Annotated in this window: 58 protein-coding genes and 5 tRNA genes (1 of these 63 cut by a window edge); 40 read left to right on the plus strand and 23 right to left on the minus strand. The window is 58.4% G+C overall.

Going from position 1 to position 55,284, the window contains the following annotated elements; genetic code table 11:
• Window positions 1–594, plus strand: the 3' portion of a protein-coding gene (locus ACJ8J1_RS21085; protein ID WP_047025218.1) for a phosphoadenylyl-sulfate reductase. 141 nt of this gene lie to the left of the window's left edge; 594 of the gene's 735 nt are visible here — the last part of the coding sequence; the start codon falls outside the window, past its left edge; it ends in the stop codon at window positions 592–594.
• Window positions 595–649: 55 nt separating this feature from the next.
• Here ACJ8J1_RS21085 and ACJ8J1_RS21090 read toward each other — a convergent pair whose 3' ends face one another.
• Entirely contained in the window at window positions 650–1,720 is a 1,071-nt protein-coding gene (locus tag ACJ8J1_RS21090; protein ID WP_060660852.1) for an aminopeptidase, read from the minus strand.
• Window positions 1,721–1,981: 261 nt separating this feature from the next.
• On the opposite strand from ACJ8J1_RS21090, the gene cysG reads away from it, so the two are divergent.
• The 5 genes from cysG (at window position 1,982) to ACJ8J1_RS21115 (ending at window position 6,821) form a co-directional block, all read left to right on the plus strand.
• Complete coding sequence (gene cysG / locus ACJ8J1_RS21095; RefSeq protein WP_442520423.1) at window positions 1,982–3,364, plus strand: siroheme synthase CysG; 1,383 nt, start codon at window positions 1,982–1,984, stop codon at window positions 3,362–3,364.
• Between the two features lie 70 nt (window positions 3,365–3,434).
• Complete coding sequence (gene cysD / locus ACJ8J1_RS21100; RefSeq protein ID WP_142001924.1) at window positions 3,435–4,343, plus strand: sulfate adenylyltransferase subunit CysD; 909 nt, start codon at window positions 3,435–3,437, stop codon at window positions 4,341–4,343.
• An 11-nt stretch (window positions 4,344–4,354) separates the two neighbouring features.
• On the plus strand, window positions 4,355–5,782 hold the full coding sequence (gene cysN, locus ACJ8J1_RS21105; RefSeq protein WP_033641884.1) for a sulfate adenylyltransferase subunit CysN: 1,428 nt from the start codon (window positions 4,355–4,357) through the stop codon (window positions 5,780–5,782).
• Complete coding sequence (cysC, locus tag ACJ8J1_RS21110) at window positions 5,721–6,410, plus strand: adenylyl-sulfate kinase (protein WP_079656228.1); 690 nt, start codon at window positions 5,721–5,723, stop codon at window positions 6,408–6,410. The genes cysN and cysC overlap by 62 nt, the downstream gene beginning before the upstream one ends.
• 84 nt (window positions 6,411–6,494) lie before the next feature.
• Window positions 6,495–6,821: a DUF3561 family protein gene (locus ACJ8J1_RS21115; protein WP_033641885.1), complete on the plus strand. Its 327-nt coding sequence runs from the start codon at window positions 6,495–6,497 to the stop codon at window positions 6,819–6,821.
• A 52-nt stretch (window positions 6,822–6,873) separates the two neighbouring features.
• Here the strand turns inward: ACJ8J1_RS21115 and ACJ8J1_RS21120 are convergent, their stop codons facing one another.
• The 3 genes from ACJ8J1_RS21120 to ACJ8J1_RS21130 all read right to left on the minus strand — a co-directional run bounded on the left by ACJ8J1_RS21120 (window position 6,874) and on the right by ACJ8J1_RS21130 (window position 9,184).
• Window positions 6,874–7,596, minus strand: a complete 723-nt coding sequence (locus tag ACJ8J1_RS21120) for an amino acid ABC transporter ATP-binding protein (RefSeq protein WP_033641886.1) — start codon at window positions 7,594–7,596, stop codon at window positions 6,874–6,876.
• Window positions 7,580–8,299 (minus strand): amino acid ABC transporter permease, encoded by a 720-nt coding sequence (locus ACJ8J1_RS21125; RefSeq protein ID WP_042706788.1) that lies wholly within the window; start codon window positions 8,297–8,299, stop codon window positions 7,580–7,582. Before ACJ8J1_RS21125 ends, ACJ8J1_RS21120 begins: the two co-directional genes overlap by 17 nt.
• Window positions 8,300–8,413: 114 nt before the next feature.
• Complete coding sequence (locus tag ACJ8J1_RS21130) at window positions 8,414–9,184, minus strand: basic amino acid ABC transporter substrate-binding protein (protein ID WP_033641887.1); 771 nt, start codon at window positions 9,182–9,184, stop codon at window positions 8,414–8,416.
• Between the two features lie 403 nt (window positions 9,185–9,587).
• Here ACJ8J1_RS21130 and ftsB point away from each other — a divergent pair, with 403 nt between their 5' ends.
• The 8 genes from ftsB to rpoS all read left to right on the plus strand — a co-directional run bounded on the left by ftsB (window position 9,588) and on the right by rpoS (window position 15,893).
• Complete coding sequence (gene ftsB, locus ACJ8J1_RS21135) at window positions 9,588–9,908, plus strand: cell division protein FtsB (protein ID WP_016929043.1); 321 nt, start codon at window positions 9,588–9,590, stop codon at window positions 9,906–9,908.
• Window positions 9,909–9,911: 3 nt separating this feature from the next.
• On the plus strand, window positions 9,912–10,619 hold the full coding sequence (ispD, locus tag ACJ8J1_RS21140; protein WP_004932598.1) for a 2-C-methyl-D-erythritol 4-phosphate cytidylyltransferase: 708 nt from the start codon (window positions 9,912–9,914) through the stop codon (window positions 10,617–10,619).
• A gap of 10 nt (window positions 10,620–10,629) precedes the next feature.
• Window positions 10,630–11,103 (plus strand): 2-C-methyl-D-erythritol 2,4-cyclodiphosphate synthase, encoded by a 474-nt coding sequence (gene ispF / locus ACJ8J1_RS21145; protein ID WP_004932594.1) that lies wholly within the window; start codon window positions 10,630–10,632, stop codon window positions 11,101–11,103.
• 4 nt (window positions 11,104–11,107) lie between these two features.
• Window positions 11,108–12,154, plus strand: a complete 1,047-nt coding sequence (gene truD / locus ACJ8J1_RS21150) for a tRNA pseudouridine(13) synthase TruD (RefSeq protein ID WP_033641888.1) — start codon at window positions 11,108–11,110, stop codon at window positions 12,152–12,154.
• The gene (gene surE / locus ACJ8J1_RS21155; RefSeq protein WP_033641889.1) at window positions 12,135–12,896 is read left to right on the plus strand and encodes a 5'/3'-nucleotidase SurE; all 762 of its coding nucleotides are present in this window, start codon (window positions 12,135–12,137) and stop codon (window positions 12,894–12,896) included. Before truD ends, surE begins: the two co-directional genes overlap by 20 nt.
• Window positions 12,890–13,516 carry a protein-L-isoaspartate(D-aspartate) O-methyltransferase gene (locus ACJ8J1_RS21160; RefSeq protein WP_033641890.1) on the plus strand — a complete coding sequence of 209 codons (627 nt, stop codon included), beginning with the start codon at window positions 12,890–12,892 and terminating at the stop codon, window positions 13,514–13,516. The genes surE and ACJ8J1_RS21160 overlap by 7 nt, the downstream gene beginning before the upstream one ends.
• Window positions 13,517–13,841: 325 nt before the next feature.
• Window positions 13,842–14,840 carry a murein hydrolase activator NlpD gene (gene nlpD / locus ACJ8J1_RS21165; protein WP_033641891.1) on the plus strand — a complete coding sequence of 333 codons (999 nt, stop codon included), beginning with the start codon at window positions 13,842–13,844 and terminating at the stop codon, window positions 14,838–14,840.
• A gap of 54 nt (window positions 14,841–14,894) precedes the next feature.
• Window positions 14,895–15,893, plus strand: a complete 999-nt coding sequence (gene rpoS / locus ACJ8J1_RS21170; RefSeq protein ID WP_019455119.1) for an RNA polymerase sigma factor RpoS — start codon at window positions 14,895–14,897, stop codon at window positions 15,891–15,893.
• 79 nt (window positions 15,894–15,972) lie between these two features.
• Here the strand turns inward: rpoS and mutS are convergent, their stop codons facing one another.
• Window positions 15,973–18,528: a DNA mismatch repair protein MutS gene (gene mutS, locus ACJ8J1_RS21175; RefSeq protein ID WP_033644194.1), complete on the minus strand. Its 2,556-nt coding sequence runs from the start codon at window positions 18,526–18,528 to the stop codon at window positions 15,973–15,975.
• 394 nt (window positions 18,529–18,922) lie between these two features.
• On the opposite strand from mutS, the gene ACJ8J1_RS21180 reads away from it, so the two are divergent.
• Window positions 18,923–19,090: a hypothetical protein gene (locus ACJ8J1_RS21180; RefSeq protein WP_162882342.1), complete on the plus strand. Its 168-nt coding sequence runs from the start codon at window positions 18,923–18,925 to the stop codon at window positions 19,088–19,090.
• Here the strand turns inward: ACJ8J1_RS21180 and ACJ8J1_RS21185 are convergent.
• From ACJ8J1_RS21185 to ACJ8J1_RS21200, 4 genes are all read right to left on the minus strand, one after another.
• Complete coding sequence (locus ACJ8J1_RS21185; protein ID WP_033641892.1) at window positions 19,087–19,704, minus strand: Fic/DOC family protein; 618 nt, start codon at window positions 19,702–19,704, stop codon at window positions 19,087–19,089. The two genes, ACJ8J1_RS21180 and ACJ8J1_RS21185, sit on opposite strands and share 4 nt — an antisense overlap.
• A 194-nt stretch (window positions 19,705–19,898) precedes the next feature.
• The gene (locus ACJ8J1_RS21190; protein ID WP_226886047.1) at window positions 19,899–20,891 is read right to left on the minus strand and encodes a Vgb family protein; all 993 of its coding nucleotides are present in this window, start codon (window positions 20,889–20,891) and stop codon (window positions 19,899–19,901) included.
• 29 nt (window positions 20,892–20,920) lie between these two features.
• A complete protein-coding gene (locus tag ACJ8J1_RS21195) occupies window positions 20,921–21,892 on the minus strand; it encodes an aldo/keto reductase (RefSeq protein WP_033641894.1) in 972 nt (323 codons plus the stop codon).
• A gap of 12 nt (window positions 21,893–21,904) precedes the next feature.
• Window positions 21,905–22,228, minus strand: coding sequence for an SDR family oxidoreductase (locus ACJ8J1_RS21200; protein WP_033641895.1), 324 nt, complete (start codon window positions 22,226–22,228; stop codon window positions 21,905–21,907).
• A 106-nt stretch (window positions 22,229–22,334) separates the two neighbouring features.
• Here ACJ8J1_RS21200 and ACJ8J1_RS21205 point away from each other — a divergent pair, with 106 nt between their 5' ends.
• The 6 genes from ACJ8J1_RS21205 (at window position 22,335) to chbG (ending at window position 28,540) form a co-directional block, all read left to right on the plus strand.
• Window positions 22,335–23,228, plus strand: coding sequence for a LysR family transcriptional regulator (locus tag ACJ8J1_RS21205; protein WP_033641897.1), 894 nt, complete (start codon window positions 22,335–22,337; stop codon window positions 23,226–23,228).
• A gap of 417 nt (window positions 23,229–23,645) precedes the next feature.
• Complete coding sequence (locus tag ACJ8J1_RS21210) at window positions 23,646–23,963, plus strand: PTS sugar transporter subunit IIB (protein WP_033641898.1); 318 nt, start codon at window positions 23,646–23,648, stop codon at window positions 23,961–23,963.
• Between the two features lie 12 nt (window positions 23,964–23,975).
• Window positions 23,976–25,337, plus strand: a complete 1,362-nt coding sequence (gene chbC / locus ACJ8J1_RS21215; RefSeq protein WP_033641899.1) for a PTS N,N'-diacetylchitobiose transporter subunit IIC — start codon at window positions 23,976–23,978, stop codon at window positions 25,335–25,337.
• 43 nt (window positions 25,338–25,380) lie between these two features.
• On the plus strand, window positions 25,381–26,766 hold the full coding sequence (locus ACJ8J1_RS21220; protein WP_033641901.1) for a glycoside hydrolase family 1 protein: 1,386 nt from the start codon (window positions 25,381–25,383) through the stop codon (window positions 26,764–26,766).
• Between the two features lie 15 nt (window positions 26,767–26,781).
• Window positions 26,782–27,630 carry a transcriptional regulator ChbR gene (chbR, locus tag ACJ8J1_RS21225; protein ID WP_004932550.1) on the plus strand — a complete coding sequence of 283 codons (849 nt, stop codon included), beginning with the start codon at window positions 26,782–26,784 and terminating at the stop codon, window positions 27,628–27,630.
• 148 nt (window positions 27,631–27,778) lie between these two features.
• Complete coding sequence (gene chbG, locus ACJ8J1_RS21230; RefSeq protein WP_033641902.1) at window positions 27,779–28,540, plus strand: chitin disaccharide deacetylase; 762 nt, start codon at window positions 27,779–27,781, stop codon at window positions 28,538–28,540.
• A gap of 9 nt (window positions 28,541–28,549) precedes the next feature.
• On the opposite strand, the gene ACJ8J1_RS21235 is transcribed toward chbG, so the two are convergent.
• Entirely contained in the window at window positions 28,550–29,929 is a 1,380-nt protein-coding gene (locus ACJ8J1_RS21235) for an MFS transporter (protein WP_033641904.1), read from the minus strand.
• A 243-nt stretch (window positions 29,930–30,172) separates the two neighbouring features.
• Between ACJ8J1_RS21235 and pncC the strand changes: the two genes are divergently transcribed.
• From pncC to recX, 3 genes are all read left to right on the plus strand, one after another.
• Window positions 30,173–30,661: a nicotinamide-nucleotide amidase gene (gene pncC / locus ACJ8J1_RS21240; protein WP_033641905.1), complete on the plus strand. Its 489-nt coding sequence runs from the start codon at window positions 30,173–30,175 to the stop codon at window positions 30,659–30,661.
• Window positions 30,662–30,772: 111 nt separating this feature from the next.
• Window positions 30,773–31,837 carry a recombinase RecA gene (gene recA, locus ACJ8J1_RS21245; protein WP_004932541.1) on the plus strand — a complete coding sequence of 355 codons (1,065 nt, stop codon included), beginning with the start codon at window positions 30,773–30,775 and terminating at the stop codon, window positions 31,835–31,837.
• 60 nt (window positions 31,838–31,897) lie between these two features.
• Window positions 31,898–32,413 carry a recombination regulator RecX gene (gene recX, locus ACJ8J1_RS21250; RefSeq protein WP_033641906.1) on the plus strand — a complete coding sequence of 172 codons (516 nt, stop codon included), beginning with the start codon at window positions 31,898–31,900 and terminating at the stop codon, window positions 32,411–32,413.
• Between the two features lie 40 nt (window positions 32,414–32,453).
• On the opposite strand, the gene ACJ8J1_RS21255 is transcribed toward recX, so the two are convergent.
• Entirely contained in the window at window positions 32,454–32,597 is a 144-nt protein-coding gene (locus tag ACJ8J1_RS21255) for a hypothetical protein (RefSeq protein WP_162091232.1), read from the minus strand.
• On the opposite strand from ACJ8J1_RS21255, the gene alaS reads away from it, so the two are divergent.
• The 11 genes from alaS (at window position 32,547) to luxS (ending at window position 40,286) form a co-directional block, all read left to right on the plus strand.
• A complete protein-coding gene (alaS, locus tag ACJ8J1_RS21260) occupies window positions 32,547–35,174 on the plus strand; it encodes an alanine--tRNA ligase (RefSeq protein ID WP_033641907.1) in 2,628 nt (875 codons plus the stop codon). The two genes, ACJ8J1_RS21255 and alaS, sit on opposite strands and share 51 nt — an antisense overlap.
• 252 nt (window positions 35,175–35,426) lie before the next feature.
• On the plus strand, window positions 35,427–35,612 hold the full coding sequence (gene csrA, locus ACJ8J1_RS21265; RefSeq protein WP_004091602.1) for a carbon storage regulator CsrA: 186 nt from the start codon (window positions 35,427–35,429) through the stop codon (window positions 35,610–35,612).
• A gap of 310 nt (window positions 35,613–35,922) precedes the next feature.
• A tRNA-Ser gene (locus tag ACJ8J1_RS21270) sits at window positions 35,923–36,015 on the plus strand.
• 3 nt (window positions 36,016–36,018) lie between these two features.
• Window positions 36,019–36,095 (plus strand) — tRNA-Arg (locus ACJ8J1_RS21275).
• A gap of 61 nt (window positions 36,096–36,156) precedes the next feature.
• Window positions 36,157–36,233, plus strand: a tRNA-Arg gene (locus ACJ8J1_RS21280).
• 190 nt (window positions 36,234–36,423) lie between these two features.
• Window positions 36,424–36,500: transfer RNA gene (locus ACJ8J1_RS21285), tRNA-Arg, on the plus strand.
• Between the two features lie 75 nt (window positions 36,501–36,575).
• Window positions 36,576–36,652, plus strand: a tRNA-Arg gene (locus tag ACJ8J1_RS21290).
• Window positions 36,653–36,967: 315 nt separating this feature from the next.
• Window positions 36,968–37,534 carry a fructose-1-phosphate/6-phosphogluconate phosphatase gene (gene yqaB, locus ACJ8J1_RS21295; protein WP_033641908.1) on the plus strand — a complete coding sequence of 189 codons (567 nt, stop codon included), beginning with the start codon at window positions 36,968–36,970 and terminating at the stop codon, window positions 37,532–37,534.
• Complete coding sequence (locus ACJ8J1_RS21300) at window positions 37,531–37,959, plus strand: YqaA family protein (RefSeq protein ID WP_004932520.1); 429 nt, start codon at window positions 37,531–37,533, stop codon at window positions 37,957–37,959. The genes yqaB and ACJ8J1_RS21300 overlap by 4 nt, the downstream gene beginning before the upstream one ends.
• Before the next feature lie 82 nt (window positions 37,960–38,041).
• Window positions 38,042–39,604 carry a glutamate--cysteine ligase gene (gshA, locus tag ACJ8J1_RS21305; protein ID WP_033641909.1) on the plus strand — a complete coding sequence of 521 codons (1,563 nt, stop codon included), beginning with the start codon at window positions 38,042–38,044 and terminating at the stop codon, window positions 39,602–39,604.
• Between the two features lie 166 nt (window positions 39,605–39,770).
• Entirely contained in the window at window positions 39,771–40,286 is a 516-nt protein-coding gene (gene luxS / locus ACJ8J1_RS21310) for an S-ribosylhomocysteine lyase (protein ID WP_033641910.1), read from the plus strand.
• A 65-nt stretch (window positions 40,287–40,351) separates the two neighbouring features.
• Here luxS and ACJ8J1_RS21315 read toward each other — a convergent pair whose 3' ends face one another.
• The gene (locus tag ACJ8J1_RS21315) at window positions 40,352–41,641 is read right to left on the minus strand and encodes an HlyC/CorC family transporter (RefSeq protein ID WP_016929024.1); all 1,290 of its coding nucleotides are present in this window, start codon (window positions 41,639–41,641) and stop codon (window positions 40,352–40,354) included.
• Between the two features lie 42 nt (window positions 41,642–41,683).
• Window positions 41,684–42,475 (minus strand): cytochrome C assembly family protein, encoded by a 792-nt coding sequence (locus ACJ8J1_RS21320; protein ID WP_004932506.1) that lies wholly within the window; start codon window positions 42,473–42,475, stop codon window positions 41,684–41,686.
• A gap of 169 nt (window positions 42,476–42,644) precedes the next feature.
• Here ACJ8J1_RS21320 and ffh point away from each other — a divergent pair, with 169 nt between their 5' ends.
• From ffh to rplS, 5 genes are all read left to right on the plus strand, one after another.
• Window positions 42,645–44,006, plus strand: coding sequence for a signal recognition particle protein (gene ffh, locus ACJ8J1_RS21325; protein WP_004932504.1), 1,362 nt, complete (start codon window positions 42,645–42,647; stop codon window positions 44,004–44,006).
• A gap of 214 nt (window positions 44,007–44,220) precedes the next feature.
• On the plus strand, window positions 44,221–44,469 hold the full coding sequence (gene rpsP, locus ACJ8J1_RS21330; protein ID WP_004932501.1) for a 30S ribosomal protein S16: 249 nt from the start codon (window positions 44,221–44,223) through the stop codon (window positions 44,467–44,469).
• 18 nt (window positions 44,470–44,487) lie between these two features.
• Entirely contained in the window at window positions 44,488–45,036 is a 549-nt protein-coding gene (rimM, locus tag ACJ8J1_RS21335; RefSeq protein ID WP_019455135.1) for a ribosome maturation factor RimM, read from the plus strand.
• A gap of 52 nt (window positions 45,037–45,088) precedes the next feature.
• Window positions 45,089–45,856: a tRNA (guanosine(37)-N1)-methyltransferase TrmD gene (gene trmD, locus ACJ8J1_RS21340; protein WP_033641911.1), complete on the plus strand. Its 768-nt coding sequence runs from the start codon at window positions 45,089–45,091 to the stop codon at window positions 45,854–45,856.
• Between the two features lie 48 nt (window positions 45,857–45,904).
• The gene (gene rplS, locus ACJ8J1_RS21345) at window positions 45,905–46,261 is read left to right on the plus strand and encodes a 50S ribosomal protein L19 (protein WP_015376707.1); all 357 of its coding nucleotides are present in this window, start codon (window positions 45,905–45,907) and stop codon (window positions 46,259–46,261) included.
• Window positions 46,262–46,404: 143 nt separating this feature from the next.
• On the opposite strand, the gene ACJ8J1_RS21350 is transcribed toward rplS, so the two are convergent.
• The 10 genes from ACJ8J1_RS21350 to ACJ8J1_RS21395 all read right to left on the minus strand — a co-directional run bounded on the left by ACJ8J1_RS21350 (window position 46,405) and on the right by ACJ8J1_RS21395 (window position 55,168).
• Window positions 46,405–46,632 (minus strand): ogr/Delta-like zinc finger family protein, encoded by a 228-nt coding sequence (locus ACJ8J1_RS21350; protein WP_033641912.1) that lies wholly within the window; start codon window positions 46,630–46,632, stop codon window positions 46,405–46,407.
• Between the two features lie 89 nt (window positions 46,633–46,721).
• Window positions 46,722–47,816, minus strand: coding sequence for a phage late control D family protein (locus ACJ8J1_RS21355; protein ID WP_033641913.1), 1,095 nt, complete (start codon window positions 47,814–47,816; stop codon window positions 46,722–46,724).
• Window positions 47,813–48,286 (minus strand): phage tail protein, encoded by a 474-nt coding sequence (locus ACJ8J1_RS21360; RefSeq protein WP_033641914.1) that lies wholly within the window; start codon window positions 48,284–48,286, stop codon window positions 47,813–47,815. The genes ACJ8J1_RS21355 and ACJ8J1_RS21360 overlap by 4 nt, the downstream gene beginning before the upstream one ends.
• A 22-nt stretch (window positions 48,287–48,308) precedes the next feature.
• Entirely contained in the window at window positions 48,309–50,402 is a 2,094-nt protein-coding gene (locus tag ACJ8J1_RS21365) for a phage tail tape measure protein (protein WP_033641915.1), read from the minus strand.
• On the minus strand, window positions 50,395–50,517 hold the full coding sequence (locus ACJ8J1_RS21370; RefSeq protein WP_033641916.1) for a GpE family phage tail protein: 123 nt from the start codon (window positions 50,515–50,517) through the stop codon (window positions 50,395–50,397). The genes ACJ8J1_RS21365 and ACJ8J1_RS21370 overlap by 8 nt, the downstream gene beginning before the upstream one ends.
• Window positions 50,518–50,549: 32 nt before the next feature.
• The gene (locus ACJ8J1_RS21375) at window positions 50,550–50,837 is read right to left on the minus strand and encodes a phage tail assembly protein (RefSeq protein ID WP_033641917.1); all 288 of its coding nucleotides are present in this window, start codon (window positions 50,835–50,837) and stop codon (window positions 50,550–50,552) included.
• Window positions 50,838–50,901: 64 nt separating this feature from the next.
• Window positions 50,902–51,411 carry a phage major tail tube protein gene (locus ACJ8J1_RS21380; RefSeq protein ID WP_033641919.1) on the minus strand — a complete coding sequence of 170 codons (510 nt, stop codon included), beginning with the start codon at window positions 51,409–51,411 and terminating at the stop codon, window positions 50,902–50,904.
• 12 nt (window positions 51,412–51,423) lie between these two features.
• On the minus strand, window positions 51,424–52,593 hold the full coding sequence (locus ACJ8J1_RS21385) for a phage tail sheath protein (RefSeq protein ID WP_033641920.1): 1,170 nt from the start codon (window positions 52,591–52,593) through the stop codon (window positions 51,424–51,426).
• Between the two features lie 140 nt (window positions 52,594–52,733).
• A complete protein-coding gene (locus ACJ8J1_RS21390) occupies window positions 52,734–53,291 on the minus strand; it encodes a tail fiber assembly protein (RefSeq protein WP_050594401.1) in 558 nt (185 codons plus the stop codon).
• A complete protein-coding gene (locus ACJ8J1_RS21395) occupies window positions 53,291–55,168 on the minus strand; it encodes a phage tail protein (protein ID WP_033641921.1) in 1,878 nt (625 codons plus the stop codon). The genes ACJ8J1_RS21390 and ACJ8J1_RS21395 overlap by 1 nt, the downstream gene beginning before the upstream one ends.
• Window positions 55,169–55,284 lie beyond the last annotated feature (116 nt).

Raw genomic sequence — 55,284 nt, forward strand, 5'->3', positions numbered from 1 at the left:
TTCGTACTCTCGTCCAGTTTCGGCATTCAGGCGGCGGTATGTCTGCACCTGGTGACGCGCATCCGGCCGGATATCCCGGTGATCCTGACCGACACCGGTTATCTGTTCCCGGAAACCTACCGCTTTATCGATCAACTGACCGACCAGCTGAAGCTGAATCTGCAGGTGTTCCGCGCCGAACAGTCTCCCGCCTGGCAAGAGGCGCGCTACGGCAAACTGTGGGAGCAGGGCGTGGAAGGCATTGAAAAGTATAACCAGATCAATAAGGTCGAGCCGATGAACCGCGCGCTGGAGACGCTGGGCGCGCAGAGCTGGTTCGCCGGCCTGCGGCGCGAGCAGTCCGGCAGCCGCGCCAATCTGCCGGTGCTGGCGGTGCAGCGTGGGGTGTTCAAGATCCTGCCGATCATCGACTGGGACAACCGCAAGATTTACCAGTATTTGACCGAACACGGGCTGAGCTACCACCCGTTGTGGGAGCAGGGCTACCTGTCGGTCGGCGATACCCACACCACCCAAAAGTGGGAGCCGGGCATGAGCGAGGAAGAGACGCGCTTCTTTGGCCTGAAGCGCGAGTGCGGTCTGCACGAAGGCTAAACGACGCGAATGACATCACAGGGCTCAGCAATGCTGGGCCCTGCTTTTTTACGGGCTACTTTTTCTTTTGCGCTTTCGGCGGGTGCGCCTGCGCCAGCTCTTTGATCAAGGGCAGCAGGATCTGCACGCTGTCGCGGCTGCGTTTGTCGATCCGCCCCGGCAGGTAGCGATCCAGATATTGCAGGTTGTCGTACTGCGGGCGGTGCCAGGTGATGCCCTGCGGGAAGTGCGGGCTGACGGCGCGCTGCTGGTAGCCATCTTTGTCGCCCAGCGACCAGTTGGTGGCCTCCACTGACAATACCGGGATGCCTGCGGCGTCGAACACCTCTTGATCGGAACAGCAGCCGGTGCCTTGCGGATGCTGCGCGTTGCCTGGGTTGGTGGCGGCGGCGATGCCGTAGCGGTGGGCGATATCCAGCGCGCGATCGCGGGAGCGCTTCGCCATCTGCGGCGGCGTGTTGCGCCCGGCGTTGAAGTACAGACGATCGCCGGTGATCAGGCTGTCGAGGTTGATCACCAGCACGGTGTTGCTTTTCTCTTCCGCGCTCATGCGCTGCAGGTAGTTCTGCGCGCCCAGCGAACCGATCTCTTCAGCGCTGGTGGCGACGAAGCGCAGGCCGTAGGCGGTGGGGATATCCTTCAGGCGTTCCGCCAGCTCCAACATTACGCCGATGCCGGAGGCGTTGTCGTCGACGCCCTGCAGCGTCAGGCCGCCGAGATTGTTATCCAGATCCTCGTCGCTCTGCGGCGTATAGGTGTCGAAGTGGGCGACGATCACGACCTGTTTCGGGCTGCTGCCGTTGCGGGCGGCGATCACCGAGCTGGCGGTGACGTTATTCCAGTTCTTCTTGCCGTCTTTGCTGGTGTAGAGATAGCGCGTATTGACGCTGCGAATGTCGCTTTGGTAACCCATCTTGCCGAACTGCTGCTTGAGATAGTCGGCGGTGAGCAATTCTGCCGGGCTGCCCGCCATGCGGCCGGGGAAGTAAGTGGCGATGTGGCGGGTCTGTTCGGCGGCGAAACGGCCCATTGGCGCGTCTTTTACGGGCTGTGCGGCACAAACGCTGAAGACGCCGCCGAGTGCGAGGGCCAGCAGGCTGGTCTTCAGGTAAAAACGGGAAAACATACCGAAAAATCCTTCTTTGCTATCGGCGCTGCCGATCATTTTTCTTCGGCGCCCAGTATGAGACGACGGGCGGCATTACACAATTTCCCTGTCTCTTAATTTTCGCGCGAACGCGCAAATTGCCGTCGCGATGAGCATGGTTTGCCTCCTGCGCTGCGGCCTATATTCCATAAAGGAACTAATCATTCCTTTTCGTCATTTCAGAGGCTAAATCTCAGCCCGTATAGTCACACTATCTTTCTGTTATATGAAAAGGCTGTTGTGGACTATCTACCAATATTCGCCGACCTGAAACAACGTCCGGTGCTGGTCGTTGGCGGTGGTGACGTGGCGGCGCGCAAAGTCTCCCTGCTTCAGCGCGTCGGGGCTGAAATACGGATAGTTGCGCAGTCGCTCTCACCGGAACTGGAACAACAACGTCAGCAAGGGCGGGTGCTCTGGCTGGGGAAAACCTTTGATCCGCAGCAGCTGGACGACGTGTTTCTGGCGATCGCCGCCACGGACGACAATGCGCTGAACGCCGCGGTGTTCGCCGAGGCGGATAAACGCCGGGTGCTGGCCAACGTGGTGGACGATCAGCCGCGCTGTTCGTTCATCTTCCCGTCGATCATCGATCGCTCGCCGCTGGTGGTGGCCGTATCGTCCAGCGGCCAGGCGCCGGTGCTGGCGCGGTTGCTGCGCGAAAAGCTGGAGGCGTTGCTGCCCGCCAGTTTGGGGCTGATGGCGCAGGTGGCGGGCCGCTGGCGTGGCCAGGTCAAACAGCGGTTGGCTTCGATCGGCGAACGTCGCCGTTTCTGGGAAAAAACCTTCGGTGGCCGTTTCGCCACGCTGGTGGCCAACGGCCAGACGGCGCAGGCGGAACGCCAGCTGGAGCAGGATTTACACCGCTTCGCCGCAGGCGATGAGGGCGCCCAGGGCGAGATAGCCCTGGTGGGCGCCGGGCCGGGCGACGTGGGGCTGTTGACCCTGCGCGGGCTGCAGGTGATGCAGCAGGCGGACGTGGTGCTGTATGACCATCTGGTCAGCGGCGAAATCCTCGATCTGGTGCGCCGCGACGCCGAGCGCATCTGCGTGGGCAAGCGCGCCGGCGCGCACTCGGTGATCCAGGAAGAGACCAATAGGCTGCTGGTGGAACTGGCGCAGCAGGGCAAGCGCGTGGTGCGCCTCAAGGGGGGCGATCCGTTCATCTTCGGCCGCGGCGGTGAAGAGCTGCAGGTGGCCGCCGCCGCCGGCATTCCGTTCCAGGTGGTGCCGGGCGTCACGGCCGCCGCGGGGGCGACTGCCTACGCAGGCATTCCGCTGACGCACCGCGACCACGCGCAGAGCGTGACCTTTATCACCGGCCACTGCCGCCCCGACGGCGATGGCCTGGACTGGGCCGATCTGGCCCGGGCGCGGCAGACGCTGGCTATCTACATGGGCACCATGAAGGCGGCGGACATCAGCCAGCGCCTGATCGCCCACGGTCGCGACGCCGCGACGCCGGTGGCGGTGATCAGCCGCGGCACGCGCGCCGATCAGCAGGTTCAGATCGGCACGCTGGAACAACTGGAATATCTGGCCCAACGGGCGCCGTTGCCGGCGCTGCTGGTGATCGGCGAAGTGGTGGAACTGCACCACCAAATCGCCTGGTTCGGGCATTAATCGCAGACGGAAGGGGCCGCGCGCCCGGCCGTCGTGAATTTGGCATAGGCAAGGCTTTTAAGGACCTGTTATGGACGAAAAACGACTCACTCATTTGCGGCAATTGGAGGCGGAGAGTATCCATATCATCCGTGAAGTCGCCGCTGAATTCGCCAACCCGGCGATGCTGTATTCCATCGGCAAAGACTCTTCCGTGATGCTGCATCTGGCGCGTAAGGCGTTCTTCCCCGGCACGCTGCCATTCCCGCTGCTGCACGTCGATACCGGCTGGAAATTCCGCGAAATGTACGAATTCCGCGATCGCACCGCGAAGGAGTACGGCTTCGAGCTGCTGGTGCATAAAAACCCTGAAGGGGTGGCGATGGGCATCAACCCGTTCGTGCACGGCAGCGCCAAGCATACCGACATCATGAAAACCGAGGGCCTGAAGCAGGCGTTGAACAAGTACGGTTTCGACGCCGCCTTCGGCGGTGCGCGGCGCGACGAGGAGAAATCGCGCGCCAAAGAGCGCATCTATTCGTTCCGCGATCGCTTCCACCGCTGGGATCCGAAAAACCAGCGGCCGGAGCTGTGGCACAACTACAACGGCCAGATCAACAAAGGGGAGAGCATCCGCGTCTTCCCGCTGTCGAACTGGACCGAGCTGGATATCTGGCAGTACATCTTCCTGGAAAACATCGACATCGTGCCGCTGTATCTGGCGAAACCGCGCCCGGTGGTGGAGCGCGACGGCATGCTGATGATGGTGGACGACGATCGCATCGATCTGCAGCCGGGTGAAGTGATCAGCCAGCGCATGGTGCGTTTCCGCACCCTCGGGTGCTGGCCGCTGACCGGTGCGGTGGATTCGCAGGCGCAGACCCTGCCGGAGATCATCGAAGAGATGCTGGTCTCCACCACCAGCGAACGCCAGGGGCGGATGATCGATCGCGATCAGTCCGGCTCGATGGAGCTGAAAAAGCGTCAAGGGTATTTCTAAGGAGCCGCCGGATGAACAACGCAATCGCACAACAAATCGCTGACCAGGGCGGCGTCGAGTCTTATCTGCACGCGCAGCAGCACAAGAGCCTGCTGCGCTTTCTAACCTGCGGCAGCGTCGACGACGGCAAAAGCACCCTGATCGGCCGCCTGCTGCACGATACCCGCCAGATCTACGAGGATCAGCTGTCGACGCTGCACAGCGACAGCAAACGCATCGGCACCCAGGGCGAGAAGCTCGATCTGGCGCTGTTGGTGGACGGTCTGCAGGCCGAGCGCGAGCAGGGCATCACCATCGATGTGGCCTATCGCTACTTCTCGACCGAAAAACGCAAGTTTATCATCGCCGATACCCCGGGGCATGAGCAGTACACCCGCAACATGGCCACCGGTGCCTCTACCTGCGATCTGGCGATCCTGTTGATCGACGCGCGTAAAGGGGTGCTGGATCAGACTCGCCGCCACAGCTTTATCGCGACCCTGCTGGGCATTCGCCATCTGGTGGTCGCGGTAAACAAAATGGATCTGGTGGACTATCAGGAAGCGGTGTTCGAGCAGTTCAAACAGGATTACCTGACCTTCGCCCAGCAGCTGCCAGGCGATCTGGACATCAAGTTTGTGCCGCTGTCGGCGCTGGACGGCGACAACGTGGCGAGCGAAAGCGCCCATATGCCGTGGTACAGCGGCCCGACCCTGCTGGAAGTGCTGGAGAGCGTTGACGTGGTCAGCGAGCGAGAAAACCAGCCGCTGCGCTTCCCGGTGCAGTACGTCAACCGCCCGAACCTCGATTTTCGCGGCTATGCCGGCACGCTGTCCGCCGGCGTGGTGCGGGTGGGGCAACGCATCAAAGTGCTGCCTTCCGGCGTGGAGTCCAGCGTGGCGCGCATCGTGACCTTCGACGGCGATCTGCCAGAGGCGGTGCCGGGCGAAGCGATTACGCTGGTGCTGAAGGATGAAGTGGACATCAGCCGGGGCGATCTGCTGGTCGACGCCGGCGAAAGTCTGCAGGCGGCGCAGAGCGCGCTGGTAGACGTGGTATGGATGGCCGAGCAGCCGCTGGTGCCGGGCCAGAGCTACGACATCAAGATCGCCGGTAAAAAGACCCGCGCGCGCGTGGAGAGCATCCGTCATCAGGTGGAGATCAATACGCTGGCGCAGCATCCGGCCGACACGTTGCCGCTCAACGGCATCGGATTGGTGGAGCTGACCTTCGACGAACCGCTGGTGCTGGACAGCTACCAGAGCAATCACGACACCGGCGGGCTGATCTTCATCGATCGCATGAGCAACGTCACGGTGGGCGCCGGGCTGGTGCGTGAAACGCTGCAGGCCGCATCGGCGGCGCGCGGCGAATTCAGCGCCTTCGAGCTGGAGCTGAATGCGCTGGTGCGCAAGCACTTCCCGCACTGGGGCGCGCGCGATCTGCTCGGTGGCCGATAAGGTGGCCGCTGAACTGAGGGCGACCGGGCCGGACGACGAAAATGTGGTTTGGCATCCGCACGCGGTGACGCGCGCGGATCGCGAAGCGCGCAACGGCCATCGCGGCGCGGTGCTGTGGTTTACCGGGCTGTCCGGTTCGGGCAAATCCACCGTCGCCGGCGCGCTGGAGCAGGCGCTGCATGGGCTCGGCGTCAGCACCTACCTGCTGGACGGCGATAACGTGCGCCACGGCCTGTGCCGCGATCTCGGCTTCTCCGACGAGGATCGGCGCGAGAACATTCGCCGGGTGGGGGAAGTGGCCAAGCTGATGGTGGACGCCGGGCTGGTGGTGCTGACCGCATTCATTTCGCCGCACCGCGCCGAACGGCAGATGGTGCGTGAGATGCTCGGCGACGATCGCTTTATCGAGGTGTTTGTCGATACGCCGTTGGCGATCTGCGAGGCGCGCGATCCGAAGGGATTGTATAAGAAAGCGCGCGCCGGCGAGCTGCGCAATTTCACCGGTATCGACGCGGTTTACGAGGCGCCGCAGCAGCCGGAAATCCACCTTGATGGCCAACAATTGGTAACAAATTTGATTGCGCAATTGTTAGACGTGTTGCGTGGTCAGGCTATTATCAAACCCTGAATTCAAAAAAAGCGTGTGGCGTTTTTCGCCATGCGCTTTTTACTCTAAGCCGCCGCAGAGCGAGCCGAATAACCAGGGATCACTATGCAAAATGTCACGCCTATCTTGATCGACTCCAAGCAGTCAAAACAGGAGAAAGAGGAGCCTTCTTATTCTTTCCTGGGCGGCGTCAGCGGCTTTGTTTTCTACTGGCTGGCGTTCGCGTTGCCGTTTTTGGTTTACGGTTCCAACACGCTGTTTTTCCTGCTCTATACCTGGCCGTTCTTCCTGGCGCTGATGCCGCTGTCGGTGCTGATCGGCATCACTCTCAGCATGCTGCTGCGCGGCCGTCTGATCTTGACGCTGCTGCTGACCGGTGCCGTTGTGCTGTGCCTGTTCTGGCTGGTGTTCAGCTTCCTGACCGGGTGGTGAGAGAGTGGGCGCCGAGGCCGGCGCCCGCAGGATTGCAAAGCCGTGCCGAAGGTTACAAAACTTTGCTCAAAAATGCCTGAGTGCGCGGATTGGACGGGTGACTGAAGATCTGCTGCGGCTGCCCCTCTTCCTGAATGATCCCCTGATCGATAAACAGTACCCGGTCGGCCACCTCGCGGGCAAAGCCCATCTCATGCGTGACGACCACCATGGTCATGCCCTCATGGGCCAGCGATTTCATCACCGCCAACACTTCGCCCACCAGCTCCGGATCGAGCGCGGAGGTCGGTTCGTCGAACAGCATGATTTTCGGCCCCATCGCCAGCGCGCGGGCGATCGCTACCCGCTGCTGCTGGCCGCCGGACAGGCTGTTGGGATAGGCGTCGATTTTGTCGAGCAGGCCGACCTTGCGCAGCAGCTGTTCCGCTTGCGCGATGGCTTCGGCGCGCGGCAGTTTTTTCACGCTTACCGGCGCCATGATGATGTTTTCCAACACCGTCATGTGCGGGAACAGGTTAAAGCGTTGGAACACCATGCCCACGCTTTCACGCATCTTGTTCAGGTCGGTTTTCTGATCGTGGACGGCGAAGCCATTCACCTCGATCTCGCCGCCGGAGAGCGTTTCCAGCGCGTTGATGCAGCGCAGGAAGGTGCTTTTACCGGAGCCGGAGGGGCCGATGACGCACACCACTTCGTTGGCGGCGATCCGGCAGGAAATGCCGCGCAGCACGTGGCTTTCACCGAACTGTTTTTGCAGGTTATGTACGCGAATCACTTTTACCGAACCTCTTTTCCATGTGTTGCACCAGCAGCGAAAGCAGGAAGGTGATGACCCAATAGACCAGCGAAATGGTCAGGTAGGGCTCCCAATAGGTGGCGTAGGCGCCGGAGACGGTGCGGGCGGCATAGGCCAGATCCGCCAGGCCGATGGCGGAGGCCAGCGACGAATCCTTGACGATGGCGATGGCGTTGTTGCCCAGCGGCGGCAGCATGCGCCGGAAGGCTTGCGGCAAGATAACCTGGCGCATGGTCTTGCCGTAGCTCATGCCCAACGAGCGCGATGCTTCCATCTGGCCGCGGTCGATCGATTGGATCCCGGCGCGGAAGATCTCCGACACATAGGCGCCGGCGTTGAGCGTGATCGCCACCACGCAGGAGAGAAAGGCGCCGTAGTCGGCGCGCAGCGCGCGGGCGAAGTCGACGCTCATCAGGCCGCTGGTGACCAGCAGGCCGTCGCGCGGGTTGATGAACAGCGGCACCAGCGCAAAGTGCACCACCATGATCTGCACGAACAGCGGGGTGCCGCGAAAGGCGCTGATGTAGATACGTACCGGCCACTGAACGCCGTAATGCAGGATGGGTTTCCAGATGCCGTGCGGCGCCTGCGCCAAGCGCCCCAGACCGAGGATCAATCCCCAGGTGGTGCCCAGCAGCACGCAGATAATGGTGCATTTGATGGTCATCCAGGCGCCTTCCATAAACAGCGGCGCGTATTCCTGGATGATCTCCCAGCGGAAGTTCAAAGGGTATTCCTTCTTGGTATGCTGAAACGGTGGCGCGCCGACGGCCTTGCGGGCGCCGGCGGCAGGGCATTATTCCGCCGGCAGCGTCGGTACGTTGCTGTCGAACCAGGCTTGGTAGATCTTGGCGTAGGTGCCGTCGGCGATGATTTTCTTCAGGCCGGCGTTGATTTTGTTGCGCAGTTCATCGTTGCCTTTGGCGACGGCGATGCCGAAATACTGACGTTCGAACTTGGCGTCGGGCACCAGCTTGAAGGCTTTCTCAGGGTGGGTTTTGATGTAGAACTTGGCCACGCCGACGTCGCCGACCGCCGCGCCGATGCCGTCTTCATACAGCTCTTGCAGCATCAGCGGGGTATTGTCGAAGCGTTTGATGGCGGTGCTGTTTTTGCCCAGTGCGTCGGACACCACGATGTCGCCGGTGCTGGAGTTCACCACGCCGACCTTCAGCGCTTTCAACGCGGCAATGGAGTCTACCTTCGAGTTTTGCGGCACCACGATGGCCTGCTCTGCCGGGAAGTAAGGCGCAGAAAAATCAACCATTTGTTTGCGTTTATCGGTGATGGTGATGCCGGAGATGATGATATCGCGATCGCCGGAATTCAGCGTGGCGAAGATCCCTTCCCACGGCGTATTGATCAGTTTTATCTGGAAACCTTCGGCCTTGGCTACCGCTTTGATTATGTCGATGTCGAAACCTTCCAGCTGCTTTTGGCTGTTTTCAAATTCGAACGGCCGATAGGTGCCGCCGGAGCCAACGACGTAGGTAGGTTCAGCCGCCAACGCGGCGGTGGAGAAGGTGGCGGCCAGGCAGGCGCCGATCAGAACTAAACGTTTTAACATCGCGATCCCCGATAATGAATGGTTATATATTGGAATTATTTATGCACTATGAGTGCATAAAAATAAGCTTCAATGAATGAAAGTGCAACCACTGCATGAGGATTATTCTTTCTATGGTGTTAAATATTCACTTCTTGCTTTGCCTCGGCGTAAGCGACGGGTCAGGAAGCGGTGGTGCAGTGATTCTTGCTGCATAATGGAGGAAGGGCAGTGTGTGTGTCAGCGGAAAACGCGGCGCGCGCGCCGGACTAAAGCGGCTTTTTTTGCCGCTTTCGCAGTGGAATTAGGCGATAAACACGGGAATCCTTCATCCGTATTCTGAATTTGGCGTTGAAATGCCGCTCTCAGTGTGGAGTCCAACGAGAAGTTGTGGGATGATTGGTCGGTTTTTCAGGGGGCGGAGATGGGAAAACTTACGCTGCTATTGCTGGCATTGCTCGGTTGGTTACAGTATTCACTGTGGCTGGGCAAAAATGGTATTCACGATTACGTGCGGGTCAATGAAGACGTTGCGGTCCAACAGGGCAACAACGCGAAGTTGAAAGCGCGTAACGATCAGCTGTTTGCCGAAATCGATGATTTGAACGGCGGTCAGGAAGCGATCGAAGAGCGAGCGCGTAATGAGCTGGGCATGATCAAGCCCGGTGAGACTTTCTATCGTCTGGTTCCTGACCAATCCAGACGCAACGCGGCGTCTTCCTCGCAAAATAACGCACAAAAATAACGCATGAATCACTCCGCAGGCACCTTTCCCTCGGTGATTGCCGTCCTGCCCGCTGCCGGTATCGGCAGCCGCATGCAGGCGGAATGCCCGAAGCAATATTTAACCATCGGCCGGCACAGCATTGTCGAACACGCTATCCATGCCCTGTTGCGCCACCCGCGCATTGAACGGGTGATCGTGGCTATCGGCCCGGAAGATCGTCAGTTCGAACGGCTGCCCATCGCTCAGGATCCGCGGGTGACCGTCACCGAGGGCGGCAAACAGCGCGCCGATTCGGTGATGGCCGGGCTGAAGCTCGCGGGTGATGCGGACTGGGTGCTGGTACACGACGCTGCGCGCCCCTGTCTGCACGCCGACGATCTCGAGCGCCTGTTGGCGATCACCGCACACAGCAAGGTGGGCGGCATTCTCGCTGCGCCGGTGCGCGACACCATGAAGCGCGCCGAACCCGGCCGCGACACCATCGCCCACACCGTTGAACGGCAGGATCTGTGGCATGCGCTGACGCCGCAGCTGTTTCCGCTGCCGCTGCTCAAGCAGTGCCTGCAGCGCGCGCTGGATGAAGGCGCAAACGTCACCGACGAAGCCTCGGCGCTGGAGCATTGCGGTTATCATCCGCTGCTGATCGCTGGCCGGGCGGATAACATTAAAGTAACGCGGCCGGAGGATTTGGCGCTGGCGGCGTTCTATTTGACTCAGTTGGACAATTAAGGAGCGCACCATGCGTATCGGTCACGGTTTTGACGTACATAAATTCGGCGGCGAAGGCCCGTTGGTGATCGGCGGTGTTCGCATCCCTTACGACAAAGGCTTGTTGGCCCACTCCGACGGCGACGTTGCGCTGCACGCCGCGACCGACGCCTTGCTGGGCGCGGCGGCGCTGGGCGATATCGGCAAGCTGTTCCCCGATACCGATCCGGCCTTCAAGGGCGCGGACAGCCGCGAGCTGCTGCGCGAAGCCTGGAAGCGCATCCGCGCCAAAGGGTACCGCCTCGGCAACCTCGACATCACGATTATTGCCCAGGCGCCGAAAATGGCGCCGCACATCCCGCAGATGCGCGTCTTCCTGGCGGAAGATCTGCAGTGCCATATGGATGACGTCAACGTGAAGGCCACGACCACCGAGCAGCTCGGCTTCACCGGGCGCGGCGAGGGCATCGCCTGCGAAGCGGTCGCCTTGCTGATCAAGGAATAACCGCATGGATATGGCGAATCTGACCTGGCTGCATGGCCAGCCGCAGAGCACCGGGGTGTTGAAAGCCAATCCGGAAGACTTCGTGGTGGTGGAAGACCTGGGCTTTGCGCCGGACGGTGAAGGCGAGCATGTGCTGGTGAACATCCGTAAAAACGGCTGCAATACCCAGTTCGTGGCCGACTATCTGGCGCGCTTCGCCGGTATTCACGCCCGTTCCGTCAGCTATGCGGGCTTGAAGGATCGCCACGCGGTGACCGAACAGTGGTTCTGCCTGCATATGCCGGGCAAAGACACGCCGGATTTCTCACAGTTTGCGCTGGAAGGCTGCGAGGTGCTCTCGTTCGCCCGCCACCTGCGCAAAATGCGCATCGGCAATCTGAAGGGCAACCACTTTACGCTGGTGCTGCGCCAGATTTCCGATCGTCAGGACGTTGAGCGCCGCCTGCAGGCTATCGCCGCGCAGGGCGTGCCAAACTATTTCGGCAGCCAACGCTTCGGCCGCGGCGGCAACAATCTGGTGATGGCGCGCCGCTGGGCGAACGACGAAATCCGCGTTAAAGAGCGCAGCAAGCGCAGCTTCTACCTTTCCGCCAGCCGCAGTGCGCTGTTCAATCTGATAGCCGGCCGGCGCCTGGCCGACGGCCTGCAGCGCACCGTGCTGGAGGGGGATGCCCTGCAGTTGAGCGGCCGCGGTAGCTGGTTCGTCGCCAAAGCCGATGAGCTGGAGACGTTGCAACAGCGGCTGGATGCCGGCGAGCTGGCGATCACGGCTTCCTTGCCGGGCGACGGAGAGCCAGGCACCGCCGGCCAAGCCTTGGCTTTTGAACAACAATGCTTGGCGGAACAACCGGAATTGCTTACGCTTTTAAAGCGCGAGCGTGTCGAACCCGCTCGCCGGGCCCTGCTGTTGCAGCCGCAAAATTTGCAGTGGAACTGGTGGGATGACGTTACCGTGGAACTGCGCTTCTGGTTGCCGGCAGGCAGCTTTGCTACCAGCGTGGTTCGCGAAATCATGCAGCAGGATAACAGTGATGCGGATATTGCTGAGTAACGATGACGGCGTCAGCGCCCCAGGCATTCAGGTGCTGGCAGCGGCGCTGCGGGAGTTTGCCGAGGTGCAGGTCGTGGCGCCTGATCGTAACCGCAGCGGTTCTTCCAATGCCCTGACGCTGGAGTCGCCGCTGCGCACGCAGACGCTGGCCAACGGCGATATCGCGGTGCTGCAGGGGACGCCGACCGACTGCGTTTATCTTGGCGTCAACGCATTGATGCGCCCTGCGCCGGATATCGTGGTCTCCGGCATTAACGCCGGACCGAATTTAGGCGATGACGTCATCTATTCCGGCACCGTCGCGGCGGCGATGGAGGGCCGGCACCTGGGGCTGCCCGCGCTGGCGGTGTCGCTGAACGGTCACCAACACTACGCGACTGCTGCGGCCATTACCTGCCGCATCTTGCGTGCGCTGCAGCGTGAACCGTTACGCACCGGAAAAATCCTGAATATTAACGTGCCGGATTTGCCGCTGGCGGAGATCAAAGGCCTGCGCGTCACTCGCTGTGGCAGCCGCCATCCCGCCGATAAGGTCTTCTGCCAGCAGGATCCGCGTGGACAAAATCTCTACTGGATCGGGCCGCCTGGTGATAAATTTGATGTCGGGCCGGATACCGACTTTGCGGCGGTGGAACAAGGCTATGTGGCGATCACGCCGCTACAGGTGGATCTGACCGCCTACGCGGCGCAGGAAGTCGTGAAAACATGGTTAACCAAGGCAGAGGTTAGCGGGGAATGGTGAACAAGCGTATGCAAACATTGCTGACGCAGCTGCGTCAGCAAGGGATCCGGGACGAAAAGCTGCTGCGAGCGATCGAAGCGGTGCCGCGCGAGCGTTTTGTCGACGAAGCGCTGGATCACAAAGCCTACGAAAACACTGCATTACCGATCGGTTCCGGTCAGACCATTTCTCAGCCCTATATGGTGGCGCGGATGACCGAGCTGCTGAATCTGAAGCCTACTTCACGGGTGCTTGAGATCGGCACCGGTTCCGGTTATCAAACCGCCATTCTGGCGCATCTGGTGCAACACGTTTGTTCCGTCGAGCGCATCAAGGGGCTGCAGTGGCAGGCCAAGCGCCGCCTGAAGCAGCTCGACCTTCATAATGTTTCCACTCGCCACGGCGACGGCTGGCAGGGCTGGGCGTCGCGCGGCCCGTTCGATGCGATCATCGTCACTGCCGCGCCGCCGGAGATCCCGCAGGCGCTGGTTGAGCAGTTGGACGACGGCGGCATTTTGGTGTTGCCGGTGGGCGAGCATGCCCAAACCCTCAAACGCATTCAGCGCCATGGCAACGATTTCGTGGTCGACGCGGTAGAGGCGGTGCGCTTTGTGCCGCTGGTGAAAGGCGAATTGGCCTAGCGATTGTCTGATTTTTCGACCGTCTGAAAAATCTGTTGCACTTTCATCACGTGCGGATAAGGTTTTCTCGTTCCAATCAGGCTAATTTTCACTAGAATTGGCCTTTCTACGTAGTTGTCTTATGGTGCGGTGACGCCAATGTGGTTAGCATTGGCGCGCGTTTTGATGCTCCGGCGGGAGATGACCTGGCGTTCAGGGATCGGCCGGCGGCGCCTTTACATCGCAGAAACTGGGAAGTGGCAAAAGCTCGGCTACGATGTAAAGGGTATTTTGGATATATCACTGATATTGCTGTCATGGGGGAAGCATGAGCACGGGAAGCCCAATGATTACGTTACGCCGGGTTGCGGTGTGTACGATGGTAAGTTTGTGGTTGGCGGGTTGTACAAACACGGCCTCGACGTCAGCCCCTATCAGCAGCGTGGGCGGCGGCGGCGCCGTTCCATCCGGCAATAATAATGGCGGAGCGCAGCAGGCCAGCCCAGAGGGCCGCATTGTCTATAACCGCAGTTATAACGCTATCCCTAAAGGGAGCTACAGCGGCGGCGACACCTATACGGTCAAGCGCGGTGATACGCTGTTTTACATCGCCTGGATCACCGGCAACGATTTCCGCGACCTGGCGCAGCGCAACAATATTCCCGAGCCTTACAGCCTGAATGTTGGCCAAACCATTCAACTTGGTAATGGTTCTGCCAATGGCGGCGGCGGTATGCTGGCGACGACTGACGCGACCAAAGGCGGTGTTCCGAAGCCACCTTCCAGCACCCAGATCCAGACGGCAACGGTTGATTCTCAATCAACTAACGCGTATTCTGAAAACTCGGGTAAACAGAATGTAGGTAAGATGTTACCTGCAGCGGGCGCCGCAGCGGTTGGGACCGCGACTGCGCCTGTTACCGCACCGGAAGCCGCTCCACCAGTGAGCAGCACCGTCAGCAACAGCGCTCCGGTCAGTACCTGGAGATGGCCGACTGACGGCAAGATTATTGATAACTTTTCCTCATCAGAAGGTGGGAATAAGGGCGTCGATATCGCCGGTTCCCGTGGGCAGCCTATCTTCGCTACCGCCGATGGTCGCGTAGTGTATGCAGGCAACGCTTTACGGGGTTACGGTAATCTAATCATCATCAAACATAATGATGATTACCTGAGCGCCTACGCTCATAACGACACAATGCTGGTCCGGGAACAACAAGAAGTGAAGGCGGGTCAAAAAATAGCCACCATGGGTAGCTCCGGTACCAGTTCAGTACGTTTGCATTTTGAAATTCGTTACAAGGGGAAATCCGTAAACCCGCTGCGTTATCTTCCGCAGCGATAGATTGGGCAGAATACGCTGAGATTCTGCTCGCGGTATCACGGGTAGGAGCAGCATATGAGCCAAAATACGCTGAAAGTTAACGAGTTACATGATGATGCGGATTTCGACGAGAATGGAGCTGAGGCTGAGTCGTTTGATGAAAAAGCGCTGGTAGAAGAAGAGGCCAGCGAGAACGATTTAGCGGAAGAAGAGCTGTTGTCTCAAGGCGTTACGCAACGCGTATTGGATGCGACGCAGCTCTATCTGGGTGAGATCGGTTATTCACCTCTGTTGACCGCAGAGGAAGAGGTCTATTTTGCGCGGCGTGCTCTGCGCGGTGACGTGCCGTCCCGCCGTCGCATGATTGAAAGCAACCTGCGGCTGGTGGTGAAAATCGCCCGCCGCTACAGCAACCGCGGTCTGGCGCTGCTGGATCTGATCGAAGAGGGTAACCTCGGTCTGATCCGCGCGGTGGAAAAATTCGACCCGGAACGCGGTTTCCGTTTCTCCACTTACGCAACCTGGTGGATCCGTCAGACGATTGAACGGGCGATCATGAACCAAACCCGCACCATTCGTTTGCCTATCCATATCGTCAAAGAACTGAATGTTTATCTGCGCACCGCGCGCGAGCTTTCCCATAAACTGGATCATGAACCGAGCGCTGAAGAGATTGCCGAGCAACTCGACAAGCCGGTGGATGACGTCAGCCGCATGCTGCGCCTGAATGAGCGCATCACCTCGGTGGATACGCCGTTGGGCGGGGATTCGGAGAAAGCGCTGCTGGACATTCTGGCCGACGAGAAGGACAACGGGCCTGAAGACACCACGCAAGACGACGATATGAAGCAAAGCATCGTCAAATGGCTGTTCGAACTGAACGCCAAACAGCGTGAAGTGTTGGCGCGTCGTTTCGGCCTGCTGGGCTATGAAGCGGCGACGCTGGAAGACGTGGGCCGGGAGATTGGCCTGACGCGTGAACGCGTCCGTCAGATTCAGGTTGAAGGTCTGCGTCGCCTGCGTGAGATTCTGCAGATGCAGGGCCTGAGCATTGAGGCGCTGTTCCGCGAATAACGCCGGTTGTTGAACCGCATCAAATAAAAACGGTGAGCATGATGCTCACCGTTTTTTTATGCCCGCGTTTGGCGTCTGACTACACCATATTTTTCAGCCGGTAGATCCATTCCAGCGCCTGGCGCGGCGACAGGGAATCCGGATCCAGCGCCTCCAGGGCTTCTACCGCCGGCGAAGTCTCTTCCTGCAACAGCGTCATCTGGGTGGCATCAACGCTGCCCGACGCGGTGTGGCTGGAGATGGATTCCAGCTCGCGCAGCTTTTGGCGGGCGCGCTTGATGACGTCGCGCGGCACGCCGGCCAGCGCGGCGACCGCCAGGCCATAGCTTTTGCTGGCGGCACCGTCCTGCACGCTGTGCATAAAAGCGATGGTGTCGCCGTGCTCAAGCGCGTCCAGATGCACGTTGACCACGCCTTCCATTTTTTCCGGCAGCGTCGTCAGCTCGAAGTAGTGGGTGGCGAACAGTGTCATCGCTTTGATGCGGTTGGCCAGGTTCTCGGCGCAGGCCCAGGCCAGCGACAGGCCGTCGTAGGTGGAGGTGCCACGGCCGATTTCATCCATCAACACCAGGCTGTGCTCGGTGGCGTTGTGAAGAATATTGGCGGTTTCGGTCATCTCCACCATGAAGGTGGAACGGCCGGAAGCCAGATCGTCCGCCGCGCCGACGCGGGTGAAGATGCGATCCACCGGGCCGATGGTGGCTTTGGCAGCCGGAACGTAGCTGCCGATGTGCGCCATCAGCACAATCAGCGCCGTTTGCCGCATATAGGTACTTTTACCGCCCATGTTCGGACCGGTGATGATCAGCATGCGGCGCTGTGGCGACAGGGAGAGCGGGTTGGAGATAAACGGTTCGCTCAGCACCTGCTCCACCACCGGGTGGCGGCCTTCGGTAATGCGGATCCCCGGTTGTTCGCTCATGACCGGGCAGGCGTAGTTCAGGGTGTCGGCGCGCTCGGCCAGGTTGGCCAGCACGTCCAGCTCGGCCAGCGCGGCGGCGCTTTGTTGCAGTTCCGCCAGGTGCGGCAGCAGCAGATCGAACAGCTCGTCGTACAGGCTTTTCTCGATCGCCAGCGCTTTGCCCTTGGAGGTGAGTACCTTGTCTTCGTACTCTTTCAATTCCGGGATGATGTAGCGCTCGGCGTTTTTCAGCGTCTGGCGACGTACATAGTGGATCGGCACCAGGTGGCTCTGGCCGCGGCTCACCTGGATGTAGTAGCCGTGTACGCCGTTGAAGCCGACTTTGAGCGTATCCAGCCCCAGCTTTTCACGTTCGCGGATCTCCAGCCGATCGAGGTAGTCGCTGGCGCCGTCGGCCAGCGCGCGCCACTCGTCCAGCTCGCTGTTGTAACCGGGGGCGATCACGCCGCCATCGCGCACCAGCACCGGCGGCGATTCAACGATCGCGCGTTCCAGCAGTTCGCGCAGCTCGTCGAACTGGCCTACCTGAGATAGCAGTTGCTGCACATGCGGCGTATCCACATCTTGCAGCAGCGCGCGGATGTCCGGCAGTTGCTGGAAAGCATGACGCATGCGGGCCAGATCGCGCGGACGCGCAGTGCGCAGCGCCAGGCGCGCCAAAATTCGCTCCTGATCGCCCACCTGGCGCAGCGAAGGCTGCAGATCGGCGAACCGTTCCTGCAATGCGCCGATCGCCTGCTGGCGGGCGGTCAGCACCTTGATGTCTCGGGTCGGCATGTGCAGCCAGCGTTTCAGCATGCGGCTGCCCATCGGCGTGACTGTGCGATCGAGGATCGCCGCCAGCGTGTTGTCGCTGCCGCCGGACAGGCTCTGCGTCAGCTCCAGGTTGCGGCGGGTGGCGGCGTCCATGATGATGCCGTCCTGCTGACGCTCCATGGTGATGCCGCGAATGTGCGGCAGCGAAGTGCGCTGGGTATCTTTCACGTACTGCAACAGACAGCCGGCGGCGCGCAGCGCCTGATGCGCCTGCTCGACGCCGAAGCCGGTCAAATCGCGGGTGCCGAACTGCAGGTTGAGTTGTTGGCGTGCGGTCTCCAGTTCGAATTCCCACAGCGGACGGCGGCGCAGGCCGTGGCGTTGTTCGATCAGCGCCATTTGTTCGAAGGTTTCCGGGTAGAGCAGCTCGGCCGGATTGGTGCGCTGCAGCTCGGCGGCCATGGTCTCTAGATCCTGCGGCTCGGCGACGCGGAAGCGGCCGGAGCTCACGTCCAGCGTGGCGTAACCGAAGCCGCGCGCATCCTGCCAGATCGCCGCCAGCAGGTTGTCCTGGCGCTCTTGCAGCAGCGCTTCGTCGGTGATGGTGCCGGGGGTGACGATGCGTACCACTTTGCGCTCGACCGGCCCTTTACTGGTGGCCGGATCGCCGATCTGTTCACAGATGGCGACGGATTCGCCGAGTTGAACCAGCTTGGCCAGGTAGTTCTCCACCGCGTGGTGCGGCACGCCGGCCATCGGGATCGGCTCGCCCGCCGAGGCGCCGCGTTTGGTCAACGAGATATCCAGCAGTTGGGAAGCGCGCTTGGCGTCGTCGTAAAACAGCTCGTAGAAGTCACCCATGCGGTAGAACAGCAGGATTTCAGGATGCTGGGCCTTGAGGCGCAGGTACTGCTGCATCATCGGCGTGTGCGAATCGAGTTTATCGGTGCTATTCATGCGATTATTTTTCCAATCCATTGAATGTAAAGGGAACTGTGATTTTCATTGTCGTCATTCGCTATCACATTGTTTCAGCAGGCGTCGCCCCACTCAGCGCTTGGCGGGCGGCGCAAATCAAATCATCAAAACGCCAAACGGCGCACTCAAACCTGAGGTTTGCACAGACGCTTATACTAGCCCAGCGGGCAATCGGCTGTCACAGGTAAAAATGGGAAGCGCTGCGCAAGGCGGGTTTGTAACGCGGTGAGATTGTTGTTCGCCTGCGGGCAACAACGCAAGTGGCCGCCCGGAGTGGTGGTGAAGCTATTGCTCGGGAGTGAGAGGCAAGGGAATGAAGTCCTGTACATTCCTTGATATAATGTCTTCAGCAAATTTGCGAACAGAGGTTGTCATGAGTAACAGCAAAAAAGTGCAGGTGGGTTATGCTAAGCCGTCCCGTACGGACATTGCGCGTTCCGTGGCGACATCAACGGCGGTTGAAACAGGTCAACCCTCAGCCAGAGTTGAAGCTTCTTTAGAAGAAGCGCGTAAAAAATTTGCTCATTTACGCCTTGCCTAATACCTTCTTAGTGCTTGACTGACCCAGTGTTTCATCGGTTCGTAGTTCATGTTCATACCTGAGTGAATCGCTGAGATATATTGGGCTCCGTTTTGTTCCCAGCTTTGATAATCCAACGATTTATGCCCGCCCTGAACCGCCATCACATCGGCCAACAGCCGTGACAAACGGCCATTCCCTTCTCTGAAGGGATGTATGAGTATCAGTTCAACATGGATTATTGCAATCGCTTCTATCAGCTGTTCTTCGCTCATGGCTGAGCAAGGTGTGTAACGAGCCAGGTATTCCACCTCGAAATCGTCCAGTAGTTTGGGCAATCGCGTCGAAGGGGCAAACATAAAGCCCCCTTTGCTGATATTGACAGTTCTTGCTTGTCCAGCCCATGCATAGATATTGCCTAACCAGCGGCGATGCCAGCCCTTGATCATCTCGACTGTGATTTTCCCTAACGGAAAATGCTGTTCGAAAACGGAATGGTAGAGCTGTTCCAGCAATACCAATTCGGCATCGTCGAGTTCATTGCTATCGGCAATACCCAGCTTGTTGGCTAGAACTTGCTCGCCGGATTCTTTCTCATATTGGCCTTCGCTGCTGGAAACATGGTATCGGCTCATGCTTACGCTCGGTAAATGAGGCGGGAGATAAGGCAAGTATAATCAGCGATACGCGGCGGAACAATTTAATTAAAATCAGGTTGTTAAGTTAGGATTAATCATAAGTATGATTAATGACATCGAAGTAAATAGTTTCAATTTATTGGATGTTAACGATACAACGCGAGTGGCCGCCCGCTGAGGCGGCGTAGAGGTTATTGCGCGGCGGTGAGAGGCAAGGGCAGTTGATAGATGCGGAAGCTGTCGGGCACTTCGGTTTCATGGCCGGGCAGCAGGCGGTGGCGGATGCGCGACTCGCTGACGAAGGCGCAGCCTTGTGGGGTGATAGTCAGGTTGACCGGCGACTCCATGCCTTCGCGCAAAACCTCAATCCGATGCATGCCGGTCGCTTTTGGCAACGCGATCCGCAGGATCCGCCCTTGGCCGCTCTGGATCCCGTTCTCCAGCACGATCAATGCGCCGTCCGGCGCCAATCCCATTCCGTCCGGGTTTTCAATCAGGCGCGGCAGCTGCATTTCCGTCAGCTGCGGCTTTGGATCGTGATAGCTGAGAGTGTAAAGCTTACCGGTGCCGAAATTGGCGACAGCCATCAGCCGATCGTCGAGCAGCACGATCCCGGCCGCGCCCAGCCCGCTCGGAGCCGCCAACCGCGCATCCTGAAACAGCGTACTGAATGCCGCTTCGCCCGGCCGCAGGCGCAGGATGCCGCCGCCTCGGGTTTCTGTCACGTACACCGTACCGTCTGTGCCGAGCACGATATCGTTGCCCATTTCCCCCGTCGGCAGCGCCAGGCTGCGGTTGAGCGTGCCATCGGCGACGTTCAGCGCATAGATGCGGTTGGCGCGCGATTTGCCGCCGGAAAGGAAGTCCGGCGAATTGCCCCATAGCAACCCGCGCCGTTCGTCCAGCCGCAGCGCGTTTGAGGCGAACACCGTGTCAGCGCCAGGGAAAAAGGTTTCCCACGCTTTACCCGGCCGCTTGCGCAGCACGTTGCCGCTGGTGATCAGCCCGACATACAGCGTGCCGTCCGCCGCGCGGGCGATGCCGTTGGGATAAAGCGCGCCGGGCGGCAGCGTCATGCTGCTTTCGGCGCAGTGGGTATTGGCGGCGGCCTGCGCCGGAGTGGTCAGGGGGAGTGCGGCGGCGAGGGTGAACAACGCTGCTCGCGCGGTAAGCACATATGACATGTTTCTCTCCTGGAATGACGGAAAAGGGGCTACCAGCGATCGGGGCGGGCAGCGTGCGCCATCGGCGCCTCCAGCGCGGCCACGTCTTGCGGCGATAAGCTGAGATTAAGCGCCGCTAGCGCATCCTGCAGATGGTGCGGCTTGGACATGCCCACCAGCGGTGACGCCACGCCGGGTTTGGCCAGCAGCCAGGCCAGCGCGATCTGCGCCGGTGGAACGCCGCGCGTGGCCGCCACCTCCGCTACCGCTGCGACGGTGCGTTCTACTTCGTTTCTGCCGCCGTACCAACGGGGCGCCTGTTCGTCGGTGGCGGCGCGCAGCGTGCCGGCGTTGCCGGAACCGGCCAGCACGCCGCGGGCCAGCGGCGACCAGGGCGTCAGGCTGAGCCCCTCCTCCAGACACAGGGGGATCAGCTCCTCTTCATCTTCACGCGTCACCAGGTTGTATTGGCCTTGCAGCGAAATAAACGGCGCCAGGCGGTGCTGACGCTGAAAGGCCAGCATTTTCATCAGGCGCCAGGCGTGCAGCGAGGAGGCGCCGAGATAGCGGATCTTGCCCGCCCGTACCAGGCCGTCGAGGGTGTCGGCGGTTTCTTCGATCGGCGTTTCGGTGTCGAAGCGGTGCAGCACAAACAGATCGAGGTAATCCGTCCCCAACCGCTGCAAAGAGGCGTCGACGCTGTGCAGCAGGTGCTTGCGCGACAGCCCTCGGCTGTTCGGCTGCGCGTCCATCGGAAAGTAGGCCTTGGTGGCGATCACCACGTCTTCGCGGCGTGCGAACGCCTTCAGGGCGCGGCCGAGAATGCGCTCGCTTTCTCCGCCGGAGTAAATGTTGGCGGTATCGAAAAAATTGATGCCCGCTTCCAGCGCTTCGCGGATAAAGGGGCGCGCTTCATCTTCCTTCAGCACCCAGGGGCGCCAGGCCGGATCGCCATAGGTCATGCAGCCCAGGCAGAGACGAGACACTTTCAGGCCGCTGTCGCCAAGCCGAACGTAGTTCATGGCATCGTCTCCTCAGCGCATGCCGGCGATGGTGTAACCGCCGTCCACCAGCAGGCTTTGGCCGGTGATGAAGCGGGCCTCGTCCGTCGCCAACCACAGCGCCACATCGCCGATGTCTTCCGATTCGCCCAGGCGGCCGGCGGGCGTATGGGCGATATCGCGCGCCGTGGCTTCGATCTCCGCCGCGCGCCGGCCGGCCAGCGCCACGTTGGCGCCTTCGCGGGCATAGGCCAGCGCGGCGGAGCGGCCGATGCCGGTGCCGCCGCCGCTCACCAGTACGACTTTGCCCGCCAGACGGCGCGGCGTTTCATGGGTTGGAGCTGTAGCATTAATCATCGCATCGATACCTGGTAATGGGTTCGATCGCAATGCTATGTTGTTAGATGACGGATAACTATCCGCTAAAAATTCATCTCACTATTAGATAATTTATATCAATAGCATGAAGAAACCCGAACTGTCCGGCCTGGCGGCCTTCGTGGCTATCGCCAGTGAACGCAGCTTCCGCCGCGCCGCCGCCCGATTGGGCGTGACGCCGCCGACGCTGACCCACACCCTGCGCGAACTTGAAGCGCAGGTGGGCATTCGCCTGCTGAACCGCACCACCCGTAACGTCTCGCCGACGGAGGCCGGAGAGCATCTGCTGGCGCAGCTGGTGCCGGCTTTTACCGACATCGACGCCGCGCTGGAGAGCCTGAATGCGTTTCGCGAAGGGCCACGCGGCCTGGTGCGTATCAACGCGCCGCGTTCGGCGATCGATCTCGCCATCGTGCCGCATCTGGGACGGCTGGCCAGCGAATACCCCGGCATTACGCTGGAAGTGGTGGCGGACGAGGGGTTCGCCAACATCGTCGAGCAAGGCTTTGACGCCGGCATCCGGCTCGGCGAGGATCTGCACAACGATATGCGCGCGGTGCGCCTGACGCCGGATCTGCGTTTTGCCATCGTCGCCACGCCGGATTACTTTCAACGGCACGGTGAACCGACGCACCCGCAGGATTTACTGCAGCATCGCTGCATCGGTTGGCGCAAAGCTTCTTCAGGCGAGCGCTACAAATGGGCCTTTCAGCAGGGGGAGCAGCGGTTTTCCGTGGCGGTCAACAGCCCGTTGATACTCGATGACGGCAGGATGATGGTGCAGGCGGCGCTGGCGAACGTCGGCATCGCTTTTGCCATCGAGCAGGAGGCAGAGGAATACCTGGCGAGCGGGCGGCTGCGGCGGGTGCTGGCCGATTGGTGCGCGCCGTTTCCCGGTTTTTACCTCTATTACCCCAACCGCAGAAACCATTCCGTGGCGCTGGCCACGGTGATTGAGTTGCTGCGTCTGCCCACGTAATCCTCTTCACCTGCCATCGCGTTCGGATGGCAGCAGGCGAATCAAGCTTGAACTATTTTTATTCCCTCGCCGTTTGTTCAGACGCAAATAAACCCTTAAATTCCCAGCGAGTTTATAACTTGCTGTTTATAATTGCTATTTGATTATTTATTACGAATATTCTGAGTTTTTATCGGTTATTTGAGAGCCCGGTCACACTATTTTTTTGTGCGAAATGTGAAGAGGGTCAATCCATCAGGTCAATGAGAGACGGTTCTGTCTCCTTCTGGCTTACCGATCCGTTTTTCATGCTCCGTATACTGTCTGTAACCAGGGCAACGTGACGGAAATTTTCATAAGGAATGTGCGTGAAGCAATCGTGATTGCATCTGGCATACAAATAACACCGGGTTTTTTTGATTATCTGAGGTGCTTGGTATGGAAAAGAAAAAAATCTATCTGTTTTGTTCTGCCGGTATGTCCACTTCCCTGTTGGTATCAAAAATGAAGGCGCAGGCCGAAAAATATGAAGTGCCGGTGATCATCGCCGCCTATCCGGAAGCGCTGGCCGCGGAGAAGGGGATTGAAGCGGATCTGATCCTGCTGGGGCCGCAGATCGCCTACACCCTGCCGGAAGTGCAGAAACAGTTGCCCAATAAACCTGTTGAAGTCATCGATCCGCTGCTGTACGGCAAGGTCGATGGGCTGGGCGTGCTGAAGGCCGCGGTGGCCGCCATCAAGAAAGCCAACCAATAACAGGAGGCCGCCGTGAATACCCTCATTGCCTCGCTCGAGAAGGTTATCCTGCCTTTCGCCGTAAAAATCGGTAAGCAGCCCCACGTCAACGCCATCAAAAACGGCTTTATCCGCCTGATGCCGCTGACCTTGACCGGGGCGATGTTCGTGTTGATCAACAACGTGTTCCTGAGCTTTGGCGAGGGATCGTTCTTCTATTCGCTGGGCGTGCGATTGGACGCCTCCACCATCGAGACGCTCAATAGCCTGAAGAGTATTGGCGGCAGCGTTTACAACGGTACGTTGGGGATCATGTCCCTGATGACGCCGTTCTTTATCAGCATGGCGCTGGCCGAAGAGCGCAAGGTCGATCCCCTGGCCTCGGCGTTGCTGGCGGTGGCGGCCTTCATGACCGTCACGCCGTTCAACGTCGGCGAGGCCTATGCGGTGGGCGCCAATTGGCTGGGCGGCGCCAACATCATTTCCGGTATGGTGATCGGGCTGGCGGTGGCTGAGATGTTTGCCTTCATCGTGCGGCGCAACTGGGTGATCAGCCTGCCGGACAGCGTGCCGGCTTCGGTGTCGCGCTCCTTCTCGGCGCTGATCCCCGGCTTCATCATCCTCTCCATCATGGGGCTGGTGGCGTTCGCGCTGGCGCACTGGGGCACTAACTTCCACCAGATCATCATGGACGGCATTTCGGCGCCGCTGGCCAAGATGGGCAGCGTAGTGGGCTGGGTATACGTGCTTTTCTCTTCGCTGCTGTGGTTCTTTGGGGTACACGGTTCCATGGCGCTGGCGGCGCTGGACAGCGGCATCATGACGCCTTTCGCGCTGGAAAATGTGGAGCTGTACAATAAATACGGTTCGGTCGAGGCGGCGGTGGCCGCCGGCAAAGAGTTCCACATGTGGGCGAAACCGTTCGTCGACTCTTATATTTACCTCGGCGGCACCGGTTCGACGCTGGGCCTGATCATCGCCATCTTCATCGCCTCGCGCCGCGAAGATTACCGCCAGGTCGCCAAACTAGCGACGCCATCCGGCATTTTCCAGATCAACGAACCTATCCTGTTCGGTTTGCCGGTGATCATGAACCCGGTGATGTTTATTCCGTTCATCCTGGTGCAGCCGGTGCTGACCCTCATCACCTCGCTGGCTTACTACTCCGGGCTGATCCCGCCGATCACTAACATCGCGCCCTGGACCATGCCGGTCGGCCTGGGAGCGTTCTTCAACACCAACGGCAGCATCATGGCCCTGTTGCTGAGCTTGTTCAACCTGGCGGTCGCCACCGTGATTTATCTGCCGTTCGTGGCGATTTCCAACAAGGCGCAAAGCCAGATCGATGCGGCGACGGAAAGCGAAGAAGACATCGCCAAGGCGCTGAAATTCTAACTGTGGAACGGGGCGGCGCGGTCGCCCCGCGAGGGACGCAAATATGGAATATCAATTTGCCGACGGGTTTTGGTGGGGCAGCGCCACCTCCGCGCCGCAGTCTGAAGGGGCGGCCGCGCGCGATGGCAAGAGCCGCAACATCTTTGACTATTGGTACGAGATCGCGCCCGAGCGCTTTCACGATCGGGTGGGGCCGGCCGAGGCCTCGACCTTTTATGACCATTTCCGCACCGATATCGGGCTGCTCAAAACGCTGGGCCACAATACCTTCAGAACCTCGATCTCGTGGTCACGGCTGATCCCGGACGGGGACGGCGAGGTGAACCCGCTGGCGGCGGCATTCTACAACGCGATGATCGACGAGCTGTTGGCGCAGGGCATCACCCCGTTTATCAATCTCTACCACTTCGATATGCCGCTGTGCATGCAGCAGCGCGGCGGCTGGGAAAGCCGGGCGGTGATCGACGCCTATGCGCGTTACGCCGACATCTGCTTCGGCCTGTTTGGCGATCGGGTTACCCACTGGTTCACCTTCAACGAGCCGATCGTGCCGGTAGAGGCCGGTTACCTGAATGACTTGCACTACCCTTGCGTGGTGGACTTCAAACGGGCGGTCACCGTGGCGTATCACAGCGTGCTGGCGCACGCCATGGCGGTGCAGCGTTTCAGAGCGCGGGGGCAGCCGGGGAGCATCGGCATCATTTTGAACCTGAGCCCAACCTATCCGCGCTCCGACGCGCCGGAGGATCTGCAGGCCGCACACGATGCCGATCTGCTGCTCAATCGCAGCTTTCTCGACCCGGTCGCCAAAGGGCGTTATCCGGCGGCGTTGCTGCATCTGTTGGCGCAGCATGGGCTGATGCCTTACTGCGAACCGCAGGACGCGCAACTGCTCGAAGGCGGCGTGGTGGATATCCTCGGCGTCAACTACTACCAGCCGCGCAGGGTGCAGGCGAAAGCGGGGCGCCGCGCCGGGGAGCCGATCGCGCTGCCGGAGGACTTGTTCAGTTACTATGCAATGCCGGGCCGCAAAATCAATCCGCATCGCGGCTGGGAGATCTATGAGAAGGGGTTGTACGACATTCTGATGGATCTAAAAGAGAACTACGGCAATCTGCCTTGTTATATTTCCGAAAACGGCATGGGCGTTGAGGGCGAAGAGGCGTTTATCGGCGCCGATGGGCGGGTGGAGGACGATTACCGCATCGAGTTTATTCGCGATCACCTGAAGTGGCTGCACCGCGCGCTGGCGGAAGGCTCGCAGTGCAAGGGCTATCATCTGTGGACCTTTATCGACTGCTGGTCCTGGCTGAACGCCTACAAGAATCGTTATGGGCTGGTGCGGCTGGATCGGGCGGAGCAGCGGCGCACCATCAAAAAAAGCGGCTACTGGTTTGCCGAGGCGGCCAGACGCAACGGATTTGACTAACGGGAGGCCGGGGCCGTGTCCGATAACCGAATTTCGCTGAGTGCGAACGACGTGAAGCTGATTCGCGAGCAGGATTTCTTTAACTGCAAAGACTTTCACCTGTTTATCTATAACAAGGTGGAAAGCGCCACCGGGCTGCATCAGCACGACTATTACGAATTCACCATCGTGCTGAGCGGCAAATGCTATCAGGAGATCAACGGCAAGCGGGTGCTGCTGGAACGCGGGGATTTCGTCTTTATCCCTATCGGCTCCTACCACCAGAGCTTTTACGAGTTCGGCGCGACGAAAATCTTCAACGTGGCGGTCAGCAAAGCGTTCTTTGAAGAGCACTATTTGCAGCAACTGCCGCGCTGCTTTGTCGCCTCGCAGGCCTACAGCCTGAGAAGCGAGTTTTTGGCCTATATCGAATCGGTGGTGAGTTCGCCGCAGTTTCGCGAGGACGATTTCGCCGAATTTCTCGAAACGCTGACCTTCTACGTGATCAGCCGTATTCGTCACTATAAAGAAGACACCGACGGCGGCGATGATATCCCGCAGTGGCTGAAGAACACCCTCGCCGGCATGCATGACAAGGCGATGTTCGGCGAGCGGGCGTTGGCGAACATGGTGGCGCTGTCGGGGAAAACTCAGGAGTACCTGACCCGGGCGATGCGGCGCTACTACCAGAAGACGCCGATGCAGGTGATCAATGAGATCCGCATCAACTTCGCCAAGACGCAGCTGGAGGTCACCAACTATTCGGTCTCCGACATCGCCTTTGATTCCGGCTATGGCGATGTCAGCCTGTTCATTAAAAACTTCAAGCGGCTCACCGACGTGACCCCAGGCAACTACCGAAAAAAGTGTTACGGCCCTCTTTAGGGCCGCTCCCGATCAGTATCAACGTCGATATGCCGATGAGCTTCAGGGCGCCGGTCGGTTAATCATTTGATTTTTATCTTAGCGAAGGGGAATGCCGCACCGGTCGGTCGGCCCTCCCTTGCCAAAAATTCATCCCGCGGGAGCCACTATGGAAAAACTACTGATCGTGAATGCCGACGATTTCGGTCTGAGCAAAGGACAGAACTATGGCGTTATCGAGGCGTATCAGCATGGCGTCGTTTCCTCCACCACGGCAATGGTGAACGGCGGCGGCGCGGAGCATGCTGCAGCGCTCAGCCGGCAATATCCCGGATTGCCGATCGGGCTGCACTTCGTTTTGACCCATGGCAGGCCGCTGGGCGCCATGCCTTCGCTGGTCAACGAGCGCGGCGAATTGGGCAAATGGCTGTGGCGCCGCGCCGAGGCCGGCGAGCTGCCGCTGGACGAGATTCAGGAAGAGCTGCAGCGCCAGTTCGCGCGGTTCGTGACGCTGTTCGGCAGGCCGCCGACGCACATTGACAGCCACCACCATGTGCATATGCAGCCGCAGATTTACCCGCTGGTGGAGGCGTTCGCGCTGGCGCATGATCTGCCGCTGCGCATCGATCGCGAAGAGGCGAAACGGCGCGACATTGCGTTGCAGACTCCCTGCAGCACCGACGCGTTTGACGCGGGATTCTACGGTGAAATGATTTCCGAAGCCTTGTTCTTGCAGCGGTTGGCGCGCGCCGACGAGCAGGGCGCCGAGTCATTGGAAATGATGTGCCACCCGGCCTTCCTCGACGCGACGATCCTGCAGAGCCAATACTGCCATCCGCGCCTCGCCGAGCTGGATGTGTTGACCGCGCCGACGCTGAAAGCGGCGATCGCCGAACGCGGTTTTCTGCTGGGCTCTTTCCGGGATCTGTAACGCAGTCATTTACAGCATGGCGTGCGCCTTTTTCAGACCGGTGTCTTCTTCCGGATCCGCCCCCTGAGCTGAGGGTTCCGCTTCCTGTTCTTCGGGCTGCGGCTCCTCGACATCGGGCGCCGCTTCCGGCGGCGGCATGGTGTCGTGAATGATCTGCTCATCGAAGGTTGGATTGAGCGCCGGTGACAGCGGCGAGCTGGCGAGGCTGTCCGGCAGCGCAATATGCGGCACCGGCGCGTCCTGCGCCAGCTGCGGTTCCTCTGCTTTGGCCGTCCGGCTCAGGGCTGCCAGCAGCACGCCGCACAGGGCGAAGAAGGCGTACAGAATATTGCCGCCAAGCGGCTCGATCAGCGCGCCGACCGCCAACGGCCCGATGCTGGCACCGACGCCGAACGCCATCAGCAGACAGGCGGCCAGCGAGACGCGGCGCTCCGGCTCGATCAGATCGTTGGCCAGCGCCACCGCCAGCGGGTAGAGCGTAAACTGCAGCATGCTGACGACGAATCCTACCGCCAGCAGCAGCGGAAAATCGATGTGCGGCAGCAGCGCCAGCGGCAGCGCCGCCACGATCAGCAGAATGGCGTTGAGGCGCATCAGCAAGGGGCGGTTATAGCGATCCGACAGCCAACTGAGCGGGAATTGCGCCACCAGCCCGGCGAAGATGGAGAGCGCCATGAACAGGCCGGTTTGCTGAGTGGTTAAGGACTGCAGGCTGGCGTAGACCGGCGCCAGCCCGTAAAACGAGCCCACGACCATACCGATCACCAGCGTGGTGGCCAGCACCTTGGGAATGGCGCCGACAAAATAACGCAGTTCCATCGGCGCCGGCGACATGTGGCGCGCATTGGTGCGGGTAGTCAGAGCGATCGGCACCAGACAGAGCGCGAAGCACAGCGCGATCACCAGCAGCGTGGCGATGCCCAGATTGCTTTGCAGCATCAGCACGATCTGGCCCAGCGACATGCCGAGATAGGTCGCCGCCATATAGAAGCCGAACACCATGCCGCGCTGGTTGGATTCCGCCTGGTCGTTCAACCAGCTCTCCAGCACCATGTACTGACACATCATGCATAGGCCGATCACCAGGCGCAGCGCGACCCAGGCGGGAATGAACTCCGTCAGGCCGTGGCCCAGCACCGCGGCGGTGATGATGCCGGCGCAGGCCACGTAGGCGCGGATATGCCCGACGCGGGCGATGAGAAAGTGGCCGACCTTGCCGCCGATCACCAGCCCGATGTAGTTGGCGGCGATGATGGCGCCGATCAGCGCGCTGCTGACGTGAATGGAGGTCAGCCGCAGCGAGACGTAGGTAGTGAGCAGGCCTGAGCCCAACAGCAGCAGCAGGGTGGTGGTGTACAACGGCAAAAATACGCCCAACGTTTTTTTCACTCTATCATCCTAATCTCTTCTGGTGCGCCCTGAGGCCGCCGCCGCAGCGTGCCGCCTCCGTGATGTTCCTTGTGCTGGTGCGCCGCCGCTCGATGGGGCGCTTCTTTTGATACTAGCAGCTTGGCCGGGCGCTTAAAACCGCACCTCCTGCGAGGCGCTGCGCATTTCTGCGCGCCAGCCGCCGCGCCGCCTTGATAAATGTTACTATCGGGCGCATATACCTGAATTCGCGAGGGAGGGGTTATGAGTCAAAACCAACTGCGCCGGCTCAGCGTGCTGGCAGGGGAAAAACTGAAGGCGCAGGGCCGCTGGATCACCTGCGCGGAATCCTGCACCGGCGGCGGCATCGCCAAGGCCATTACCGATGTCGCGGGCAGCTCCGCCTATTTCGATCGCGGATTCGTGACCTACAGCAATGCGGCGAAGCATGACCTGCTGGGAGTGAGTGAAGCGACGTTGGCGGCGCATGGCGCGGTCAGCGAAGAGGTGGTGCGCGAGATGGCCATAGGGGCGCTGCGGGCGGCGCAGGCCGATCTGGCGCTGTCGGTGAGCGGCATCGCCGGCCCGGACGGCGGCAGCGCGGAAAAGCCGGTCGGCACCGTGTGGTTCGGCTTCGCCAGCAGCGATGGCCGGGGGCTGTCGCGCAAGATGCAATTCGAGGGCGACCGCGATGCGGTGCGGCTGCAGGCGACGATTTTCGCGCTGCAAACCGCCATCGACGAATTTTTGTAAATTAGGCTTGATACTGTATGACCATACAGTATAATTAGTGACATTTCCTGCACAACATACATTCAGTGGCAGTGTGGGGTAACACCGGCATTGCGAAACGAAGGAGCAAAAATGGCTATTGATGAGAACAAGCAAAAGGCGTTAGCTGCGGCACTGGGCCAGATTGAGAAACAGTTCGGCAAAGGCTCCATCATGCGCCTGGGTGAAGACCGCTCCATGGACGTGGAAACCATCTCCACCGGCTCACTGTCACTCGATATCGCTCTGGGCGCCGGCGGCCTGCCGATGGGCCGCATCGTCGAAATCTACGGCCCGGAATCGTCCGGTAAAACCACCCTGACGCTGCAGGTGATCGCCGCCGCGCAGCGCGAAGGCAAAACCTGTGCGTTCATCGATGCCGAGCACGCGCTGGATCCTATCTATGCGAAGAAGCTGGGCGTCGATATCGACAACCTGCTGTGCTCCCAGCCGGACACCGGCGAGCAGGCTCTGGAAATCTGTGATGCGCTGACCCGTTCCGGCGCGGTTGACGTCATCATCGTCGATTCCGTGGCGGCGTTGACGCCGAAGGCGGAAATCGAAGGTGAAATCGGCGATTCGCACATGGGGTTGGCGGCGCGCATGATGAGCCAGGCGATGCGTAAGCTGGCCGGCAACCTGAAAAATGCCAATACCCTGCTGATCTTCATCAACCAGATCCGTATGAAAATTGGTGTGATGTTCGGCAACCCGGAAACCACTACCGGTGGTAACGCTCTGAAGTTCTATGCTTCGGTGCGTCTGGATATCCGTCGTATCGGCGCCATCAAAGAGGGCGACGAAGTGGTGGGCAGCGAAACCCGCGTGAAAGTGGTGAAAAACAAAATCGCTGCGCCGTTCAAACAGGCTGAGTTCCAAATCATGTACGGCGAAGGCATCAACAGCCGTGGCGAGCTGGTCGATCTGGGCGTGAAGCACAAGATGATCGAAAAAGCCGGCGCCTGGTACAGCTATAACGGCGAGAAGATCGGTCAGGGCAAGGCGAACGCCTGTAACTTCCTGAAAGAAAACCCGGCTATCGCCGCCGAGCTGGATAAGAAACTGCGCGACCTGCTGCTGCACAGCGGCGGTGAGCTGGTGGCTGCCTCCGGTGACGACTTCGAAGATGACGAAGCGGAAACCAGCGAGCAGTTTTAATCGCTGAAGATGTGCGCCGCCGTTTATGTGGTGCACATCCCCTGAATTCAGGCTTGAATGATGAATGACTTGCTAAGCCGCGCCATGCGCCTGCTGTCGCAACGCGATCATAGTGAAGCTGAACTGCGCCGCAAACTTGCGGCGCAGCCGTTTGTGGCGAAAGCCCGGTTTGGCGGCAAGGGGCCGCATGCGCCGACATCGTCGCCGCCGGTAGCCGAAGAGCCGGTAGATCCCGCGCTGATCGATCAGGTTATCGTCTACTGTTACCAGCACAACTGGCTGGACGATAAGCGTTTCGCCCACAGCTACATCGGCAGCCGCAGCCGCAAAGGTTATGGCGCGCAGCGCATCCGCAGCGAACTGATGCAAAAAGGCGTGGATAAAGCGCTGGTGCAGGACGCGTTGGCGGAATGCGATATCGACTGGTGCGAACAGGCGAAACAGGTGGCGCAGCGAAAATTTGGCGATGCGTTGCCAACCGACTGGAAAGAGAAAGCCAAAGTGCAGCGTTATCTGCTCTATCGCGGCTTCTTCCAAGAAGAAATTCAGTCAATTTACCGTGATTTTGCGCAATGAGCGCACACGGGGTTTTACTTCCCTCTGAAGAAAATTTATCTTATCCCCACTTTTTGTTCGTGAGCTGGTTGTCATCGTCGGGATGACGCGTCACCGGCTCACGTGTCGTTATTCTAGCCTTTCCAGGAAAATTATGAGCAAGAGCACCGCTGAGATCCGTCAAGCGTTTCTCGATTTCTTTCATAGTAAGGGTCATCAGGTTGTAGCAAGCAGCTCCCTGGTGCCTAACAATGATCCGACATTGCTGTTTACCAATGCCGGCATGAACCAATTTAAGGATGTTTTCCTGGGGCTCGACAAACGCGCCTATTCCCGCGCCACCACCTCGCAGCGCTGCGTGCGCGCAGGCGGCAAGCATAACGACCTGGAAAACGTCGGTTATACCGCTCGTCACCACACCTTCTTTGAAATGCTGGGCAACTTCAGCTTCGGCGATTACTTCAAGCACGATGCTATCAGCTACGCGTGGGAACTGCTGACCGGTGAAAACTGGTTCAACCTGCCGAAAGAGAGACTGTGGGTCACCGTGTATGAAACCGATGACGAAGCATTCGACATCTGGCAGAAGCAAATCGGCGTACCGGCCGAGCGCATTATCCGCATCGGCGATAACAAGGGCGCGCCTTTCGCTTCAGATAACTTCTGGCAGATGGGTGATACCGGGCCATGCGGCCCGTGCACCGAGATTTTCTACGATCACGGCGATCACATCTGGGGCGGCCCTCCGGGCAGCCCGGAAGAAGACGGCGACCGCTACATCGAGATCTGGAACATCGTTTTCATGCAGTTCAACCGTCAGTCCGACGGCACCATGCTGCCGCTGCCGAAACCTTCGGTGGATACCGGTATGGGTCTGGAGCGTATTGCGGCGGTGTTGCAGCATGTGAACTCCAACTATGAGATCGATCTGTTCCGCACCCTGATCGCTGCCGTGGCGAAAGTGACCGGCGCGACCGATCTGGATAACAAATCCCTGCGCGTTATCGCCGACCACATTCGTTCCTGCGCCTTCCTGGTGTCGGACGGCGTGATCCCGTCTAACGAAAACCGCGGCTACGTGCTGCGCCGCATCATTCGTCGCGCGATCCGTCATGGCAACATGCTGGGCGCGAAAGACACCTTCTTCTACAAGCTGGTGGCGCCGCTGATCGAAGTGATGGGCCCGGCGGCCGACGAGCTGAAACGCCAGCAATCGCTGGTGGAGCAGGTGCTGAAAACCGAAGAAGAACAGTTTGCCCGCACGCTGGAGCGTGGCCTGGCGCTGTTGGACGAAGAGCTGGCCAAGCTGCAGGGCGATACCCTGGACGGCGAGACCGCTTTTCGTCTGTACGACACCTACGGCTTCCCGGTGGATCTGACCGCAGACGTCTGCCGCGAGCGCGGTCTGAAAGTCGACGAAGCGGGCTTTGAAGAAGCGATGGAAGCGCAGCGCCGCCGCGCGCGCGAATCCAGCGGTTTCGGCGCCGACTACAACAGCCTGATCCGTGTGGACGGCAGCAGCCAGTTCAGCGGCTATGATCATGACGAGCAGCAGGCGACGGTGATCGCGCTGTTCCGTGACGGCCAGCCGGTCGAGCAGATCAACGCCGGCGAAGAGGCGGTGGTGGTGCTGGACGAGACGCCGTTCTACGGTGAATCCGGCGGCCAGGTCGGCGATAAAGGCGTGCTGAAAGCCGCCGGCGCCGAGTTTGTGGTCAACGACACCCAGAAATACGGTCAGGCTATCGGCCATCAAGGCAAGCTGGCGCAAGGTTCGCTGAAGCTGAACGATCGCGTGGACGCGCAGATCGACACTGAGCGCCGCAACAGCATCCGTCTGAACCACTCCGCGACCCACCTGCTACACGCCGCGCTGCGCCAAACGTTGGGCGAGCACGTTGCGCAGAAAGGCTCTCTGGTTAACGACAAATACCTGCGCTTCGACTTCTCGCATTTTGAAGCGATGAAGCCGGAACAAATTCGTGCGGTGGAAGATCTGGTTAACCAGCAGGTGCGTCGTAACCTGCCGGTGCAGACCGAGCTGATGGCGTTGGAAGACGCGAAAGAGAAGGGCGCAATGGCGCTGTTCGGTGAGAAGTACGACGACAACGTGCGCGTGCTGACTATGGGCGACTTCTCCACCGAGCTGTGCGGCGGCACCCACGCCAGCCGCACCGGCGATATCGGCCTGTTCCGCATTCTGAGCGAATCGGGCACCGCGGCGGGCATCCGCCGTATTGAAGCGGTGACCGGCGCTGGCGCTATCGCTACGCTGCATCAGCAAAGCGATTTGTTGCAAGACGTTGCTCAATTGGTGAAGGGCGACAGCAACAACCTGACCGATAAAGTGCGCTCGGTGCTCGATCGCACGCGCGTGCTGGAAAAAGAACTGCAGCAACTGAAAGATCAGCAGGCGGCGCAGGAAAGCGCGTCGCTGTCCAGCCAGGCGAAAGTGGTTAACGGCGTGAAGCTGTTGGTCAGCCAGTTGGACAATGTCGAAGCCAAAATGCTGCGCACCATGGTGGATGACCTGAAAAATCAATTGGGTTCGGCCATTATCGTGTTGGCGACGACGGCTGATGACAAAGTCAGCCTGGTCGCAGGCGTGACCAAGGATCTGACTGACCGCGTGAAAGCCGGCGAGTTGATCGGCAACGTGGCGCAGCAGGTCGGCGGCAAGGGCGGTGGTCGCCCTGATATGGCGATGGCGGGGGGGACGGATATCAACGCCCTGCCAGCGGCGTTAAACAGCGTAGAAGCCTGGGTGGCCTCAAAGCTGTGAACATAAATAAATAGCACGGACAAACGCCATAATACTTTGTTGATTATGGCGTTTTCATACTGTGCTAACACAATTTAGTTACAATTGCGGGAACAAAGTTTTTCTGGTCGGCTAAACTTACCATTATCTGAGGTGGGACCAAGTCTGCTTACACTTATTGTGGATTGCGCGGCTTACGTTTTCACCACATATGATGGATAATGACGGGGAAACTGAGAGACCCGACTCTTTTAATCTTTCAAGGAGCAAAGAATGTTAATTCTGACTCGTCGAGTTGGTGAAACCCTCATGATTGGCGATGAGGTTACGGTCACTGTGCTAGGGGTAAAAGGCAACCAGGTGCGTATTGGTGTGAACGCCCCCAAAGAGGTTTCAGTTCACCGTGAAGAAATCTATCAGCGCATTCAGGCAGAGAAGTCTCAGCAGACGACTTACTGATTCCGAAGCAGCGTCTCGTTGCCAGACGAGACGCTACTGCATCGTTTTACCCACTTCTTTCGTTCTCCCCTCTCTTTTTCGTGATTATTTTCCCGGTTAGTTTCCTGCTTTATTGCTGCAGACGTTGCGGTTGCCTGTTGATAAAACGCCCTTTTTGCCGTGAAATCGCCCATGTTGGGTGCGAATTGTGCAAACGCGCATGAGTTGGGAAAAATTGTTTGACTTAAAAGTCGGAGAAAGTAATATGTGCGCCACGCAGTGCCGATGAGCTTCTCCAAAGCAAGTTAGGCACAATTCGAAAGAAGCGTATGGTGAGGTGGCCGAGAGGCTGAAGGCGCTCCCCTGCTAAGGGAGTATGCGGTCAAAAGCTGCATCCGGGGTTCGAATCCCCGCCTCACCGCCATTTGCATCCGTAGCTCAGCTGGATAGAGTACTCGGCTACGAACCGAGCGGTCGGAGGTTCGAATCCTCCCGGATGCACCATATTTTGCAGTATGGTGGGGTAGTAACAACGTACCATACGGTATCAAAAAAGAATTCCTGTGCATCCGTAGCTCAGCTGGATAGAGTACTCGGCTACGAACCGAGCGGTCGGAGGTTCGAATCCTCCCGGATGCACCATTCTTAATCTCACTCGTCGCGAAGAGAAATCTTCAAGCGGGTGGAAGAAAAGAAAGTGTTACCAGGGAGGATAACGTTGCTTAAGCAACGGCCCGCAGGGTGAGGCGCTAGCGCCGAATCATCCTCCCGGATGCACCATTCTTCAAGTCTGGCTTTATTAGCAAAGCCGGCACGCGGTAAAAATAGTAATGCATCCGTAGCTCAGCTGGATAGAGTACTCGGCTACGAACCGAGCGGTCGGAGGTTCGAATCCTCCCGGATGCACCATCTAAGAGAAGCCCGCCTTAGCGGGTTTTTGCTTTTCTGTTATTCGTGAAACAGGCAAGCGGCAAAAACAGTCATGCATCCGTAGCTCAGCTGGATAGAGTACTCGGCTACGAACCGAGCGGTCGGAGGTTCGAATCCTCCCGGATGCACCATGTTTAACCTCCCGTATCGCGAAGAGAAATCGTCATGCGGGTGGTAAAAAGAAAGTGTCCTTGGGGAGGATAACGTTGCTTTAGCAACGGCCCGCAGGGTGAGGCGTTGGCGCCGAATCATCCTCCCGGATGCACCATCTAAGAGAAACCCGCTTTGGCGGGTTTTTCGCTTTTCAGCATTTAGCCATTCTCTCTTCACCCCTTTCCTTCTTTGCATCCGATCGATCACAGCACATTCCGCTATGACGCAGTCAGCGACAACCCAACGGCTTTACGCTAAAGTAGTTTTCTTTCCTCAACGATCATGGAGTAACGATGTACGACCGCTATCAGGGTCTTATTTTCGACATGGACGGCACGATTCTGGACACTGAGCCAACGCACCGTAAAGCGTGGCGCGAAGTGCTGTCCCGTTATGGCATGACGTTTGATGAAGCGGCCATGGTGGCGCTGAGCGGTTCACCGACCTGGCGCATCGCTCAGGCGATTATCGCCAGCCATCAGGCCGATCTCGATCCCCATCACCTGGCGGCGGAGAAAACGCGCGCGGTGGAAGCGATGCTGCTGGATAGCGTGCGTCCATTGCCATTGATCGAGGTGGTGAAGTCCTATCACGGCCGCCGTCCGATGGCGGTCGGCACCGGCAGCGAGCACCGCATGGCGGAAATGCTGCTGCGTCATCTCGGCCTGTTCAACTGCTTCGACGCGATCGTCGGTGCGGACGACGTGCAGCGCCATAAACCGGAGCCGGATACCTTCCTGCGCTGTGCCGAACTGATCGGCGTGCCGCCGGAAAAATGCGTGGTGTTTGAAGACGCCGAGTTTGGCATTCAGGCGGCGAAAAATGCCGGCATGGCTGTGGTAGACGTTCGTACGCTGTGAGTAGTACGCTAGCCGTAATATCGTTATTTGGCAGCAGCTTCCTCAGTGCGACGCTGCTGCCGGGAAATTCAGAAATCGTTCTGGTCGCCTTGCTGACCCAGAGTCGCGTCTCGCCGGAGTTGCTGGTGCTGGCCGCGACCCTGGGCAACACTCTTGGCGGGTTGACCAATGTCATTATCGGGCGCCTGTTACCGGCGTTGAAACCACAGCGAGGGTTGGCAACGGCGCTCGGGTGGTTGCAGCGCTTTGGCCCGGCTGCGCTGTTGCTCAGCTGGGTGCCGGTAGTGGGCGATTTGTTGTGCGTGTTGGCAGGTTGGCTGCGCATGCCCTGGGGCTCTGTCGCGCTGTTTCTGTGTATCGGAAAGGCGCTGCGTTACATCGTTTTGGCTATGATAACGGTACAGGGCATCGCCTGGTGGCAGTAACCAAGTGAATATAACTCAATATTCTCTCGGGTGCGGATTCAGTATGCTTACGAGTTATTGTTTTTAGAAGCGGGAGGTCAATTTGATCCCGGACGTATCACAGGCGCTTTCTTGGTTGGAAGCCCATCCCCAGGCATTAAAAGGCATTCGTCGCGGCATCGAGCGTGAAACGCTGCGAGTCACGCCGAACGGCACCTTGGCGACCACCGGGCATCCGGAAAAGCTGGGGGCGGCATTGACGCACCACTGGATCACCACGGATTTCGCCGAGGCGCTGTTAGAGTTCATTACGCCGGTTGATGACAATATCGATCACTTGCTGACGTTCCTGCGCGATATTCATCGCTACGTGGCGCGCAACATTGGCGATGAGCGCATGTGGCCGCTCAGCATGCCGTGCTTTATCGAAGCCGAGCAGGACATCGAGCTGGCGCAGTTCGGTTCGTCGAACATCGGCCGCATGAAGACGCTGTACCGTGAAGGGCTGAAGAATCGCTATGGCGCGCTGATGCAGACCATTTCCGGCGTGCACTACAACTTCTCGCTGCCGCTGGAATTTTGGCAGGCCTGGGCCGGCGTGCAGGACGCAGAAAGCGGTAAAGAGCAGATCTCGGCCGGTTATTTCCGCCTGATCCGCAACTATTACCGTTTCGGCTGGGTGATCCCGTATCTGTTCGGCGCATCGCCGGCCATTTGTTCTTCGTTCCTCAAAGGGCGCGAGACCAATCTGCCGTTCGAGCGCACCGAGCAGGGGATGTGCTACCTGCCGTACGCCACTTCGCTGCGCCTGAGCGACTTGGGTTATACCAATAAATCGCAGAGTAATCTGGGCATCACCTTCAACGATCTGCACAGCTATGTGGCCGGTTTGAAGCGGGCGATCGCCACGCCTTCCGAAGAGTTCGCCAAGCTGGGCGTGAAAGAGGGCGATCGCTACCTGCAGCTGAACAGCAACGTTCTGCAAATCGAGAACGAGCTGTATGCGCCGATCCGGCCAAAGCGCGTGACCCAAAGCGGCGAGACGCCGTCGGACGCGCTGCTGCGCGGCGGTATCGAATACATTGAAGTGCGTTCGCTGGACATCAACCCATTCTCGCCGATCGGCGTGGATGCGGTGCAGGCGCGTTTCCTGGATCTGTTCCTGGTGTGGTGCGCGCTGGCGGATGCACCGGAGATGAGCAGCGATGAGCTGCTGTGCACGCGCAAGAACTGGAACCGGGTGATCCTCGAAGGGCGCAAGCCGGGCCAGACCATCGGCATCGGCTGTGGCGCCAGCCATGAGCCGCTGGAGAAAGTCGGCAAGGCGCTGTTCGCCGATCTGCGCCGGGTGGCGGAAGTGCTGGACGGCGAAGCCGGCGATCGTCAATACCAGCAGGTGTGCGATGAGCTGGTCGCCGCGTTTGACGATCCCGAGTTGACCTTCTCCGCGCGCATTCTCAAGGCCATGAAGGCGGAAGGCACCGGGCGCGTCGGTTTGCAGCTGGCGGAGCAGTATCGCCAGACATTGCTGGAAGAACCGTTGGAAATCCTGAACGAAGCCGAGCTGGATAAAGAGCGAGAAGCCTCGTGGCAGCGTCAACGCGACATAGAAGCCAATGATACGCTAAGCTTTGAAGCGTTCCTGAAGCAAAACGGCGGAAGCTGAAAAAGAAAAAGGCCACATCAATGTGGCCAAATATGCATCTCTGATGACAGGGATGATGATAACAAATGCGCGTCTTTCACATACTCAGACTCGCAGGGTTGGAAAAGGTTTCCCGGTTAGGAAAAAAAGTTTCGAAATAAATGCTCTTTTACGAGGAGGTAGCGAAATGCCATTGCTGGATAGCTTTACCGTCGATCATACCCGTATGGCAGCTCCGGCTGTCCGCGTTGCAAAAACCATGAAAACGCCTCATGGCGATACCATCACGGTGTTTGATCTGCGCTTTTGCCGCCCGAACCTGGAAGTGATGCCCGAGCGCGGCATTCACACGCTGGAGCACCTGTTCGCCGGCTTTATGCGTGACCACCTGAACGGCCAGGGCGTGGAAATTATCGACATCTCCCCGATGGGCTGTCGCACCGGTTTCTACATGAGCCTGATCGGCGTGCCGGAAGAGCAGCGCGTTGCCGATGCCTGGAAAGCGGCGATGGCCGACGTGCTGAAAGTGACCGACCAGCGCAAGATCCCTGAGCTTAACGAGTACCAGTGCGGCACCTACCATATGCACTCGCTGGAAGAAGCGCAGGAAATCGCCAAGCACATTCTGGATCACGGCGTGGTGGTGAACCACAACGACGAGCTGGCGCTGCCGAAAGAGAAGCTGCAGGAACTGCATATCTAGTCGTGCGTGGCCCGCAAAATAAAAAAAGACGCGATTTCGCGTCTTTTTTACGTTCTGGCCGAGGACTAATGATGGCCGACGCTGGACTGCAGCGAGGTGATCGGCGTGACCCGCACCTGTTTAATCATGTTGCCCTGCACGTCGAGGATGTCGATATCGTAATGACCGATGCGCACCCGGGTGCCGATTTCGGGGATCTCTTCCAGCTCTTCCAGCAGCATGCCGTTGACGGTGCGAGCCTCGTTGGCCGGCAAGGTCCAGTTGAAGGCCTTGTTCAGCTCGCGCACGTTGGCGGTGCCGTCGATCAAGACCGAACCGTCGCTCTGCGGCGTGACTTCTTCCGCCAGCGTGGGTGACATCGAGGTGGTGAAATCGCCCACGATCTCCTCGAGGATGTCTTCCACCGTGACCAGGCCCTGAATGTCGCCGTACTCGTCGACCACGATGCCGACCTTCTCTTTGTTGCGCTGGAATTTCACCAGCTGCACGTTGAGCGGCGTGCCTTCCGGAACGAAATAGATCTCATCGGCGGCGCGCAGCAGGTTCTCTTTGTTGAACTCTTTTTTCTCGGTCATCAGGCGGTAGGCTTCGCGCACGCGCAGCATGCCGATCGCATCGTCCAGCGAGCTGCGATACAGCACGATGCGGCCGTGCGGCGAGTGGGTAAGCTGGCGCATGATCGACTTCCAGTCGTCGTTGACGTCGATGCCGACGATCTCGGTGCGCGGCACCATGATGTCGTTGACCGTCACCTTTTCCAGATCCAGCACCGAGATCAGCATGTCCTGATTGCGGCGGGAGATCTGCGACTGGGATTCGCGCACGATGGTGCGCAGCTCATCCTTGCTGACGGCGTCGCTGATGCGCACGTTGGTGCGAATGCCGAACAGGCGCAAGGTCAGGCTGGTGATGCCGTTGAGCAGCCAGACCAGCGGGAACATCACCTTTTGCAACGGGGCCAGCAGGACGCTGCTGGGGAAGGCGATGCGTTCCGGATAGAGTGCGGCGAAGGTCTTCGGCAGCACTTCGGCGAACAGCAGCACGGCGAAAGTCAGTATGCCGGTCGCAATCGCCACGCCGAGATCGCCATACAGCCGCATGCCGACGATGGTCGCCAGCGCCGAAGCGAGGATGTTGACCAGGTTGTTGCCGATCAGCACCAGGCCGATCAGCCGATCCGGTTTTTGCAGCAGCTTCTCGACCCGACGCGCCGAGCGGTTGCCCTGTTTGGACAGGTGACGCAGGCGATAACGGTTGAGCGTCATCATGCCGGTTTCGGAGGCGGAGAAGTAAGCGGAGACCACGATCATGATCACCAGGATAATGATGAGGGTCCCCGTCGACACATGCTCCAATGCAGTATTCCTTATAGAGAGGGAGAATTGAGCCAGGCTGGCCTAGCGCACCATCACCTGCTGAATCAGACGGCTGCCGAAGTAGGCAAGCGTCAGCAGGAAGGCGCCGGCGAAGCTGAACCAGACGACGCGGCGGCCGCGCCAGCCCTCATGGTAGTGGCCCCACAACAGCACGATATACACGAACCAGGCCATGATCGACAGCACGGCTTTATGCACGTTCTCTTTGCTGAACAGATTATCCATGTACAGCAGGCCGGTGCACAGAGTGAGCGTCAGCAGCACCACGCCGATCTGGGTGATATGGAACATCTTGCGCTCAATGCTCATCAGCGGCGGCATGTCGGCGCTGAAGGTCAGCTTCTTGTTTTTCAACAGGTAGTCGAGCCAGGCGAGCTGCAAGGCATAGAGCGCGGCGATGATCAGGGTGGCGTAAGAGAACAGCGCCAGGCCGATATGCACCATCAGTTCCGGGCTGGCCTCCAGGTGAGTGATGAACTCGCCGGGCATAAAGCTGGCGAAGGCCAGGTTGATCATCGCAAAGCTGTAGACGATTGGCAGCAGGAACCAGCCGCGATCGCGCGAAGCGACGAAGGTCATCACCGAGCAGATGATCAGGCTGACGATGGAACCAATGTTCAGCAGGCTGAGATTCTGCCCGGCGCTGACGTCAAAGATGCGCTGCTGCAGCGCGATGGCGTGGCAAATCAGCGCCACCACCGCCGAGACGAGGGCAAGCCGACGGTATGCGCTGTTCTTCCGCAACAAACTGGGAATGATCAGTCCAAGGCTGAGCAGGTAGGCCATCAAAGCCACAATGGAGAAAACTGGCATAGCGTTTAATTTTGCTTCGGCGTGGTTAATTGGAGTGTCAGTATAACGTTGCGCGCGTTTCACTCCAACCTATCTCCAACGCTGAGGCAGAGATCCTGCTCGCTTCGTGTTATCATCGGCGCAATTGTGTCGCCGGAGCGGCCTGTCATTACACGTTGAGCATGAGACGATGTTTGAAAATTTAACCGATCGATTGTCGCGCACGTTGCGCAATATCAGCGGCCGCGGGCGGCTGACCGAAGAAAATATCAAGGAAACCCTGCGTGAAGTGCGTATGGCATTGCTGGAAGCGGACGTTGCGCTGCCGGTGGTGCGCGACTTCATCAACCGCGTAAAAGAGAGCGCGGTTGGCCATGAAGTCAACAAGAGCCTGACGCCGGGGCAGGAGTTCGTCAAGATCGTCAAGGGTGAGCTGATCGCCGCGATGGGCGAAGTCAACACCGAGCTGAATCTGGCGGCTCAGCCGCCGGCCGTGGTGCTGATGGCGGGCCTGCAGGGCGCCGGTAAAACCACCAGCGTCGGTAAGCTCGGCAAGTTCCTGAAAGAAAAACAGAAGAAGAAAGTGTTGGTGGTTTCCGCGGACGTTTATCGCCCGGCGGCGATCAAACAGCTGGAAACGCTGGCGGAAGGTGTCGGCATCGATTTCTTCCCGTCCGACGTCAAAGAAAAACCGATCGACATCGTCAACCGCGCGTTGCAGCAGGCCAAGCTGAAGTTCTATGACGTACTGATCGTCGATACCGCCGGCCGTCTGCACGTTGACGAAGCGATGATGGACGAGATCAAACAAGTGCACGCGGCCATCAAGCCGGTGGAAACCCTGTTCGTGGTCGACGCCATGACCGGCCAGGACGCCGCCAATACCGCCAAGGCGTTTAACGAAGCGCTGCCGCTGACCGGCGTGGTGCTGACCAAGGTCGACGGCGATGCGCGCGGCGGTGCGGCGTTGTCCATCCGCCACATCACCGGCAAGCCGATCAAGTTCCTCGGCGTCGGCGAGAAGACCGAAGCGCTGGAGCCGTTCTATCCGGATCGCGTGGCGTCACGCATCCTGGGCATGGGCGACGTGCTGTCGCTGATCGAAGATATCGAAAGCAAGGTCGACCGCGAGCAGGCGGAGAAACTGGCCAACAAGCTGAAGAAGGGCGACGGTTTCGATCTGACCGACTTCCTGGAGCAGCTCAAGCAGATGCGCAACATGGGCGGCATGGCCAATATGCTGAGCAAGCTGCCGGGCGCGGGCCAGCTGCCGGATAACGTCAAGTCGCAGATGGACGACAAAGTGTTGGTGCGCATGGAGGCGATCATCAACTCGATGACGCTGAAAGAGCGTGCCAAACCGGAAATCATCAAGGGCTCGCGCAAGCGCCGCATCGCGATGGGGGCCGGCATGCAGGTGCAGGACGTCAACCGCTTGCTGAAGCAGTTCGACGAAATGCAGCGTATGATGAAGAAGATGAAGAAAGGCGGTATGGCGAAGATGATGCGCGGCATGAAAGGTATGATGCCGCCGGGCTTCCCTGGCCGCTGACGGGCCTCCGCACGCCGAGTGCGGGCGCTTTCAGCATTCGCCGTTCGCGGTGAAAACCGCCCGAAATTTGACAGGCTGCAAAAGTTGTCCCCTGCGATCGACGCTTTAGATTGCTTTTTGCGCCAAAATGAGTAAAATTTTCGGGCTTTTTATATTGCAACCGGGCCCCGTCCCTCAATGGGGCCCGGCTGTTTTATTAACTAAAGAGGATGTTATGGTAACAATTCGTTTGGCACGTGGCGGCGCTAAAAAGCGTCCGTTCTATCAAGTAGTAGTGACCGACAGCCGCAACGCTCGTGATGGTCGTTTCATCGAGCGCGTAGGCTTCTTCAACCCGATCGCTTCCGGTCAGGCTGAAGCACTGCGTCTGGACCTGGACCGCATCGAGCACTGGGTTGGTCTGGGTGCAACCGTTTCTGATCGCGTTCACGCGCTGATCAAAGACGCTAAGAAAGCAGCTTAATCTGTCGCGGTGGTGGCAATGAGCAAGCAACTCAAACCGGTAGCGCCTAAGCAGCCGATTGTACTCGGTAAAATGGGGTCCGCTTACGGCATTCGTGGTTGGCTCAGAGTGTTTTCATCCACCGAGAACGCCGAAAGCATTTTTGACTATCAGCCGTGGTTTATCCAGCAGGCGGGTCAGTGGCAGCATATCGAGTTGGAAGACTGGAAGCGCCACAGTCAGGATCTGATCATCAAAGTCAAAGGCATTGACGATCGGGACGCGGCGAATCTGCTGACTAATCGCGAGATTATGGTGGATTCTGAGCAACTTCCTCCGCTGGAGGGTGACGATTACTACTGGAAAGACCTGATGGGCTGCCAGGTAGTCACCACCGCCGGCTACGAGCTGGGTAAAGTCATCGATATGATGGAAACCGGCTCGAACGATGTGATGGTTGTGAAAGCGAACCTGAAAGATGCGTTCGGCATGAAGGAGCGGTTGATTCCGTTTCTTCATGGGCAGGTTATCAAGAAAGTCGATCTCACTGCCCGCGTGATTGAGGCAGATTGGGATCCTGGTTTTTGACCCCCGGATCAAACGGTCGAAGCAAGTGGAATAACGGTAAGGGGATTGGCTTGTGTTCATCGGTATTGTAAGCCTGTTTCCTGAGATGTTCCGCGCTATCACCGATTACGGGGTGACTGGCCGGGCAGTAAAAAATGGCCTGCTGAGCGTGCAGTGTTGGAGTCCTCGCGACTTCACCTACGACCGGCATCGTACCGTGGACGATCGCCCTTACGGCGGCGGCCCGGGAATGCTGATGATGGTGCAACCTTTACGGGAAGCCATTCATGCGGCGAAAGCAGCGGCAGGCGAGGGAGCAAAGGTGATTTATCTGTCACCTCAGGGGCGCAAGCTGGATCAAACCGGCGTGTGCGAACTGGCGGCCAATCAGAAGATGATTCTGGTGTGCGGCCGTTACGAAGGGATAGACGAGCGCGTAATCCAAACCGAAATTGACGAAGAATGGTCAATCGGCGATTACGTTCTCAGCGGCGGGGAACTGCCGGCGATGACCCTGATTGATTCAGTCGCCCGTTTCATACCGGGTGTGCTGGGCCATCAGGCCTCAGCGGAGGAAGACTCCTTCGCCGACGGATTGCTGGACTGCCCGCACTATACCCGCCCCGAGGTGTTGGAAGGAATGGAAGTACCGCCGGTTCTGCTGTCGGGCAACCATGCCGAGATACGTCGCTGGCGCTTAAAGCAGTCGCTGGGCCGAACCTGGCTTAGAAGACCTGAACTTCTAGAAAGCCTAGCTCTGACTGACGAGCAAGCGGTGTTGCTGGCTGAGTTCCAACGGGAACATCAGACCAGGCAACAGGACTATGAAGGAAACGTCTGACATCAGACGGGACCGATATATCAGTTTACCTAGGGTAAGAGACATATTATGAGCAACATTATTAAGCAACTTGAACAAGAGCAGATGAAACAAGACGTACCTGCATTCCGTCCGGGTGATTCCGTGGAAGTGAAGGTATGGGTCGTTGAAGGTAGCAAAAAACGTCTGCAGGCATTCGAGGGCGTGGTTATCGCTATCCGTAACCGCGGTCTGCACTCTGCATTCACTGTTCGTAAGATTTCCAACGGCGAAGGTGTTGAGCGTGTATTCCAGACTCACTCCCCAGTAATCGACAGCATTACTGTTAAACGTCGTGGTGCCGTTCGTAAAGCTAAACTGTACTACCTGCGTGAACGTACTGGTAAGGCTGCTCGTATCAAAGAGCGTCTGAACCGCGTTAACTAACGCTGCATCCAAAAGTTAATAGTTATCAGGGGTTGGCCTATGCCAACCCCTTTTTTTATCTTAAAACCTCGGCAGGTTGCATTTGCGAGATTTCGTCTGCGCACCGCCAACATAATAAAGCCTGCATAAGCAGGCTTTTTGCATTACAGCGCCGCGGCGCTTTGTTTCTGCTGACTCTCCGGCGGGTGAGGCTGCGCCGGGATAATGTCATCGCCAGGTTTGACGATCACCCGCGCGACGGACTCGTGCGTGGCGAACGTGCAGCTGCAATTGATGTTGCGGCATTGATGGTAACGCTCTTTGGTCGACTCGCTCAGATAGCGGCTGGAGCGAGTGTGGGCCACGTGACCGCATAATGGACAGTGCATCATAGTTGAATCCCTCGTTCTGCTACATCAGGTTATATGACTTATAATAGCTCATTAACTCGCAAAAGCAAGATTAAGATGCAAATGAATTATCACCCCTCCGTGATTGCAAACTCCATGCGTTGAGTCAGTACATCTAATGCGAGGCTGGTGGAGAAACCTCGATCATTAAGCGTGTGAACGACTTGACTAATGATCCAAGGTTGTCTGTCGATAACCTCTTTGAATCCACTCAGGTGGATCGGCGTTTCTGGACTGAGATCAGGCCGGCCGACGGCGAGGTTTATGGAAAATTGCACATTCCCTTGTTGAATGTTTGCCCACCTCGCTTTTGCCGCACGCATTGCGCTTTCTTTGTTCGCGTAGAGCGTCGGCAGGGTAAAAACGTTATTGCTTTCACCTGCCAGATAGCTTGAAGCCGCATTTTCATCTGTGGTATTCCCTTCCTCACGTTGTACTGTCATCTGCTGTTGCCTGGCATGCTGAGTATCTTGCCATTTGGCAATAACGCCGGTGTAAGCGTTCCGATCGGCCACATTGAAGTAGTGCTGGTCGCCATCGCTGCGTTCCAAAGTCAGTGACGGCAGAGGTTTGCCCGAGATGCTTAGACCGGAACCTGGGACCAGAAACAGCAGGCGTTCATTTTTAATGGCGGCGACGGCACCATTCATGGTCGCCAGCCGGGTAAGAAAGGCGACATCCGTTTCCTGAGACTGATCGATGTGCGTGATTTTGATCTCTGCCAGTCCTGCCGCCAGCGTATGCCCCATCCGGTTACGGTTGGCCACTTCGTTGACGATGTCACCAAGGGTGCGATCGTGATAGGAATGATCTCGCGCCACGTTCATCGAGTTTCGAAAGTCGACGCTGCGGGCCCGAATGACGAGTTTATCCGGTGCGCCACGATGTTCGATTTCATCAACGATAAACTTGCCTTTGTCGATCAAGGCTTGTCCTTTCCAGCCGAGCTTCACGGTGAGCGTTTGGCCGCGTTTGGGCATGGCGATTTGCCCATCCGCATCGTCGAGCTCAAGATCCAATCGATCCGCGGTAAAACCGCGATTATCGGTTAACGTCAATGAGAGCAGACGGTGGCGGAAAGCCTCCGTGATGTCCGCTTGCTGTAAAAACAGGGCATAGTCTGGCGCAATGAGCGCGCCAATAGGGACGGGGGTTTGCGTGATCACGGCAGCATCTCCCCGAGCCGCGCCGCAGCCTGACCTGCTTTATCGGCAAGGTCAGAGGCTTGTTGGCGCAGATCGCCGAACATGGCGATCAGCGATTCATCAACGCGCATCAGATTGATCGTAAACTCTATCTGTCGCGCGCTGCCGTTCGAGAAAAGCTGGGTTTTCGTGTCGACTATGCTTTCAATGACATACATCCCATGAATAGTTCCATTGCCCTCGATCAGCGGCCAGGCTCTGCCTTGGGCAGCCATGAGCTGAAGCGCCATCAATGATAATGTCCCTCCGGTTACTTCCGGTACCAAGACTCCCGTCAGCGTTATTTTCTCATTGTCTACTCCCAGAAACTGCGCGGCAGGGCGCTGGCCGATGCGCGGCAGGGTCGGCCAGCGGTAATTGGCGCTGCGTTGCATGCTTTGATAAGGCACGGTTTTCAACATAAAAACAAACATGCCGAGGGTCAGCATCATCATATTTCTCCTATTCGCGAGATTAACTCATCCGACTGCGGGCGTTTGCCGCTTGGCGATGAGCAAGCAATTCAAATTGCCGCGCGACTTCGCGGCCGATGTCTTGTTCATTCTGACCGGCGCCGGCAGTGATGTTGATAGTGACCGACGGAACCTGGATTTGGGTTACCGGCGAACCTGCTACCGGTGAGGCCGGCATTACAGGCGCGCTGAGCGACAGTAAAGCCGCCGACATGGCGGCCGTATGGCGGCGGCCGGTCACTTGAACGGGGCCGCTGACCAACTCAGGACCGTTTTCACCTACAATGCCGAATTGTCCGGCAGGAATGTCTCCCCCGCGATCGAACTTGCCGGCAAACCAGGCGCTGCCGTTTTCGGCATTGCCAGAGGTGCCGCTCTTATCGCCAAATTGCATCCAGTCGGGAAGATATTCGGTCAATGAAGTCAGTTGTTTTATCCAGCCATCAATGGTGTCTGAAATGTAATTCTTCAGCGCCTCACACCCTGCCGATATCTGCTCCCAAAGGTGGCTAAAGAAGGGGCCGACCTTGTCCCAGTTTTCAATCAGGGTGAAAGCGGCAAGCGCAACCAGGCCGACAATGGCCAGCAGCGGGTTGGCCATCGCTATACGCCCCAGCCACATCATGGCTTGCCCGGCCTTTAGGATCGCGCCGCTGATAATAGAGAACCCTGAGAGTACCTGGGTGGCGACCAGGCTGACGCCGCTGAGGCCGCCGAGCAATAACGTGAGCCCACCGGCGACCTGCAGCAAGGTGCCGGCTAACGCCGGATTATTGGTTATCCAGGTATTCAGTTTTACCAGCCACTCTGTCGCCGTTTGGGTCAGTTCCCGCAGGGCTGCGTTTTGGCCGGTAAACAAGTTGATTCTCAGGCTATCCCATGAGGCAAAAAGCTTTTGGATATCACCCTCTATATTGTCGCCTTTGACGGTGACCAAGTGCTGCGCTGAGCCGGCAACCTGGTTGGCCTGGAGTTTTTCTCTGCCCAAAGGCGCAATCTGTTGCGCCGCACTGAAGATATCGGCACCTGTTGTGGCTTTACTTTTCATGGCTGCACCAACGGCCCGAACATCCATGCCATATTGATTGCTGGCCAGCGCCAATACATCGGCAATACGATCGAATTGATCGGGGCCCAGATTGAAGCTGCGCTGCATTTCCGTCATCGTTGCGACGATTTCGTTGACGCTGCTGCCCGTCGCAGCGGAGAGTGTCAGTGCGGCTGGCGAAGCCGTTAAAATTTCCTTGGCATTCAACCCTTGTTTTGCCAGCGCTGTTTGCGCTTGTAGGGCTTGATCCGGGGTATAACCGGATTGGCTCATACCGCGAGCCTGCTGCTCGAGAGCCGTGAGCTGCGGATCGGACTTGCCCAGATTCAGCTGTGCCCGCAGTTGAGAAAGCTGTTTTTCAAATTCGATTCCCGGCGCCAGCAGGTTAGCTCCCCCTATGGCGGCACTTTTGGCGACAGAAAAGCCTGCGCTGCTGGTGTTGCGTAATTTTTCCAGCTTGTCTAGGCGCGCTTGATTGCCTGCCTGTGCGGATCGATAGCGCTCCTGCGCTATCGATTGCCGTTGTTCTTTTAGGGTAACGATAGCGGCGCCGGCATTAATTCTGCCGTCACGCAGATTTTTGCGCTCATTGCCGAGCGATTGTAGATTAATCCCTTGCTGGGTAAGATGATGGCGCTGGCTTTTATCGATTGCGGCGAGGAGATCACGTTTCTTTTCCAGGGCATTTATCGTCTCCGCGACCTGAGCAATCTCTTTGTTCATAAATCGGGAACGCTGGCTTGGCTCGCGATCTTTCGTCAGCATTGCCAGCGCGGCGGATTTTTTGCGCGACGCTGCCAGCAACTTATTGGTCTCAGCCAGCGACTGGTTCGTCTTTTGGAAAGCGTCGATGTCATTTTCCTGCCGGCGCAGATGTTTGACTTTTTTCTCTGCTCGTTGGATATCCTGTCCCAGACTGTTGTACAGGTTTTTATCCCCGGTGGGCCTGCGCAACTGCCTCATCAGTTCTTTGCTCTGCTTGGCTATCGCTTGAAGCCCGATGACAATCTCGTTTTGTGACTCCAGCTCCTGTCTGCTGTTACTCATCTGTTTTTACTCCACTACGTTGCAGCGCTCTGTGGCGCCAGCCGATCAGCTCCGCCAGCGTCATGCCGTTCATTTCTGACGGCGGCCAGTGGAAAATCACCGCGATATCCGCCATCAGGTCATCTACTGTCAGAGTAGGATCGACCGTTACTCGGCCGATGTCGGCGACAAAAAACCGATCACCTGGCCGGCCAGCGCAATCAGGTCAGGCAGTTCCAAACGGGCACACTCTTCCTTGGTCAGGTTCGGGTAGGTGACCCGAGGCAGAATAGTGATCAACGCATCGACATCGGCGTTGGCCAGCGCGGCCAGACCGATGCCGCGCAGGCTGCCGGCATTCGGCTTGGTCACTTGCACGCGAGTGATTTCGCTATCGCCACGTTTAATCGGAGTATTCAGGACGACGGTGTTTTCCTGGGATGCATTCAGTTCCATGGGGTATCCAGTTTTCAGTCGGAAAAAGGGGGCCAGCGCGGGGCTGGCCGTTTGAGGTGAAAAATTACAGGCCGATGGCGCGGCGGTGCGCTGCCAGCAGATCTACGCCGTCGACTTTTTCGATCATGTTGACGGTATCGATCTCGATCAGCTCTTTGCCGTCGATGCTCAACTTGAAGTAAGTGCAGTCGGTGGAAACTTTGGTTTCGGTATCTTCACCCTGCTTGAAGTCGCCGCTGTCGATCTCTTTATGACGGCCGCGCATCACCACTTCGAGCGCAGAGACGTCGCCGGTATCGTCGCGTTGGAAAGAGCCGGTAAAGCGCAGCGGTACCGCATCGACGCGGCCCCATTGCTTGAGCACCAGTTCGTCAATGCCGCCCATGGTCCATTCCACCACCAGCGCATCGTCGTCCAGGCCGAAGTCCACCGAGGCTGCGCCGCTCATGCCGCCGCCGCGGAATTTTTCCAGCTTGCGTGTCAGTTTCGGCAGCGTCATTGAGGAAACCACGCCCATATAGTTGAAGCCGTCGTTAAACAGGTTCAGGTATTTCAGTTTTTTTGGCAGTGCCATGCTTCAGTCTCCTTAGCTGTTCACGGATGCGGCGAAGTTCGCCAGGTAGCGATCGGTAATGCGCTGACGCAGAGTCAGATCCTCCAGAGGCGGTACCGGGGTGTAGTCGTAATCGATAAACAGCTTGCCAGCCTTCAGGGTCTCTTTGTCGTTGGCGCTTTCGTCATACCAGCAGTCACCGTCGATGATCAGACCGGCGGATTTCAGTTCGCGGAACTTGGCCTTGATGCCGTCGATCATGTCGCGGATCAGCGTCGGGGTAAGCGGACGGTCAACCGCCCACAGATGAGCTTCGGCCAAGGTGTCGGCCAATACCTGCGCGGTGCGGGTATAGTTTTCAAACTGGAACAGCGGCTCGTCGGAGCAGGTGCGAGATCCCCAGAACTTGAAGCCATCTTTGCGGATCAGGGTGGTGACGCAACCTTCATTCAGCAGATCGGCGTCGGTGCCTGCGGTTTGCAGATCCCAAAATACGCTGGCCGAGATACCGCTCACACCGTTGACGCCGACGTTGGATAAGGTTTTATGCCAACCGGTCTCCTGGTCGATCTTGGCACGCAGCCCCAGTGCACGAGCGGTGGCGAAGGCGATGTCGCTGCTGTTGGTGGTGGTATTCCAGTTGATGAAGTCCGGCCAAATCAGCATCAGTTCGCGCTGGCTGAAGTTGGCGCGATATTTGATGGCGTCGGACACGGTTTTACAGCCGTAAGCGCTGATATAGCCGAAAGCGCGCAGCTGCTGGCAGATGCCGGCCAACGCGGTCGCCACTTCCTGATTATCATGGCCCGGTACGCCCAGAATGCGCGGTTTCACGCCCAGCTCGGCCTGAGCGGCCAGCAGCGCTTTCATGCCGGTGTACTTACCGTTTTCATCGGCGCCACCGATGATATTGGACGTGGTTTCGGCCTCGTCTTTCCCTTCCGCCACGCGTACCACGACGGTTACCGGCTTAGTCTGCTCGGCGATCGCCAGCAGCGAACGCGCCAGCGTCCCTTTTTTACCTGCTTTGCCGCTGGCGGCCAGGACGTCGGTAATCAGCACCGGGGTGTTGAGAGGAAACAGGGTTGCATCGGCATCTTCTGCGGTACAAACCATGCCGACAATGGCCGTCGAGACGGTGGAAATTACGCGGGTGCCTTCGTTGATTTCGAGGACACGCACGCCGTGGTGATAGTCACCCATAGCATTACTCCGTTTGTGGTTGGTGATGACAGCATGCCTGTTGGGAGGTGGTGCCGCATCTCATTCGGGGTGTGGGATAACTGGTACAACAGCAGGAAAAATAAAGAAAAAAAACGCCCCGGGCGGGGCGTTGAACGACGTTATTGCGGTGGTTGCGGCCAGTCGATATCCGGGGCCGCTTCGGGATCGACCCGATTAAGCAATACGCGGTAGGTTTTCCAGCGGGTCAGCAGCCGCAGTTCCTCTTCGCTCGCCATTCCCAGGTCAGTAGCGTCGTTAAGCGTTTCTATCTGCAGCGAACTTTGCTTAATCAACTCTTGTTTTTTATTGGCGGCCTGTTGCCGTAGCTCCTGAGTTGAATACGATCTTGGTATGATGTTTTCTCCATCAAAAATCCAGCGGCCGTTGATATCAGCGCCTTCCGGCAAGTTTTCGACCTCCGCCACACTCATATTTTCTGGGAAAAATCCGGAAACGTCATAATGGCCTTCGGCATTCGGTTTCGCGGTGATTGAACGAATGATCCCGTCCTTGTCATACATCAGTTTTACCGTCTCAGGACGGAAGCTTTTTTGACATTCATACCAGTCTTCCCCGGCATCGGATTTTAAAAACAAAACACCGTGCGAGGCGGCCAGCTGTTTCTGTTCTACCGTTTCCGGCGCGGCGAGGGTAAAGTTTTTCATGTTATTCATCATTATACGCTCCAGACGGTAACCCAATTGCCACCAATGTGTTTTTGCAGCGGACGACGGAAAATTACGTCGATGTATTCATCCACGTTGTTGTTTGCTGCGCCGGTCAGGACATAACCCGCGCTATCCGAATAGCCGGGGCCTCGCCAGGTAGCGATACTTTCCACATTACCCAGGCGAACATCCCGCACAAAGTTGTGATTGAGATAGTTGCTTAAATAGCCTCCCCAAATGCCGCCGTTAATATTGCCGTCTGTTTGATAAGCGGCACCTGCAGCAAATAAGGTGCCGTTCGCGCGGAGTTCACCGTTATTACGGAAGCTGAACCAGCCATCGGCCCCGCCGTTGGCAACATGGATACCGAACTCATGGTGGCTCCCGACCTTCTCATAGTGGTAAAGATCGACGAGCAGATTACCTTGCCCCTGTAGACGCATACCGTTTGTTTGGCGATTGCCGTCGGGATGAGTAAGATTTCCTTGTTTAGTAATAAAATCAGAACTATAAAAAGCGGCCATACCGTTGATATTGGCCTTTCCGCCTATCCAGGCATCACCCGTCGCGCTCAGCTTGCCATTGACGTAATATTCATTGCCGTGAAAGGCTAAGGTGCCTTTGTTGTCATTGATGAGTCTGACATCGAAGTCACCGTTGCTATTGCCGTAATGAAAATCCAGATAGGGGGTGGTACCGAACAGCTCGACACCGGCTTTTGTGGTCAACGCTCCGGCGATGGTTACGCTGCCATTTACGGCTAAAGAGGGTGTAGTGAGGCCGGATTTACTCTCAATCGCTCCATTGACCGTTAAAGCGCCGGTAATGGTATCGCCGCTCTGTTTGACGAACTTCCCGTCGGCTTCCGCCTTGCTGTAGGCGTCGACGTCTGTGGCCGTCGGTTTAAAGCCGGTAGTGTAAATTCGGTACCAGTTCAGCGGTTTGTCAGGGGTCGTGGACGTGCCGATGTAAGATGATCCATTAGGCTGGATCGCCAGATAGCCGCTGGAAGGGCCGCCGTCACACGGCAGGTTCAAGACGCCATAAACACCGCCGCCCGGCGCATTTTTCGATGCACCCGTAACCCGATAGATTTCGCCACGGTTGCTCAGAGCGTCTTCGCGATGTATCGGGCCCCCCCCCAAACCGAACGCGCCCACCTCCATCAGGTTGGTTTTTTGCGCGCCGACGTTGCGTGTGGCGGCAGTACCCAGCTCCAGGTTGCCGCGCGCGACGGACTTGTTTGGCAGGTCTTTCAGGTTCGCCGCGATTTTCAGCGAGGCATCGTTAACCGCTTTGACGGCTTTCGGGGTAGCGGCCAGCGTTTCGCTACCGCTATTGCTGTCGTTGCTCAATTGAGTGAAACCCTTTGCCAGCAAGGTGGCGTCAGGATGATTGCGCGAGCGGGCATGTTCGGCAATGGCTGCACTCAGCGTATCGCGCGAGACCAGTAAGGCGGTCTTGTCTGCGACGATCGCCGCATTGGCGTCGCCTTTTACCAGAAGCACCATGCGCACGACCTGGGTGCGGCCGGCACCTTCGGTCAACTGCGGCTTGTAGGTGTCGGGCGTATTGGCGATCGCCACCAGCACGCCGTTTTTGTCATACAGCCCCAGCTCGCGGATCCACCAACCGCCAACGTCCTCCGGGATCACTTGTTCAGCGATCACTTGGTTGCTGTTGCCGGTATCTATCTGCAGTGAATTCAGCTCGGCGCGCCGTTTTTCGTTCACCAGCTTGGTCTGGCTTTCATCGGGCTGCGTTGGCGAACCGCCGCCGTCGCCGACCGCCATATGCGTAATTTCCAGCTTTTGGCCGGTTGCTGCAGCGTTAGCCAGCAGCGCTTTGCCCTGTTCGGTGAGCAGGGCGCGGTATTTTGCTGTCATGGTGTGGTTCTCTTCTGTTTGCCGGCCGGGTAGGTAAGGCCGTTTTTATACATCACATACAGACTCAATCCGCGCAGGATCTCGCCTGACCAAAAGCCGAAGAACATGCCGTTATC

This window comes from Serratia sp. CY37869, assembly GCF_052168895.1.
GTDB classification, from domain to species: domain Bacteria; phylum Pseudomonadota; class Gammaproteobacteria; order Enterobacterales; family Enterobacteriaceae; genus Serratia; species Serratia ureilytica.

Excerpts from the sequence above, each read along its gene's own strand:
- ACJ8J1_RS21090 (WP_060660852.1), bottom strand. The coding sequence starts at position 1,720 with ATGTTTTCCCGTTTTTACCTGAAGACCAGCCTGCTGGCCCTCGCACTC.
- cysD (WP_142001924.1), top strand. The coding sequence starts at position 3,435 with ATGGACGAAAAACGACTCACTCATTTGCGGCAATTGGAGGCGGAGAGT.
- cysN (WP_033641884.1), top strand. The coding sequence starts at position 4,355 with ATGAACAACGCAATCGCACAACAAATCGCTGACCAGGGCGGCGTCGAG.
- cysC (WP_079656228.1), top strand. The coding sequence starts at position 5,721 with ATGCGCTGGTGCGCAAGCACTTCCCGCACTGGGGCGCGCGCGATCTGC.
- ACJ8J1_RS21115 (WP_033641885.1), top strand. The coding sequence starts at position 6,495 with ATGCAAAATGTCACGCCTATCTTGATCGACTCCAAGCAGTCAAAACAG.
- ACJ8J1_RS21125 (WP_042706788.1), bottom strand. The coding sequence starts at position 8,299 with ATGGAAGGCGCCTGGATGACCATCAAATGCACCATTATCTGCGTGCTG.
- ACJ8J1_RS21130 (WP_033641887.1), bottom strand. The coding sequence starts at position 9,184 with ATGTTAAAACGTTTAGTTCTGATCGGCGCCTGCCTGGCCGCCACCTTC.
- ftsB (WP_016929043.1), top strand. The coding sequence starts at position 9,588 with ATGGGAAAACTTACGCTGCTATTGCTGGCATTGCTCGGTTGGTTACAG.
- ispD (WP_004932598.1), top strand. The coding sequence starts at position 9,912 with ATGAATCACTCCGCAGGCACCTTTCCCTCGGTGATTGCCGTCCTGCCC.
- ispF (WP_004932594.1), top strand. The coding sequence starts at position 10,630 with ATGCGTATCGGTCACGGTTTTGACGTACATAAATTCGGCGGCGAAGGC.
- truD (WP_033641888.1), top strand. The coding sequence starts at position 11,108 with ATGGATATGGCGAATCTGACCTGGCTGCATGGCCAGCCGCAGAGCACC.
- surE (WP_033641889.1), top strand. The coding sequence starts at position 12,135 with ATGCGGATATTGCTGAGTAACGATGACGGCGTCAGCGCCCCAGGCATT.
- ACJ8J1_RS21160 (WP_033641890.1), top strand. The coding sequence starts at position 12,890 with ATGGTGAACAAGCGTATGCAAACATTGCTGACGCAGCTGCGTCAGCAA.
- nlpD (WP_033641891.1), top strand. The coding sequence starts at position 13,842 with ATGATTACGTTACGCCGGGTTGCGGTGTGTACGATGGTAAGTTTGTGG.
- rpoS (WP_019455119.1), top strand. The coding sequence starts at position 14,895 with ATGAGCCAAAATACGCTGAAAGTTAACGAGTTACATGATGATGCGGAT.
- mutS (WP_033644194.1), bottom strand. The coding sequence starts at position 18,528 with ATGAATAGCACCGATAAACTCGATTCGCACACGCCGATGATGCAGCAG.
- ACJ8J1_RS21180 (WP_162882342.1), top strand. The coding sequence starts at position 18,923 with ATGAGTAACAGCAAAAAAGTGCAGGTGGGTTATGCTAAGCCGTCCCGT.
- ACJ8J1_RS21185 (WP_033641892.1), bottom strand. The coding sequence starts at position 19,704 with ATGAGCCGATACCATGTTTCCAGCAGCGAAGGCCAATATGAGAAAGAA.
- ACJ8J1_RS21190 (WP_226886047.1), bottom strand. The coding sequence starts at position 20,891 with ATGTCATATGTGCTTACCGCGCGAGCAGCGTTGTTCACCCTCGCCGCC.
- ACJ8J1_RS21195 (WP_033641894.1), bottom strand. The coding sequence starts at position 21,892 with ATGAACTACGTTCGGCTTGGCGACAGCGGCCTGAAAGTGTCTCGTCTC.
- ACJ8J1_RS21200 (WP_033641895.1), bottom strand. The coding sequence starts at position 22,228 with ATGATTAATGCTACAGCTCCAACCCATGAAACGCCGCGCCGTCTGGCG.
- ACJ8J1_RS21205 (WP_033641897.1), top strand. The coding sequence starts at position 22,335 with ATGAAGAAACCCGAACTGTCCGGCCTGGCGGCCTTCGTGGCTATCGCC.
- ACJ8J1_RS21210 (WP_033641898.1), top strand. The coding sequence starts at position 23,646 with ATGGAAAAGAAAAAAATCTATCTGTTTTGTTCTGCCGGTATGTCCACT.
- ACJ8J1_RS21220 (WP_033641901.1), top strand. The coding sequence starts at position 25,381 with ATGGAATATCAATTTGCCGACGGGTTTTGGTGGGGCAGCGCCACCTCC.
- chbG (WP_033641902.1), top strand. The coding sequence starts at position 27,779 with ATGGAAAAACTACTGATCGTGAATGCCGACGATTTCGGTCTGAGCAAA.
- pncC (WP_033641905.1), top strand. The coding sequence starts at position 30,173 with ATGAGTCAAAACCAACTGCGCCGGCTCAGCGTGCTGGCAGGGGAAAAA.
- recA (WP_004932541.1), top strand. The coding sequence starts at position 30,773 with ATGGCTATTGATGAGAACAAGCAAAAGGCGTTAGCTGCGGCACTGGGC.
- recX (WP_033641906.1), top strand. The coding sequence starts at position 31,898 with ATGAATGACTTGCTAAGCCGCGCCATGCGCCTGCTGTCGCAACGCGAT.
- alaS (WP_033641907.1), top strand. The coding sequence starts at position 32,547 with ATGAGCAAGAGCACCGCTGAGATCCGTCAAGCGTTTCTCGATTTCTTT.
- ACJ8J1_RS21255 (WP_162091232.1), bottom strand. The coding sequence starts at position 32,597 with ATGAAAGAAATCGAGAAACGCTTGACGGATCTCAGCGGTGCTCTTGCT.
- csrA (WP_004091602.1), top strand. The coding sequence starts at position 35,427 with ATGTTAATTCTGACTCGTCGAGTTGGTGAAACCCTCATGATTGGCGAT.
- yqaB (WP_033641908.1), top strand. The coding sequence starts at position 36,968 with ATGTACGACCGCTATCAGGGTCTTATTTTCGACATGGACGGCACGATT.
- luxS (WP_033641910.1), top strand. The coding sequence starts at position 39,771 with ATGCCATTGCTGGATAGCTTTACCGTCGATCATACCCGTATGGCAGCT.
- ACJ8J1_RS21320 (WP_004932506.1), bottom strand. The coding sequence starts at position 42,475 with ATGCCAGTTTTCTCCATTGTGGCTTTGATGGCCTACCTGCTCAGCCTT.
- ffh (WP_004932504.1), top strand. The coding sequence starts at position 42,645 with ATGTTTGAAAATTTAACCGATCGATTGTCGCGCACGTTGCGCAATATC.
- rpsP (WP_004932501.1), top strand. The coding sequence starts at position 44,221 with ATGGTAACAATTCGTTTGGCACGTGGCGGCGCTAAAAAGCGTCCGTTC.
- rimM (WP_019455135.1), top strand. The coding sequence starts at position 44,488 with ATGAGCAAGCAACTCAAACCGGTAGCGCCTAAGCAGCCGATTGTACTC.
- rplS (WP_015376707.1), top strand. The coding sequence starts at position 45,905 with ATGAGCAACATTATTAAGCAACTTGAACAAGAGCAGATGAAACAAGAC.
- ACJ8J1_RS21350 (WP_033641912.1), bottom strand. The coding sequence starts at position 46,632 with ATGATGCACTGTCCATTATGCGGTCACGTGGCCCACACTCGCTCCAGC.
- ACJ8J1_RS21360 (WP_033641914.1), bottom strand. The coding sequence starts at position 48,286 with ATGATGCTGACCCTCGGCATGTTTGTTTTTATGTTGAAAACCGTGCCT.
- ACJ8J1_RS21365 (WP_033641915.1), bottom strand. The coding sequence starts at position 50,402 with ATGAGTAACAGCAGACAGGAGCTGGAGTCACAAAACGAGATTGTCATC.
- ACJ8J1_RS21370 (WP_033641916.1), bottom strand. The coding sequence starts at position 50,517 with ATGGCGGATATCGCGGTGATTTTCCACTGGCCGCCGTCAGAAATGAAC.
- ACJ8J1_RS21375 (WP_033641917.1), bottom strand. The coding sequence starts at position 50,837 with ATGGAACTGAATGCATCCCAGGAAAACACCGTCGTCCTGAATACTCCG.
- ACJ8J1_RS21380 (WP_033641919.1), bottom strand. The coding sequence starts at position 51,411 with ATGGCACTGCCAAAAAAACTGAAATACCTGAACCTGTTTAACGACGGC.
- ACJ8J1_RS21385 (WP_033641920.1), bottom strand. The coding sequence starts at position 52,593 with ATGGGTGACTATCACCACGGCGTGCGTGTCCTCGAAATCAACGAAGGC.
- ACJ8J1_RS21390 (WP_050594401.1), bottom strand. The coding sequence starts at position 53,291 with ATGATGAATAACATGAAAAACTTTACCCTCGCCGCGCCGGAAACGGTA.
- ACJ8J1_RS21395 (WP_033641921.1), bottom strand. The coding sequence starts at position 55,168 with ATGACAGCAAAATACCGCGCCCTGCTCACCGAACAGGGCAAAGCGCTG.